General features: G+C 56.5%; 40 protein-coding genes. 16 read left to right on the forward strand and 24 right to left on the reverse strand.

All coding sequences use genetic code 11. The features are described 5' to 3' along the window. Positions 1–11: 11 nt before the first annotated feature. Positions 12–1,367 (forward strand): Si-specific NAD(P)(+) transhydrogenase, encoded by a 1,356-nt coding sequence (gene sthA, locus M0974_RS03885; protein WP_297833116.1) that lies wholly within the window; start codon positions 12–14, stop codon positions 1,365–1,367. A gap of 42 nt (positions 1,368–1,409) precedes the next feature. Here sthA and M0974_RS03890 read toward each other — a convergent pair whose 3' ends face one another. Continuing rightward, positions 1,410–2,132: a glycerophosphodiester phosphodiesterase gene (locus M0974_RS03890; protein ID WP_297833048.1), complete on the reverse strand. Its 723-nt coding sequence runs from the start codon at positions 2,130–2,132 to the stop codon at positions 1,410–1,412. A 133-nt stretch (positions 2,133–2,265) separates the two neighbouring features. Further along, a complete protein-coding gene (locus M0974_RS03895; protein ID WP_297833049.1) occupies positions 2,266–2,850 on the reverse strand; it encodes a PilZ domain-containing protein in 585 nt (194 codons plus the stop codon). A gap of 93 nt (positions 2,851–2,943) precedes the next feature. Here M0974_RS03895 and M0974_RS03900 point away from each other — a divergent pair, with 93 nt between their 5' ends. From M0974_RS03900 to queF, 4 genes are all read left to right on the forward strand, one after another. Then, complete coding sequence (locus M0974_RS03900) at positions 2,944–4,194, forward strand: lipoprotein-releasing ABC transporter permease subunit (protein ID WP_297833050.1); 1,251 nt, start codon at positions 2,944–2,946, stop codon at positions 4,192–4,194. A gap of 7 nt (positions 4,195–4,201) precedes the next feature. After that, positions 4,202–4,885 (forward strand): lipoprotein-releasing ABC transporter ATP-binding protein LolD, encoded by a 684-nt coding sequence (gene lolD / locus M0974_RS03905; protein ID WP_297833052.1) that lies wholly within the window; start codon positions 4,202–4,204, stop codon positions 4,883–4,885. Between the two features lie 61 nt (positions 4,886–4,946). Beyond that, positions 4,947–6,194, forward strand: a complete 1,248-nt coding sequence (locus M0974_RS03910; RefSeq protein ID WP_297833053.1) for a lipoprotein-releasing ABC transporter permease subunit — start codon at positions 4,947–4,949, stop codon at positions 6,192–6,194. Between the two features lie 102 nt (positions 6,195–6,296). After that, a complete protein-coding gene (gene queF / locus M0974_RS03915) occupies positions 6,297–7,127 on the forward strand; it encodes an NADPH-dependent 7-cyano-7-deazaguanine reductase QueF (protein WP_297833054.1) in 831 nt (276 codons plus the stop codon). Positions 7,128–7,183: 56 nt separating this feature from the next. Here the strand turns inward: queF and M0974_RS03920 are convergent, their stop codons facing one another. Both M0974_RS03920 and M0974_RS03925 read right to left on the reverse strand, forming a co-directional pair. Next, positions 7,184–7,447, reverse strand: coding sequence for a DUF4404 family protein (locus M0974_RS03920; RefSeq protein ID WP_297833056.1), 264 nt, complete (start codon positions 7,445–7,447; stop codon positions 7,184–7,186). 121 nt (positions 7,448–7,568) lie between these two features. Next, positions 7,569–8,228 (reverse strand): HAD family phosphatase, encoded by a 660-nt coding sequence (locus M0974_RS03925; RefSeq protein ID WP_297833058.1) that lies wholly within the window; start codon positions 8,226–8,228, stop codon positions 7,569–7,571. Positions 8,229–8,429: 201 nt separating this feature from the next. Here M0974_RS03925 and M0974_RS03930 point away from each other — a divergent pair, with 201 nt between their 5' ends. After that, positions 8,430–9,131 (forward strand): VacJ family lipoprotein, encoded by a 702-nt coding sequence (locus M0974_RS03930; RefSeq protein ID WP_297833060.1) that lies wholly within the window; start codon positions 8,430–8,432, stop codon positions 9,129–9,131. An 84-nt stretch (positions 9,132–9,215) separates the two neighbouring features. Here M0974_RS03930 and M0974_RS03935 read toward each other — a convergent pair whose 3' ends face one another. Then, entirely contained in the window at positions 9,216–9,515 is a 300-nt protein-coding gene (locus M0974_RS03935; protein ID WP_297833062.1) for a PilZ domain-containing protein, read from the reverse strand. Positions 9,516–9,782: 267 nt separating this feature from the next. Between M0974_RS03935 and rssB the strand changes: the two genes are divergently transcribed. Together rssB and rssC are read left to right on the forward strand one after the other, a co-directional pair. After that, the gene (rssB, locus tag M0974_RS03940) at positions 9,783–10,964 is read left to right on the forward strand and encodes a two-component system response regulator RssB (protein ID WP_297833063.1); all 1,182 of its coding nucleotides are present in this window, start codon (positions 9,783–9,785) and stop codon (positions 10,962–10,964) included. Further along, entirely contained in the window at positions 10,964–11,446 is a 483-nt protein-coding gene (rssC, locus tag M0974_RS03945) for an anti-sigma factor antagonist RssC (RefSeq protein WP_297833065.1), read from the forward strand. Before rssB ends, rssC begins: the two co-directional genes overlap by 1 nt. Positions 11,447–11,531: 85 nt before the next feature. Here the strand turns inward: rssC and tal are convergent, their stop codons facing one another. From tal to M0974_RS03960, 3 genes are all read right to left on the reverse strand, one after another. Continuing rightward, entirely contained in the window at positions 11,532–12,458 is a 927-nt protein-coding gene (gene tal, locus M0974_RS03950; protein WP_297833068.1) for a transaldolase, read from the reverse strand. A gap of 151 nt (positions 12,459–12,609) precedes the next feature. Next, positions 12,610–13,620, reverse strand: a complete 1,011-nt coding sequence (gene dusA / locus M0974_RS03955; protein WP_297833069.1) for a tRNA dihydrouridine(20/20a) synthase DusA — start codon at positions 13,618–13,620, stop codon at positions 12,610–12,612. A 294-nt stretch (positions 13,621–13,914) separates the two neighbouring features. After that, positions 13,915–14,793, reverse strand: a complete 879-nt coding sequence (locus M0974_RS03960; protein ID WP_297833071.1) for an SDR family oxidoreductase — start codon at positions 14,791–14,793, stop codon at positions 13,915–13,917. Between the two features lie 113 nt (positions 14,794–14,906). Here M0974_RS03960 and M0974_RS03965 point away from each other — a divergent pair, with 113 nt between their 5' ends. Continuing rightward, complete coding sequence (locus tag M0974_RS03965) at positions 14,907–15,788, forward strand: LysR substrate-binding domain-containing protein (RefSeq protein WP_297833073.1); 882 nt, start codon at positions 14,907–14,909, stop codon at positions 15,786–15,788. Between the two features lie 6 nt (positions 15,789–15,794). On the opposite strand, the gene M0974_RS03970 is transcribed toward M0974_RS03965, so the two are convergent. From M0974_RS03970 to M0974_RS03980, 3 genes are all read right to left on the reverse strand, one after another. Beyond that, the gene (locus tag M0974_RS03970) at positions 15,795–16,118 is read right to left on the reverse strand and encodes a protealysin inhibitor emfourin (protein WP_297833074.1); all 324 of its coding nucleotides are present in this window, start codon (positions 16,116–16,118) and stop codon (positions 15,795–15,797) included. Continuing rightward, positions 16,119–17,150, reverse strand: coding sequence for a M4 family metallopeptidase (locus M0974_RS03975; protein ID WP_297833077.1), 1,032 nt, complete (start codon positions 17,148–17,150; stop codon positions 16,119–16,121). It abuts the gene before it with no gap. Positions 17,151–17,326: 176 nt separating this feature from the next. Further along, a complete protein-coding gene (locus M0974_RS03980) occupies positions 17,327–17,878 on the reverse strand; it encodes a glutathione peroxidase (RefSeq protein WP_297833078.1) in 552 nt (183 codons plus the stop codon). Between the two features lie 464 nt (positions 17,879–18,342). On the opposite strand from M0974_RS03980, the gene M0974_RS03985 reads away from it, so the two are divergent. Beyond that, entirely contained in the window at positions 18,343–18,660 is a 318-nt protein-coding gene (locus M0974_RS03985) for a hypothetical protein (protein WP_297833080.1), read from the forward strand. A gap of 54 nt (positions 18,661–18,714) precedes the next feature. On the opposite strand, the gene M0974_RS03990 is transcribed toward M0974_RS03985, so the two are convergent. The 5 genes from M0974_RS03990 to M0974_RS04010 all read right to left on the reverse strand — a co-directional run bounded on the left by M0974_RS03990 (position 18,715) and on the right by M0974_RS04010 (position 22,578). After that, a complete protein-coding gene (locus M0974_RS03990) occupies positions 18,715–19,503 on the reverse strand; it encodes an SDR family NAD(P)-dependent oxidoreductase (protein WP_297833082.1) in 789 nt (262 codons plus the stop codon). 45 nt (positions 19,504–19,548) lie between these two features. Next, positions 19,549–19,899, reverse strand: a complete 351-nt coding sequence (locus M0974_RS03995) for a hypothetical protein (protein WP_297833084.1) — start codon at positions 19,897–19,899, stop codon at positions 19,549–19,551. Positions 19,900–19,978: 79 nt separating this feature from the next. Continuing rightward, positions 19,979–20,323 carry a DUF6388 family protein gene (locus tag M0974_RS04000; RefSeq protein ID WP_297833086.1) on the reverse strand — a complete coding sequence of 115 codons (345 nt, stop codon included), beginning with the start codon at positions 20,321–20,323 and terminating at the stop codon, positions 19,979–19,981. Positions 20,324–20,368: 45 nt separating this feature from the next. Beyond that, on the reverse strand, positions 20,369–21,073 hold the full coding sequence (locus M0974_RS04005) for a YoaK family protein (RefSeq protein ID WP_297833088.1): 705 nt from the start codon (positions 21,071–21,073) through the stop codon (positions 20,369–20,371). A gap of 182 nt (positions 21,074–21,255) precedes the next feature. Next, positions 21,256–22,578 (reverse strand): OprD family outer membrane porin, encoded by a 1,323-nt coding sequence (locus M0974_RS04010; protein ID WP_297833090.1) that lies wholly within the window; start codon positions 22,576–22,578, stop codon positions 21,256–21,258. Positions 22,579–22,987: 409 nt separating this feature from the next. Here M0974_RS04010 and M0974_RS04015 point away from each other — a divergent pair, with 409 nt between their 5' ends. Both M0974_RS04015 and M0974_RS04020 read left to right on the forward strand, forming a co-directional pair. Then, complete coding sequence (locus M0974_RS04015) at positions 22,988–24,613, forward strand: methyl-accepting chemotaxis protein (RefSeq protein WP_297833119.1); 1,626 nt, start codon at positions 22,988–22,990, stop codon at positions 24,611–24,613. A gap of 365 nt (positions 24,614–24,978) precedes the next feature. Then, positions 24,979–25,791 (forward strand): hypothetical protein, encoded by an 813-nt coding sequence (locus M0974_RS04020; protein ID WP_297833092.1) that lies wholly within the window; start codon positions 24,979–24,981, stop codon positions 25,789–25,791. A gap of 131 nt (positions 25,792–25,922) precedes the next feature. On the opposite strand, the gene M0974_RS04025 is transcribed toward M0974_RS04020, so the two are convergent. Together M0974_RS04025 and M0974_RS04030 are read right to left on the reverse strand one after the other, a co-directional pair. After that, a complete protein-coding gene (locus tag M0974_RS04025) occupies positions 25,923–27,242 on the reverse strand; it encodes an MFS transporter (protein ID WP_297833121.1) in 1,320 nt (439 codons plus the stop codon). Between the two features lie 258 nt (positions 27,243–27,500). Next, positions 27,501–29,423 (reverse strand): methyl-accepting chemotaxis protein, encoded by a 1,923-nt coding sequence (locus tag M0974_RS04030; RefSeq protein ID WP_297833094.1) that lies wholly within the window; start codon positions 29,421–29,423, stop codon positions 27,501–27,503. Positions 29,424–29,785: 362 nt separating this feature from the next. Here M0974_RS04030 and M0974_RS04035 point away from each other — a divergent pair, with 362 nt between their 5' ends. Beyond that, positions 29,786–30,010 (forward strand): DUF2188 domain-containing protein, encoded by a 225-nt coding sequence (locus M0974_RS04035; RefSeq protein ID WP_297833096.1) that lies wholly within the window; start codon positions 29,786–29,788, stop codon positions 30,008–30,010. Positions 30,011–30,062: 52 nt separating this feature from the next. Here the strand turns inward: M0974_RS04035 and M0974_RS04040 are convergent, their stop codons facing one another. Beyond that, positions 30,063–31,595, reverse strand: a complete 1,533-nt coding sequence (locus tag M0974_RS04040) for an FAD-dependent oxidoreductase (RefSeq protein WP_297833098.1) — start codon at positions 31,593–31,595, stop codon at positions 30,063–30,065. 157 nt (positions 31,596–31,752) lie between these two features. On the opposite strand from M0974_RS04040, the gene M0974_RS04045 reads away from it, so the two are divergent. Continuing rightward, positions 31,753–33,165, forward strand: a complete 1,413-nt coding sequence (locus M0974_RS04045) for an MFS transporter (protein WP_297833100.1) — start codon at positions 31,753–31,755, stop codon at positions 33,163–33,165. On the opposite strand, the gene M0974_RS04050 is transcribed toward M0974_RS04045, so the two are convergent. After that, complete coding sequence (locus M0974_RS04050) at positions 33,153–34,562, reverse strand: DUF2252 domain-containing protein (protein ID WP_297833102.1); 1,410 nt, start codon at positions 34,560–34,562, stop codon at positions 33,153–33,155. The genes M0974_RS04045 and M0974_RS04050 overlap by 13 nt on opposite strands. 88 nt (positions 34,563–34,650) lie before the next feature. Next, positions 34,651–35,970, reverse strand: coding sequence for an Nramp family divalent metal transporter (locus tag M0974_RS04055; protein ID WP_297833104.1), 1,320 nt, complete (start codon positions 35,968–35,970; stop codon positions 34,651–34,653). 284 nt (positions 35,971–36,254) lie between these two features. Here M0974_RS04055 and M0974_RS04060 point away from each other — a divergent pair, with 284 nt between their 5' ends. Then, entirely contained in the window at positions 36,255–36,953 is a 699-nt protein-coding gene (locus M0974_RS04060; RefSeq protein WP_297833106.1) for a glutathione S-transferase C-terminal domain-containing protein, read from the forward strand. Between the two features lie 25 nt (positions 36,954–36,978). Here the strand turns inward: M0974_RS04060 and M0974_RS04065 are convergent, their stop codons facing one another. Continuing rightward, entirely contained in the window at positions 36,979–37,842 is an 864-nt protein-coding gene (locus tag M0974_RS04065; RefSeq protein ID WP_297833108.1) for a LysR family transcriptional regulator, read from the reverse strand. A 99-nt stretch (positions 37,843–37,941) separates the two neighbouring features. Here M0974_RS04065 and M0974_RS04070 point away from each other — a divergent pair, with 99 nt between their 5' ends. Next, positions 37,942–38,931 (forward strand): quinone oxidoreductase, encoded by a 990-nt coding sequence (locus M0974_RS04070; protein WP_297833110.1) that lies wholly within the window; start codon positions 37,942–37,944, stop codon positions 38,929–38,931. Between the two features lie 79 nt (positions 38,932–39,010). On the opposite strand, the gene M0974_RS04075 is transcribed toward M0974_RS04070, so the two are convergent. Continuing rightward, entirely contained in the window at positions 39,011–39,712 is a 702-nt protein-coding gene (locus tag M0974_RS04075; RefSeq protein ID WP_297833112.1) for a hypothetical protein, read from the reverse strand. Between the two features lie 193 nt (positions 39,713–39,905). After that, on the reverse strand, positions 39,906–41,127 hold a 1,222-nt coding region (locus M0974_RS04080; protein WP_297833114.1), incomplete at its 5' end, for a sodium:solute symporter family protein.

Genomic DNA, 41,127 nt, shown 5'->3' on the forward strand with positions numbered 1-41,127 from the left:
GGGACAGGAAACTGTTTGAGGGAGAGGGCGCGGCAATGAACGCCGCGAAATCAGGGCGCAAGGTCGCGATGGTTGATAGCCGTCAGCAGGTCGGCGGTAACTGCACTCATCTGGGCACCATCCCGTCCAAGGCGTTGCGTCACTCGGTCAAGCAAATCATCCAGTTCAACACCAACCCGATGTTTCGGGCGATTGGCGAGCCGCGCTGGTTTTCGTTCCCGGATGTATTAAAGAACGCCGAGAAGGTCATCACTAAACAAGTCGCCTCGCGCACGAGTTATTACGCCCGTAATCGCGTCGACGTGTTTTTTGGCACCGGCAGTTTCGCCGACGAGCGCACAATTGATGTGGTCTGTTCCAACGGCGTAGTTGAAAAGCTGGTGGCCAATCAGGTCATCATCGCTACTGGCTCCCGTCCTTATCGTCCGGCTGATATCGATTTTTCCCACAAGCGTATCTACGACAGCGACACCATCCTCAGTCTCGGGCATACCCCGCGCAAACTGATCATCTACGGTGCCGGGGTTATCGGTTGCGAATACGCATCGATCTTCAGCGGCTTGGGGGTGATGGTCGAGTTGGTGGATAACCGTGAGCAATTGCTGAGCTTCCTTGATTCGGAAATCTCCCAGGCGCTGAGCTATCACTTCAGCAACAACAACGTGATGGTTCGCCATAACGAAGAGTACGAAAAGGTCGAAGGTTTGGAGCACGGTGTGATCCTGCACCTCAAGTCCGGCAAGAAGATCAAGGCGGATGCCTTGCTTTGGTGTAACGGCCGTACCGGCAATACCGACAAACTGGGCCTGGAAAATGTCGGGATCAAACCCAACGGCCGTGGCCAGATTGAAGTCGACGAAAACTACCGCACTAGCATTCCGACCGTTTATGCCGCTGGCGATGTGATCGGTTGGCCAAGCCTTGCCAGTGCCGCTTACGACCAAGGTCGTTCTGCGGCGGGTAGTCTTGTCGACAACGGCAGCTGGCGTTTCGTCAACGACGTACCGACCGGGATCTACACCATTCCCGAGATCAGCTCGATCGGTAAAAACGAACACGAGCTGACCCAGGCCAAAATACCGTACGAAGTGGGCAAGGCATTCTTTAAAGGCATGGCCCGCGCGCAGATTTCCGGCGAGCCAGTAGGCATGCTGAAAATCCTGTTTCACCGTGAAACCCTGCAAGTGCTGGGTGTGCATTGCTTCGGGGACCAAGCTTCAGAGATCGTGCACATTGGTCAGGCGATCATGAACCAGCCGGGCGAAGCTAATTCGATCAAGTACTTCGTTAACACCACGTTCAACTACCCGACCATGGCTGAAGCCTATCGGGTAGCTGCTTACGACGGCCTCAACCGGCTTTTTTGAGCGGCTCCGGCCGGTGGCCTGAGCCGGTCGGGGAGACCGATTTCAGTGATTTCCTAGGGTGGCAGTGGCCAAACCGGGAAAGTCTGTAATCAGGCTGTCTACGCCGAAGTCGGCGAGCCTGCGCATCAGCGCAGGTTCGTTGACTGTCCACACCGACACGTGCAAACCCTGACGCTGGGCTTTTTGCAAGCGTTCAGGTGTGCACAGCGTCCAGTTCAACGCCAATATCGTGCAGCCGTAACTTTGCGCGACCTTCAGTGGGTCGAGCCACGCATATTCGGCGACCAGACCACGAGACAAGTCTGGCGTCAGGTCCAGCGCGGCGCGCAACACTTCTCGAGAGCTCGATGTCACGGTGACTTTGTCCAGCAAGCCATGCCGTTGGGCCATCTCGCGAATAGCCAACACAGTCGCCGCCGCTCGGGTGCGTGAAGCGCTTTTGACTTCCAGTTGCCAGTGGTCGAAATCGCACTGTTCAAACAATTCTTCCAGACGCGGGATGGGACAGGGCTTAATCCACCCTGGACCGCCTTTGCGCGCGTCATACGTCACCAAGTTGGCGGCTGAATGTTCGACAACCTTGCCGCGCCGGTCAGTGGTGCGCTTGAGGGTGGGGTCATGGATGACCATCAATTCGCCATCCAGAGACAGATGCAAATCCAACTCGCAACGACGAACGCCGTGTTTAAGGCATTCCTTGAAGCTGGTCAGGGTGTTTTCCGGTGCTTCGCCTTTGGCGCCGCGATGGCCATAAATAAGCGTCACGTGTACTCCTTGTGGGCGTCAGTCAATTCAAATCAAGGTTAACAAGGGTCGAGCACTGACTGCCCAGCCCGAAAATTCTGTGGGAATTCATTGCAAAGTAGCCAGCACAGGCAACACGCTATCAAGCGTTTTGCTATTCCGGCGTATCACTTTGTTCTTTCGCCAAGCGCCGTTGCTGGGCTTGTCGTTGCAGGATGTGTCGGGCAAGCAGCTGCCGTTGGGCGTCCAACAGATTCTCGAACTCGGTACCGATCTCGTAATTGCCGATCTCGCGGGCGTCGCAATGGGTGACTTTGGCGTTCATCAGCAAGCCCATTGCTTCAGGCAACAACACCATCTTGATCGACAATTGAGTGCCGGCTGGAATGGGCAGGGGATGATGAAATTGCACCCCTCCTTCGGACAGAATGACCAGCTGGGGCTCGCCAATCTTGCCTAGAACGGTGTGCGCAACAACTTGGCCGAGCAGGTCAATGCGTCTGCTCAAGGCTTTCAGGAAGCTGCTCAAGACCCGGTCTTTGTCACACAGTTGGCGCAACAAATGCTGAGACTCGAATTCGCTGACATGCAGTTCGCTGAGCAAGTTAAACAAAGTGGATGAATCCTGCGATGGCGCCTGGTGCGCTAAGCCGGGGCCTGACAGGTGGTTTATTTCCAGTGCGATCGTGTCCTCGATACGGTAGTATTCGCGGCGATCTTCTTCATCTAATGTCGACATGGCGAACCCATGGTAGCGGCGGTGGTCTGAGTGTAAAGCTGCTCGTTGAGCCTCGCCACAAGGACGTTCCCATTCCTCCGAACAAGCCCCTAAATGTTCAGACCTCTTTTTGTATTTATTGGCACGCGTTATACCCGTGCGAAACGTCGTAATCATTTTGTCTCTTTCATTTCCCTGACGTCGATGATCGGCCTTGCCCTTGGCGTGGTCGTGATGATCGTTGTTTTGTCGGTAATGAACGGTTTCGATCATGAAATGCGAACCCGCGTCCTCGGTATGGTGCCTCATGCCACGATCGAGGGCGATCAGCCGATCAACGACTGGCATGCACTGGCAGAAAAGGTCAAGGCTCACCCTGAGGTGCAGGCCGTTGCGCCGTTTACCCAGATGCAGGGTCTGCTGACCAACAACGGTAAAGTGCAGAAGGTGTTGCTCGATGCGATCGATCCGGCCGAGGAGCGCAAAGTCTCGATCATCGATAACTTCATGCAGAAGGGCCGTCTTGACGACCTGACGCCGGGCAGTTTCGGCATCGTGCTGGGTGACAAAGCCGCGACCAATCTCGGAGTTGGCATCGGTGACAAACTGACGTTCGTCACTCCGGAAGTCACGGTGACCCCGGGCGGCATCTTTCCGCGAATGAAGCGCTTTACCGTGGTCGGCATTTTCCATGTCGGCGCAGGTGAGCTGGACGGCTACCTGGGTCTCACCAACCTCACCGATCTGGCGCGCCTGCATCGCTGGAAGCCAGACCAGGTACAAGGCTTGCGACTCAAGTTCGACGACCTGTTCGATGCGCCACGGGTAGCGTGGGAAATCGCCCAGAAACTGGGAGATCACGACTTCTACGCACGTGACTGGACTCGCACCCACGGTAATCTGTATCAGGCTATCCGTATGGAAAAAGCCATGATCGGCTTATTGCTGCTGCTAATTGTCGCCGTCGCCGCCTTCAACATCATTTCTACCTTGGTGATGGTGGTCAACGACAAGAAAGGCGATATCGCTATCTTGCGTACTTTGGGGTCCACACCCGCGCAAATCATGGGCATCTTCATGGTCCAAGGCACGGTGATTGGCGTCGTCGGCACGCTGATTGGCGCTGTGGTGGGGATTTTCGCTGCGCTTAATGTCAGCGCAGCCATTTCCGCTTTGGAAGGCTTGATCGGGCATAAGTTTCTAAGCTCGGATGTTTATTTCATTGATTACCTGCCATCGCAGTTGATGGCCGAAGACGTGGTTCTGGTCTGCGGCGCCGCCTTGGTTTTGAGTTTTCTCGCCACCCTGTATCCAGCCTGGCGTGCCGCGCGCACCCAGCCCGCGGAGGCGTTACGTTATGAGTGAGTCGGGCATGAGTGATAAAGCAGTGCTGAGTTGCCGCAATCTGGGTAAGTCCTACGAGGAAGGCCCGGAGTCTGTGGTGGTGTTGTCGGGCTTACAGTTGGAACTGCATCCGGGTGAGCGCGTCGCGATTGTCGGCAGCTCGGGCTCCGGTAAAAGTACGTTGTTGAATTTGTTGGGCGGCCTGGACACGCCGTCGCAAGGCAGTGTGTGGCTGGCAGGCGAAGAACTGTCCGCACTGGGCGAAAAAGCGCGCGGTCAGTTGCGCAATCGTTCACTGGGCTTCGTTTATCAGTTTCACCACTTGTTGCCTGAATTCACTGCACTGGAAAACGTCTGCATGCCGCTGTTGATTGGCCGCACAGCGATTCCTGAAGCCCGTCAGCGCGCTACGGCATTGCTGCAACGTGTGGGGCTTGGGCATCGACTGGCGCACAAGCCGTCGGAGTTATCAGGCGGTGAGCGCCAGCGCGTCGCGATTGCCAGGGCCTTGGTCAATCAGCCCGGCCTGGTCATGCTCGATGAGCCCACCGGTAACCTCGATCAGCATACGGCTCAGGGTATTCAGGATTTGATGCTGGAGCTCAGCACCTCGTCGCGAACGGCCTTTTTGGTGGTGACCCACGACATGAACCTGGCCAGCCAGATGGACCGCGTGTTGCGCCTTGAAGAAGGCCGCTTGGTCGAAGGCTGACCCATCAACCCGATGCCGGTAATGGTCTCGGGTTTTTCACACTATTTACGGTGCTCCGCGAATGTTCAGACCGTTATCGATCTTTATTGGCACGCGCTATACCCGCGCCAAGCGCCGCAATCACTTTATTTCGTTCATTTCCATGACCTCAATGATTGGCCTCGCGCTTGGTGTGCTGGCAATGATCGTTGTTTTGTCGGTGATGAACGGATTTCAGCAAGAAATGAGTACGCGGATTCTCGGCATGGTGCCGCACGCCGTTATCGCTGGCGTGACGCCGCTGGATGACTGGAAACCAGCCGCCGCTGCGGCCATGAAGAATCCCGAAGTGACCGCTGCCGTAACTTTCACCGAAATGGAAGGCATGTTCTCTTATAAGGGTTCAATGCAGCCAATTCAGGTCAGCGGTGTCGACCCGGCGCTGGAACACGAAGTATCCATCGTTGCTCAACACATCACCCAAGGTCGCCTTGAGGACCTCAAAGCGGGTGAGTTTGGTGTGGTGATTGGCGAAATCACCGCCCGGCGTTTCCGTTTGAATATCGGCGATAAAGTGACCCTTATCGTGCCGGAGGCCAGTACCACGGCCGCAGGCGGGATTACACCGCGCTTACAGCGGTTGACGGTAGTTGGCGTGTTCAAGGTCGGCGCTGAGCTGGACGGCACCATGGCGCTGATCAATGCGGCTGATGCTGCGCAGATTCAGCACTGGCAGCCCAATCAGGTGCAGGGCGTGCGTCTGGCGCTGAAAGATTTGTACACCGCGCCGCAGGTTTCCGCCTCCATCGTCGCTGGCCTGGGGGCCGACTATCGCGCCGATGACTGGACCCATACTCAAGGCAGCCTGTTTAGCGCCATGAAAATGGAAAAGACCATGATCGGTCTGTTGCTTCTGATGATTGTTGCCGTGGCTGCGTTCAACATCATCGCCACATTGATCATGGTGGTGAATGACAAGGGCGCTGACATCGCGATTTTACGCACCATCGGTGCTACTCCGGGGCAGATCATGACCATCTTCATGGTTCAAGGCACCGTGATCGGTATCGTCGGTACGCTGATTGGCGGCGTCCTTGGGGTTATCGCTGCCATCAATGTCAGCGCGATGGTGGGCTGGATGGAGCGGGTCAGCGGCCAGCACATCTTCAGTTCGGATGTGTACTTCGTTAACAACCTGCCTTCCCAATTGCAGGGCGGCGATGTACTGCTGATTTGCAGTGCCGGGTTTATTCTGAGCTTTCTGGCCACCTTGTACCCCGCATGGCGGGCTGCACAGATTCAGCCAGCGCATGCTTTGCGGTATGAGTGACAGGGTTGCATGCATGATGGCCTCTCGGTAGGGGCCAATCGGCGCTGAAAGCCGCGCTTAAACCCTATAAACTTGCCCGCATAATTTAGTCAGGTCGCCGCTATGCATCCCGCAGCCGAACATTCGCCGCTGGGCAAGTCCAGTGAATACATCGCCACGTACACGCCTTCATTGCTGTTCCCGATTCCGCGTGCCGCAAAATGGGCCGAACTCGGTCTGACTGCTGAGACGCTGCCGTATCAAGGCGTTGACTTCTGGAACTGCTACGAGCTGTCCTGGTTACTACCGTCCGGCAAGCCGGTGGTGGCCATTGGTGAGTTCAGTATCCCGGCGGATTCCCCCAATATCATAGAATCCAAGTCATTCAAGCTCTACCTCAACTCGCTGAACCAAACGCCATTTGTTGATCATGCGGCGCTGGTGGCGACCCTTGAGAACGATTTGTCGGCCGCAGCGGGTAAGCCCGTGGGTGTGCGTATTCGCAGTCTGGCGGAGATCGAGAGTGACGGCGTGGCGTCTCTGCCTGGGGTCTGCATTGACGAGTTGGATATCAGCGTCAACAGTTACGAAACTCCGCGCCCGGAACTGTTGCGTTGCGACGATTCGCGAGTTATTGAAGAAAGCCTGCACAGCCACTTGCTCAAATCCAACTGCCCGGTGACCAGTCAGCCCGACTGGGGCAGCGTCGCCGTGGAATATCGCGGTTCAGCGCTTGATCATGCGAGCCTGTTGGCGTACATCGTCAGCTTTCGCCAGCACTCAGACTTTCACGAGCAATGCGTCGAGCGCATTTTTCTCGATCTGCAGCGCCTGCTCAAGCCTGAAAAATTGATCGTTTATGCGCGTTACGTGCGACGTGGCGGACTAGACATCAATCCGTACCGCAGCACGGAAGCGATCAAGCATGAGAATCGCCGGTTGGCGCGTCAATAAACGAAAAAACCCGTCGCCAGGACGGGTTTTTTACGTAAATTGAAACGTCAGCAGATTTAGATGCCGATGTTGCCGAGGGTCTGCACAATATTGCGCAGGGTTACGGCAATGGCCGGGTGCTTCAGTTCGAAGCGCTCCACGGCGAGGTTAACGCCGTCAGCCAAGCTAGCGTCCTGAGTTATGGATTCAAGCTGGATTTTGTCCTCGATTTGGGCCATCAGCTCATGCAGATTCTGACGTTCGGATTCGGAAAGCGGTGGATTTTTCTCCAGTTGCTCGCGCAGGGCATTGAGTTGGTCTTGCAGTTCCCGGGCAGGCATAGCGTGCTCCCTTTGTGAATAGTCTCTGGCATGGACCCCTGCACACGGCGAAAGGTCCTTTATAGCGGTAAGACTAATCCACTCCGGCGCTAAGTGCATGATCTTGATCAAGCAGATGTGATCAGGGTTTCTCACCTTTGCTGCGGCGCAAGCTGATATCAGCGAGGCAGGAAGCCAGCTCCCCCACGTTATCGATCACTGAGTGCACGCCGAGACTGTACAACTGCAAGGTCGCTTGACCGCGACGGTATTCACGTTCAGCGTCGTTCAGTGACTTCCAGTCGTTGGGTGACAAGCCACAGAGTGGACCGCAGGTGGCTAATCCTACCGTCCATAGCCCGGCGTTCAGCCCAGCCTGCAACAGACGCGGTTCGCCGCTGACCAGCACACAACCGTCGAGTTGCTGCACATTCAAACTCATCAGTGCCTGCCACACGGCATCCGGAGCCGGCCACGCAGCGCAACTGTTCGACCGATTGGCCGGTTTGATTAACTTTCCCAACGGCGCTGCGAGTTGTTGGCTCAGCGCTTCTGGTAACTCATCCAGCCAAGCGCAGGGCACGCCCTGGCGGCTCATGGTTTGCAATAATCCCAGCGCGCCCGGCGTAACGTTGGCCCGGTCATTGGGTTCATCTGGTGCGGGCAGCGCGTTGAGCCGCTCTGCACTTAATGACGCGCTGGCGCGAGCGCCAAAGTCCACCAGGCAGCCGCTGAGCCCGAAGAGCAATGCGGTAAAGGCTGGAGCGGGTACAGGTAGAGGTAGGGCGTGTGGCGCAGGCATGTTGGCGTCCCCGAAGTATTCTCCTACGCTACGCAGGCGTTATGACAGTTATGTGAACCTATGAAAGCCGTGCGGGTTATTGATTCTGTGCATTAGCACTATCAGTGTTAGAGAGGCTGCCAAAAAGGCCTCGGTAAGCCTTATACTGCCGGTCTTGACGTGCAGGGCAATAGCCCGCCCCATTTATTAGGAGTGTCAGCTATGCCCGTGACTGGTGCAGGCTTTATCAATCGTCTGGCTCAATTGTGCTTTATGGCCGGTGTGGCTCTGGTCCCGCTGGCGGCTCAGGCGGCAGATGAAGACCCATGGGAAGGCGTCAACCGCGTTATTTTCCGTTTTAACGACACACTTGATACCTACGCACTGAGGCCTCTGGCTCAGGGCTATGACTTCATCACTCCGCAGTTTGTTGAAGACGGTATCCATAACTTCTTCAACAACATCGGTGACGTGCGCAACTTCGCCAACGATGTGTTGCAGGCCAAGCCGCACGCTGCTGGTGTTGACACCGCACGCCTGCTGATGAACACCACGCTCGGTCTTGCAGGCTTCATCGACGTCGGCACCCGCATGGGCTTGCAGCGTAACGATGAAGATTTTGGTCAGACCTTGGGCCACTGGGGGGTTTCAAGCGGCCCATACGTGATGCTGCCGTTGCTCGGCCCTAGTACCGTGCGTGACGGTTTGGCCAAGTTCCCGGACTCGTATGACGCTCCGTATCCTTACATGAACGATATCGGGTGGCGTAACTCGCTTCAGGCGTTGGATATCGTTGATATCCGCGCCAGCCTTTTGTCGGCCGATAAGCTGATCACTGGCGACAAGTACACGTTCATCCGCAACGCTTACTTGCAGAATCGCGAATTCAAAGTGAAAGACGGCAAGGTAAAAGACGATTTCTAATCGTTTTCAACAAAAAAGGCGACCTGCGGGTCGCCTTTTTTATTGACTGAATTTGTTCACGTTGAGGTGCGGACAAAAATAGTATCAATTCATCGAAATAATCGTCAGGCCGAGTTTTTGGCCGCCTTCTTCGTGGTCAGCCAGCCAGACCACCTCGGTTTCAGCTTCCAGCCCCTTGAGTGCCGAGTGCTCGGAATCGATACGTACGCTCAGCTTGTCTCCCACCTTGAAATCCCGTGCCGCCTTCACCTGCATGCCCGAGCTTGACAGGTCGACGCACACTGCCGGGATGATCTGGCCTGCGTACAACAAGGTGATATCAGCATCCACGCGCATGCGGATGTAATCTCTCTTTTCCGCGTAGTCCCGATCATTTTGGCTCATGGCTAGTCCTTCGATTCAGTTGCTGATTTGTCTGTTCTTATAACTCTCTGTGATTTGCGATGTAAAGACTCTAAGCGTCAATAGGCATGAGCTTGAAACGCCCGTCGGATGGGAGTACCGTCTGCGCCTTGAAGGGCACCTCTGAATGGCAAAATATGCGACTAAAAGTCTGTCGCGGCCGTTTTAGAGAGGCTAGAAGCGAATCCAGTAAGCGCTCCGGTTTAACCGGTTTGCCTACGCCAACCTACTCTGGCGCCGTTTGCCCACATGCAGAAAACCAGTGCCACGCTGCTGATAATCGATGACGACGAAGTAGTGCGAGCGAGCATCGCCGCCTATTTGGAAGACAGTGGCTTCAGCGTCCTGCAAGCGAGCAACGGCTTGCAGGGCCTCCAGATTTTCGAGCAAAAAAAGCCCGATCTAGTGATCTGCGACCTCCGTATGCCTCAGGTGGGCGGCCTCGAACTCATTCGTCAGGTGACGGACCTCGCTCCCGACATGCCGGTGATCGTGGTCTCTGGCGCCGGGGTGATGAGCGATGCTGTCGAAGCTTTGCGTTTGGGCGCGGCTGATTACCTGGTCAAACCGCTGGAAGATCTGGCAGTGCTTGAGCATTCAGTGCGCCGAGCCCTGGATCGCGCGCGGTTGATATTGGAAAACCAGCGTTATCGGCAAAAGCTCGAAACCGCTAACCGCGAGCTCGAAGCCAGCCTGCATTTGCTCCAGGAAGACCAGAACGCCGGTCGCCAGGTGCAAATGAACATGCTGCCGGTGAACCCTTGGGACGTAGGCGAGTTTCAGTTCGCCCATGAGATCATCCCGTCGCTGTACTTGTCGGGCGATTTTGTGGATTACTTTAGGGTCGATGAGCGCCGCGTTGCGTTTTATCTGGCTGATGTTTCTGGGCATGGAGCCTCTTCAGCGTTCGTCACCGTGCTGCTGAAATTCATGACCACGCGCTTGATGTTTGAATTCAAGCGCAACGGCACCATGCCGGATTTCAAACCGTCAGAAGTGCTTAGCCATATCAATCGTGGATTGATCAACTGCAACCTTGGGAAGCATGTCACCATGGTTGGCGGGGTCATCGATGAAGATACCGGAAAATTGACTTATAGCATCGGTGGCCATTTACCTTTGCCGATAATGTATACGCCCACTGAAGTGCACTATCTGGAAGGCCGAGGCCTACCGGTAGGGTTGTTCAACGAGGCGACCTATCAAGATCACGTAGTGGACTTGCCTGAGAGCTTCAGCCTGACCTTGCTCTCTGATGGGATATTGGACCTTTTACCCGGTGATACACTCAAAGAGAAAGAAGCCGTCTTACCGCAAATGGTTAAAACGGCAGGAGGCAGCCTGGATGGCCTGCGTCATGTATTTGGATTGGCCACGCTAGGGGAGATGCCGGATGATATCGCCTTGTTGGTGTTGAGCAGGAACCTTTAATGAGTACCGGTAGAATCCAGTTCGCCGAGCAAGCAGGCACGTTTATCCTCAAATTTGTGGGGGAAGTGCGCCTTACACTGTGTTCGGCTTTGGATACAACTATTGAAAGAATCTTCACGTCGCGGAATTTTTCGGCAATCGTCATCGATTTAACCGAAACCCGCAGCATCGATAGCACGACGCTCGGCTTGCTGGCCAAGCTGTCGATAATGTCGCGGCAAAAAGTTGGCTTGCTGCCGACTGTTGTCACCACCCACGAAGATATCACTCGTCTATTGCAGTCGATGGGCTTCGATCAGGTGTTCAATATTGTTGATCGTCCTATCCGTTGCCCTGATTCGTTGACCGACTTGCCGTCGCAAGATCAGTCCGAAGAAGTGGTAAAAGCGAAGGTGCTAGAAGCGCACAAGATTTTGATGGGCCTGAACGACTCCAATCGCGAAGCGTTTCACGATTTGGTCAATGCCCTCGAACGGCACTGAGATTCGCTAAGCAGCAGAAGCAGTAACTACATTTCTGCGGGCAATAAAAAAGGGCAGACCCGTAATGGGTCTGCCCTTTATGCATTCAGGCCTTGGCGGCGAGTAATGCTTCCAGCTTTTCCTGGTCGCGAGCGAACTGGCGAATACCTTCTGCCAATTTTTCGGTGGCCATGGCGTCCTCGTTCGATGCCCAGCGGAACTGGTTTTCAGTCAGGCTTTGACGCGCTTCGCCTGGGTTGCCGGGTGCAAGTTTACGCTCCAGCGTACCCATGTCTTTCGACAGCTGTTCCAGCAAGTCAGGGCTGATGGTCAGGCGGTCGCAGCCGGCCAACTGCTCGATCTGGCTAAGGTTGCGGAAGCTGGCGCCCATGACCACGGTTTTGTAGTCATTAGACTTGTAATAGTTGTAGATCCTGCTGACCGACTGCACGCCCGGGTCTTCGGCGCCCACAAAGTCATGGCCAGCCGATTTTTTGTACCAGTCGTAGATCCGACCTACAAACGGCGAGATCAAAAACACACCGGCTTCGGCGCAGGCTACAGCCTGAGCAAACGAGAACAGCAGGGTGAGGTTGGTCTGAATACCTGACTTTTCAAGCTTCTCGGCGGCACGGATGCCTTCCCAGGTTGACGCCAGCTTGATCAAAATCCGATCGTTTTTAATGCCCGCTTCGTTGTACAAACCGATGAGGCGCTCGCCACGTTCGATCATTGCATTGGTGTCGAACGAAAGGCGTGAATCTACTTCGGTAGACACGCGACCCGGCACCACTTTAAGAATTTTCTGCCCAATGGCGACGGCAAAACGGTCGCAGGCCAAGCCGATATCGTTCTTGCTGCCCTTGAACGCTTCCTGAAGCAACTCACCGTTGCTCTCGCTCGAAGCCGCCTTGAGTAGTAAAGAAGGGTTGGTCGTGGCATCCACCGGCTTAAGACGTGCGATGGCATCAAAGTCGCCGGTATCTGCGACTACAGTAGTGATTTTCTTGAGTTGTTCCAGCTTGGAAGTCATGAGTGTGCTCTGTCCTGTGCGGTTAGATGACATTACCCGAGCGCTGCCGGCCACTCAAGGCCGCACCTTGACGATGCTCCTTGAGGCGGATGGGCAATCCAGAACCATTTGAGCCCCATCCGCACAGCTTGTTCCGTGAACCTCAATATAACTAGCGACCTTCCAGCAGCTCCGCAGCTTGATCAAGCAGCGTCAGCGGATTTTGTGCTTTATGGATGTCGACTGACAGCAATTGCCGAAAACGCCGTGCGCCCGGAAAACCGGTGCCAAGCCCAAGCACATGCCGTGTTATGTGGTGCATCGAGCCGCCGCTTTCAAGGTGGGCGGCAATATAAGGGCGCAACGCCGATAACGCTGCCGCCCGAGAAATCACTGGGGCGGTACTGCCAAACAGCCGTTGATCAACGTCCGCCAGAATATACGGATTATGGTAAGCCTCGCGGCCCAACATTACCCCATCAAAAATCTGTAAATGCTCATCACATTGCTCAAGCGTCTTGATTCCGCCGTTCAGGATGATTTCCAGATCAGGAAAGTCGGCCTTCAGCTGCGCCACGATGTCATAGCGCAACGGCGGAATATCGCGGTTCTCTTTCGGCGACAACCCCTCAAGAATCGCAATACGCGCATGCACGGTAAAACTGGTGCAACCGGCTTCATGCACCTGGCCGACGAAATCACACAGCTGTGCGTAACTGTCGCGCCCGTTGATCCCGATGCGATGCTTGACCGTTACCGGAATAGACACCGCGTCCAGCATCGCCCTTACACAATCCGCCACTAGTGCCGGATGCGCCATTAATACCGCGCCGATCAGATTGTTCTGTACCCGGTCGCTAGGGCAGCCGACGTTCAGGTTCACTTCGTCATAACCTGAAGCTTGAGCCAAACGGGCGCAAGCAGCGAGATCTGCGGGGACGCTGCCGCCTAATTGGAGGGCGAGAGGGTGTTCGGACTGGTCATGACGCAGGAACCGCTCATGATCGCCGTTGAGCAACGCCCCGGTAGTGACCATCTCGGTGTAGAGAAGGGCGTGCTTGGACAGAAGTCGTAGGAAATACCGGCAATGGTGGTCAGTCCAGTCCATCATGGGGGCGACGGAGAAACGGCGAGAGACGCTAGGCCTTGTGTGGCGTGGGTTAGACGCAATATCTAGTGGCATTTTAGTCGGTCGTTTTGTAGCGGTTTTAGGGCGTTTTAAGCCGTTTTTTGAAGCTCAATGCTAAAACTTAGCACTGGAAAAAAACTTTAAGCACTGAAGGGACGAGACGGGCACGATTACACAAAGGAAGAGTTAAAAAGGTGACACCAAGTACTCGGCGCAGATCAGGCTGCGGCGCAACGGTGCCATAGTTTATCAGGAAGCTCAGACGTTTGAACGTAAGCAGATGGCGCAGGCATGGCTCAAGCGACGGGAGACCAAATCTGCCCAGACCCACCGCAGCCCACTCCAGCATCAGCCCTTCGCCAAAGTAGAAGCCACCTCAACCGCAAACTCCCGATACGACCTCGGCGATCTACCCAGCAACGCCGCCAACCGCTCAACCTCCACCGCACTGGCCACGGCCCCATCCTGTTGATAGCGCGCCATCATCAAGCGCATGTCATAAGCCAGCCAGCCGGGCGCAAATGCTTTCATCCGCTGCTCAAGTACATCAAGGTCATCGCCGCCATACCCAACCGTCTTTCCCAATACCTCAGACCAAATCTCCACAATCTTCTGCGCAGTCAGCGCATCAGGCCCGACCAATTCGTACGTTTCTCGCGGTAACGGCGCTTCAGACCGTTCGCGGCGCAGGAGTTCTCGCGCTGCCGCATCGCCGATATCCCGGACGTCGACCATGGAAATACCCTTGTCCCCAATCGGCATGCCGTAGAGGCCATGACTGAGCATTGGCTCTTTCTGCCGCACATCGTTTTGGATGAAGTAGGCCGGGCGCAGCACCGTCGCTGGAATATCGCAGTGTTCAATCATGCGCTCGACGGTGTGCTTGCCAGTAAAGTGCGGGACATCGACGTATTCGGCACCCTTGAACACCGACAGATACACCACCCCTTTAACACCGGTCTCCCGGGCGACGCTCAATGTCTGTAGCGCCTGGGTCAGTTCGTCTGGGGCGTTGGGTGCCAGCAGGAACAAGGTGCTGATGCCCTGCATCGCTTGTCGAACTGAATCGACGTCGGACAAGTCGCCTTTGACCGCAATAACGCCTTCCGGGAAGTGGGCTTTTTCCGGCGAACGTGTCAGAGCGCTAACGTCGGCTCCGCTGCCTTTCAAGTGCTCTAAAACTTGGTTGCCGACTACTCCGGTACTGCCTGTTATGAGAATTGTCATGATATGTCTCCTTGGATAAGGCCGATGCGGCCCCGTGACAAATAGACTATTCGTTCCACTACTTGGCAGATAGCTCTAGAATGGTGACAAGCCGTCTCTCAGGTGGAACGATTATGGATCTCACAGCACTTGCCGATTTCAATCTAGTCGCGCTGCATGGCGGCTTCGGTCCCGCCGGTCGGGCGCTCAACCGACCCAAGGCAACCCTGTCGCGACGGGTGGCCGAGTTGGAGGAGGACTTGGGTGTCAGGCTGATTGAGCGGGGCGCACGACGCATGCGTTTGACCGAGGATGGACAAGTGCTGCATGAACGCACGCGTGGCTTGTTGTCGGAACTTCAAGAGGCGGGGGAGGCGGTGGCATCACGTGCGCCCATTGCTCGCGGGCGATTGCGGGTGAGTGCGCCGATGGTTTTCGCCCACGTCGTACTGGGTGAAGTTGCTGCGCGCTTTGCGTTGGCTTATCCGCAGGTCGAACTCGAGATCATTGCCGAAGACCGCATTGTCGACCCGGTGGACGACGGCTACGATTTGGTAATCCGCATTAACCCGGCAAAGGATGGGCTACTTGTCGGGCGGCGTATCATGAATGACCAACGCTTGTTGGTTGCCACTGCCGCCATACCAATACCGTCGACACAGGCGAGCAATGATGACGAAAGACCGGTTCCGGCGGTCGTATTGGCGCAGACACCCTCAGGCGTTATCTGGAGCATTCGCACGGGAAACGGCGACGAAAAAGCATTCAAACCGATGCCGCTATTGAGGCTGTCGTCACTATTAATGGTGCGTGATGCGGTTCTTGCGGGGGTTGGTGTAGCGATGTTGCCCATGTTATTGGTCAAACAGGATGTGGCGGCGGGAAGACTCATCTGCTGGGGCACGGAAGCAGGCCCTCCCGTGGAAATCTGGGCGCTGTATCACTCTCGCCGTCTGCTCAGCGCCAAGGTACGGGCGTTTCTGGACATGCTGAAGGAATTACAGGTGCCAGCATGATGGGGCTTACTGACCGGCATCTTTCCACAGGTTAACCAGCGCTTGTGGGGCAGCTGTCTCAGGGACGATCAGTTCAAGGTCACGGCACAGTTCACCACTGTTGATGCACAGTCGGTAGTAGCGCTGATCGCCGCTGCCGGCTTGGGCCTGAGTGGTCGAGGCACAGCTCAACATGTGATTGATCAGCTCGCAGACATTAGCCCGTTTGTCGTCGCTCATCTGCGCTGCCTCGATTCGTCGCGCGCCATTGAGCTTGGGCATGAAAGCGATACCGCCTTCACGAGAAACCAAGATGACGGCGTTGTGATCCAGCGCAGTGAGCGTTTTCATTCAGAGCACTCCTACCTGATGCCAAGCGTGTTTGACGGCCTGAGCGGCTTTAGCGTCAAAGCGCTTTTGTGCATGTGTAACGGTGAGATTTGCAAACGTAGCGAAGTCGGCATCCTGGGGCAGGGTGTCGTCGCACAACGTGTCATACCAAATATAGCCAGCGTGTTCCCAGGCATGGCCGCCCAATGCGATTGCCGCCAAATAGAACGCGCGATTTGGAATACCTGAGTTCAGGTGCACTCCGCCGTTGTCGTCTTTGGTCTGCACGTAGCCCGCCATGCTAGCGGGTTGAGGATCTTTGCCCAATAAAGGGTCATCGTAAGCGGTACCCGGATGCGACATAGATCGCAGTCCAATACCGTTGATGCCTTTTGCCAAGAGGCCTTCACCGATAATCCAATCCGCCTGTTTGGCAGTTTGCTTAAGGTGAAACTGTTTGACCATGGATCCAAACACGTCCGACATCGACTCGTTAAGCGCACCCGACTGTTGAAAATATATCAGCCCGGCTTCGGTTTCCGTTACACCGTGGGTCAGCTCGTGGCCGATAACATCAATGGCTATGGTGAAACGATTAAATATTTCCCCGTCGCCATCGCCAAACACCATTTGTTGGCCGTTCCAAAACGCATTTTGATAGTCTTTTTCGTAATGCACACTGCCGAGCAACGCTAGCCCTTTGTTATCCAGTGAGTTGCGTTTGTAGGCTTGCCAGTAGAAGTCGTAGGTCACCCCGAGGTAGTCATAAGCCTCATTGACCGCTACATCTTTGGTTGCCGCCTGACCTTCCTTCCTGACTTGGACACCCGGCAATGCAGTACCGTTGTGCGCGTCATAGATGGTGCGCTCAACCTCCCCGCCTTGGGTCGATGGTGCGATCATGGGCTCGGCGAACGGGTGGGCAAGCAGGGTGTTGACGTGGTTTAGCGTGGTTTGCGCGCAATTGCGTTGGGGCTCTGAGCCATTTGCAATGATCCGCCGCAGCATGTAGGGCGGAATAATACTGTGAGGGGTAGAAGTGCGATTGCTCATACTTTAATCCTTGCAAAGTTTGAGTGGATTCTTTCAATGCTGATCGTCAGTCGGTCTCTCTGGGATAGAGACCGACCTCTCGGTGAAGAATTCCCGTCGCTGTGGGTTTGGCGATGGCTCCTAGGGATCTCGGCCGGCAGGACCTTCTTTGGGCCTGCCGCCAATCTAATTCAGGATCAAGCGACTACTTTCAACGCCTTCTCAACCGCCTCAACAAGCCGAGGATCATCCGCCGTTACATCAGGCGCAAACCGTGCCACCACCTGACCATCGCGGCCAATCAAAAACTTCTCGAAGTTCCACTGCACTTCCGGAATCGGGTTCGCTGCAATGCCATACCCCGTTAATTTCTCACGCATCGGACCTTCGCCCGTCGCGCCCGGCAGGGCGCTTGTCAGCGCTTGATAAAGTGGGTGCTTGTCCTGTCCCGCAACGGAGATTTTGGAAAACAGCGGAAATTGCACGTTGTAGTTCAGGCTGCAAAACTCCTGGATTTCCGCTTCGCTGCCGGGTTCCTGCTCTTTGAAGTTATTGGCCGGAAAACCAAGTACTTCCAAGCCTTCAGCTCGCTTGGCTTCATAGAGCTTCTCCAGTCCCTCGTACTGCGGCGTGAGGCCACACTTGGAAGCGACGTTAACAACAAGAAGCACCTTGCCAGCGAATGGTGCCAGCGTTGTCGAGTCCCCGGTAATGGATTTGACCGGGATTTGATAAAGGTTCTGGGTCATTACGTTGTCTCTTGTTTTCGAGGGTGAAGCCGCAGCCTAGCAAAATTCTCGTCTTGCGGCGTTGTCGACACGCTCGGGCAGCACCGATATTGCTGCCCGAACCGATCCCAACCGCTCATTGATCCTGCCGATATCCAGCGAATCGAACAAAATTGAACTACGTTGTACCTAGATTTCGACCATCGCTCGCAATAGGAGCATCCATCAAGCGAATGCTCATGAACGCGAAAGGATTGCTTACCGTTTTTTTAATTGCCGGTGCTCTGTGGTTGGTATCCATGTGGTGGGCGACTGGATTTATCGTCTCGGTTGAGCCTGCCCACGTTCCGGCCGCGCTTAAATCGCCTTGACTGGAGTCTGAGCGAGGGTGGCCCAGACCGTTGCCGTTCATCGAGCGGGCAGGAACAGCCGCACATTTCTCTCGGTCACTTTCTATGGCGATCGATGAGGAACAGGGGGTCTCGATGAACAGTGATGCAAATGATGTTGTGCAAATTCATTTTAAATGTACTCAAGCGCCCGAAGCCTGGGTCGAAACCCACCTGAGCGAGGGACTGAAGCTGAGCAGAAACATGATTGCCTGGCGTCAGCGCTGGGCCGTGTTGTTTGATCATTTGCAATGCACTGATTGCCAGCGGTTGCAGAATATCTGGTTAGCGGACGAGGCATTTAAGCATGACCACAGTTGTGGGTTCAGCGACGAAAGGGGTCAGCATCCGTGGCACGATCTTGCGAGTATTTTGGGCGAGCTGCCCTCGCCGAGACGAACCGTTGAAGATTGATCGGACAAAAAAGGCGCCACTAAGGCGCCTTTTACGGTCTTGGGGATCGCCAAGTTAGAACGCCGACTTAACTACGCCGCCATCGACCCTCAACGCCGCGCCGTTGGTTGCTGAGGAGGCTTCAGAACACACATAAACCACCATGTTGGCGACCTCTTCAGGTGTGGTGAATCGCTTTAGAAGAGAGGTGGGTCGTGCTTTCTCAAAGAACTCTTTTTCGAACGCTGCGAACGGTTGGCCACCCGAGAGTTTATTCACAAACTCACTCACGCCTTCCGAACTGGTCGGCCCCGGCAGCACGGCATTCACGGTCACACCGGTGCCTGCGCAGCTTTCCGCCAGGCCGCGGGACAGGCCAAGTTGAGCCGTTTTGGTGACGCCGTAGTGGATCATCTCAACGGGGATCTGCACGGCGCTTTCACTGCTGATGAAGACCACGCGACCCCAATTTTTGCTTTTCATCTTCGGTAAATAAGCCCGCGACAGACGCACCCCGGACATGACATTGGTGTTGAAAAAACGCTCCCACGCTTCGTCGTCGATGTCTTCGAATGGTTTTGGATCAAAAATACCGAGGTTGTTCACCAGGATGTCAACGTCGGGGTGTTGCTCAAGCAGCCTCTTGATCTGCTGTGGGTCAGACAGGTCGCCTGCAAAACCCTGAACATCGGCGTCGGGCTGCAGTGTACGAAGTTTGCTCAGGGCCTCATCGACCGACGCCTGAGAGCGACCGTTCAGGATCACCTGGGCGCCTTCACGGGCCAGTCCAGAGACGATGGCAAAGCCGATACCCTTGGTTGAACCTGACACCAGTGCGCGTTTATTTCGTAAATGTAAGTCCATGAAATTCACTCCCGCTCGGTTGTGCGGCCAATTAGCCGACAAGGATTACAGGCAGGTGGCCAGCGAAGCTAATCGACGCTCCGCCAGCGCATCGCTTTTCGCTACGTAGTAGTTAATCGTAGTGCCAGAGGTTGCGCTCTGGACGTCGACGAAATACTCGGCGCTACGGGTATAGACAGTGAAACCGCCTTTAGTGCCCGGCTTGAGGTACGCAGCGGCTTCGACGCCGAACACCACCTCATCCTGCCAGGAAAATTGAATGCACTGGGCCACGAGCTGATCTTGTTTCTCGGAGGTAAACGTCTTCGCCGGCGCGGCGGTTCGGGCTGTGTCCATGCTCGGCGACGCGCAGCCTGCGAGTAATCCCAAGGTCATGGCGCCTATTAACATCCGCATGGTGCTTCCTTATTCATTCTGAAAAACGCTGACTGTACCACTTGGCGGTGGCGGTAAGTTCGTTGTGTCTACCTGGGCTTCAACCCCGCAGTACGCCATCCACTATCCCGTGCTCTTTGCAATATTCGGCCCAGTCCATCCCGGCCATCTCGGCGACTTCCTTGTGCACCTCAAGGCGTTGTGCCTGGAATTCTTCTGCGGATTCGGCGGTGAGTTTTAAGGTCAGCTCCCACGCGAAAAAGCCTAAACGTTCGGCTTCTGCTTCGAAGGCCTCATGCAAGCGTTCTTCGCGGTATTGCGCCATTGTTTCGCCCTTGGCCTGAGCGGCCAGGGGGTTCAGGTGATCAAGCGCTTCGCGAAGGTCGGGGCGTTCGTTGAGGAAGGTTTCTAGCGCTGTCTGGTGACGCTGTTCGGCTGGGATCATGGGGCCTGCTTTATAAGTGCGTTTATTCGGGCGTTGGCAACACGTTCACTTAGGCATGTATGCCAGTTGCCAGCGCCGGGGAATTTTTAACGAGGCTACCCCAAGGATGGCAGAAAGCACACCGCTGGCAAATAAAGCCCTCATGCCCAGATGCTGTTCAAGCAGGGCACCGATGACCGCACCCGCAAACATACCGGTCCAAGGAATCAACTGCACACGCCAGCCATTTCTCCGTTCCCCCAGCATCCATCGGCCAAGGCCCCGACCAAAGCGGGAGAGGGCTCCTGTCACGTAGGTTAGCCCGACCGGGAAGCCGTTCACTTCCTCGACCGCAGCGTTCAGCATGCCCATGGCGGTGATCGCGCCCAGCAGCGCAGGGAGTTGGTTGTCGAGTGGCCAAGCCGCAGCCGCACACAGCAGGGCTGCGATGCACAACAACAGTGGCAACGTGCGTCGGCGAGTCAGTCGACCGACAACGATGCCCAGCGCGTTGCTGGCAACAAACGTGACCACCAACAGCGTGAGTCGTAACACTAGGTTCACGTCACCATTGCTGACAGCGACGGCCAAGCGGGTAGTGTTGCCGCTCATGAATGAGACGAAATCCCCGGAGGCCATAAAACCGATGGCGTCGGTCATGCCTGCCAGCACTGAAAGCATCGCTACTAGCGCAAGACCGACACGTCCGCGCCATTTCTGCGTATGCAGCCGTGCGGGGTGAGTGTGAGGTTTGAGTGGGGTGGGCAGCATTAGGCTATTTCCATGTGCGCAGGTCCTTTCGGCGGCTTGAGTATGGGGCAATATCCTGCGAAATTGAATTCGACCAACCTCTACGTTTCGGGCGTATCGACGGGCGAAAAAAAGCCAGACCCACATTACGTGTGGGTCTGGCTATTTGTGTTAGTTACGCGTGGCTTATGCCGAATAAAGGCCTACCACAGGGGCACGACATAACTTACATAGAAGCGGTTTTCGTCCTGCTTGGTTTGCCCCGTCATTTCCGGGTTAGCCATGGCGTTTTTCCAGGTCACGCCCAGCCCTTTGAGAGTGCCATCGGGCACTTCATAACTGACCGCCACGTCACGCTCCCACTCGCTATCGCCGCCTTTAACCACTTTGATGTCATTGCCGTGGGCATAGGTCGCGGCGAAGCCCAGACCCTTCACGCCCAGATGACCAAAGTCATACTTGTACTGGGCCATCCAGGTTTGCTCGCCGGCGTGCTGGAATTTGTTCAGTTGCAGGTTGGTCAGTGCCGGTGAGTCCGCACCCGACCCAGGGCCTTGGCGAGCGTCGCCGCTGTTCAGGCCGGAATCCAGGAACGGAAAGTCGCTGTCCCCAGTGTTTTTCTGCGCGCCGATGCCCACGGTATGACCCGCCAGGCTGTAGCTTTCCATCAAGCTGAAAGTCGACTGGTTGATCCGGCCTTTGCTCAAACCGTCGCCGTAAGAACCGGCAGTGGCGTAGTCGCTGTCGCCGTCCGCGTTGCCGCCCACCCCCAGGCTGCGATAAGCACGGAAGTCGCTGAGCAGGCTGCCCACTGGTAATTGGTCGGTGTGTTTTGCGCCGAGGAATGCTTGCTGGTAGTAGTCCTCAAGGTTTGAATACCAAAGGCTGACCGTGGTGTTGGCGATGCCGGTGTAATCCGCGCCGCCATAAAGGAAGCGGTTGCTGAGTTTGGCACCGCCGCCCGTGGTCATGTCACTGTCGTTGGTCTCATTACGAATCTTCGTCTGGGTGATGTCGCCGCCCGTGAAGGTGAAGTCCGAGAGGTCTTTGGACACCAACTGCGCACCGGTGTTGGTCTGGTGATACAGGCGACCGTCGGTGTTGGCGAGCATTGGGTTGCTCTGTGTGAGCTCACCGATGCGCAACTCATCCTTGAGGAAGCGCATTTTGAAGGTCGGGCTCAGCACGCCAAAATCATTGGCAGACTTGCCGTCGTTCAATGGAAACATACTGCCGGGGGTGCCGCTCGAATTGAGCTTGATCCCGTAGAAGGCTTCCAGATCCAGACCGAATCCAACGGCCCCTTCGGTATAACCTGACTTGAAGTTGAACTGGAAACCTTGACCCCAGTCGCGGACGCTTTTAGCTTTGGCGGTACTGCCCACTACACCGCGACCTTCTTGATCCAAGTAACGGTTTAGCAGTGTCAAGTCGGCGTGGCTGTCGTCAATGAAGTCCGCATGCGCAGACAACATCACACCGCCCAATAGTATGCCGACTACTGGCCTGGTTATTTTCTTGATCATCGTGGGTCTCGTTTACTGGGATATTCAATCTGCTGTCGAAGTAACGCCCAACAATACGAATCGGAACGTCAACGGCAGAACAGCAGCGAACCAGCGCTGCAAGTTATTGAGGCAAGTAAGAATTAACGAGATGACAGTTACGTGACGGAGCCCCTTGGCCAGGATGAAACTTAATTTAGGTGTTTTTCATTTGACTTAACCAGTGCCGCTGGTTAGGAAGAAGATGCTGATAAACATTCTCATCATGTCGAAAGACCGCCATAGAATTGGCGCTAAAATTTTTACCTAGTGTCATAAAGACATCACACAATTGCCTTATACATGCCTCTCCCCTGTATTTGATGAAGAGGCGTGATCAGCTGTGAATAGGTTCTGGCCTCGGTTTTTGAGCAAGCGTTCCGAAACGCCTGTGCTCCGTCGTTTTAAAATCACCCAGCGTCTGGTCGTCTGTTTCGGCATCACGGCTGCATTGTTAGTTGCCGTTGGCGGGTTTTGCCTGTGGCAGATGCAAGACATCCGTAATCAAGGTGAAGCCGTTGAAAGAGGGGCGTTGCCCAGTATCGCCATGGCGGACGCTATCGCTATCGATCTGGTAAAGCTGCGCGCCGAAACGTCTAATCTGGTAGCGAATGCTGATGATCCAAGTGCGGTCATCACCAGCAAGATCAACGTCGAGCAGCTGAAAAACGAAGTCGAGAAAGGCTTTGCCGAGTACCTGGCTCGGGTGACTGACGGTACTGAACGTGACTCGATCCTGGCCCTGCAAGAGGCTTATAAGGCTTTTATCCCAGGTTTGCGTGATGAAATGGCGCTGATCGAACAGCGCAAGATCAATGACGCGCGGATGCTAATCAACACCACCTTGTCGATGCAAGGTGATTTGATGGACATGCAAGTGCAGTTGCTGCGGGAGCTCAATAAGCAAAGCGCGGCAGCGACAGTGGAGGCTGCGGGTAAAAGCTATCGTCAGGCACGGATCATTGCGTCGGGAGCAATTATTGTCGCGTTGGTGCTGACTTTGCTGTTGGCCTGGCGCTTAAGCGTGAGCATCATCCGCCCGGTGCGCCATGCGCTGCACATTGCCAGTACCATTGCTGACGGCGACCTCAGCCCCCAGACCATCCCAAGCGGCAGAGATGAACCTGCGCAACTGCTCAGTATGTTGGGGCGGATGCGCGGCAACCTGCACGGCACCATCGCTCAGATTGGCGCAGCCGCAACACAATTGGCACAGTCGGTTCAAGAAATGGGCTCCATCGCCCAAGCCAGTGCGCAAAACCTACAGCTGCAAAACGACGAAATCGAACAAGCCGCCGTCGCGGTCAATCAGATGAGCCAAGCGGCCGTCGAAGTGGCAGGTAACGCCAGCAGCACGTCTAGCGAATCTCAAGCCTCCAGCGAGGCGGCGGCCCAGGGCCAACACCGACTGCACGACACTATTGCGTCAATCAAACAATTGACTGGCAATGTGCTGGATTCTTCGCACCAGGCAGAGGGTCTCGCAGAACGTACGTTGAGCATTGGCAAGATTCTGGACGTGATCCGTGCGGTGGCGAACCAAACCAACTTACTCGCGCTCAATGCCGCCATTGAAGCCGCTCGGGCAGGAGAGGCGGGTCGCGGGTTCGCCGTAGTCGCTGACGAAGTACGCTCGCTTGCACAGCGCACCAGTGCGTCTACCAGCGAAATCGAAGGCTTGATCAACGACGTGCAAAAAAGCACGCAAGCCACCGCCCAAGCCCTGCGCCTTACCGCCACCCAAGCCAACGTCACTTTGGAGCAAGCCGCCGCGACTGGCCAGGCATTGGCGGTGATCATCACCTCCACCTCAACCATCAGTAACCGAAACTTGTTGATTGCCAGCGCGGCGGAACAGCAAGCACAGGTGGCCAATGAAGTGGATCGTAACCTGACCAGCATTCGCGACTTGTCGGCACAGACGGCCTCCGGCGCGCAGCAGACCACCGTGGCCAGCGACGCGTTGTCGATGCTGGCCACAGATTTGAACGCGATGGTGCAGCGTTTTGTATTGTAAGAAGAGTCGCCTGGGCAGCGGATATAGGAAGTGCAGGTTAATAGTTGATTCTAACTAATTCGTCTGCGAAATGTCTGTCAGCCGACGTTCCGCTGCACTGTCTCGCTATTGTTACACATGTAATAAGCGCGAGACTAAGTTAGTTGTTTTGTTCTTACAGTTGAAGATTGGTTGGCGTAATACGTTAGAGTTGATACAAAGTGGTACAATAATGTGCAAGATCGAGTGTCGAAAAAATGTTAAAGGTGGGGTTGTATGTTGCGTACAGACTGGTAGTCTGTTTTTGCCTTCTTGGTTGTTATAAATAACTAAGCATTGTCGGCTGATTATCAAAGACAGTGATGATGAATCAAAGGCGCCCTCTTATGCACTACACCTCGTTTACCAATGCTCGGATTAAAACCCTTGTCGAATCTATCGATAATGACGGCTATGCCGTGCTGCCCGGTTGGGCTACAAGCGATCAGTTGGCCGAACTTAAGACGTTCGTACTTGCCACGATAGAATCAGCGGGCAACGGTTACGTCGCCTTGACGGGGAAGGAGTCGATGTCGGATTCGTTTCTCTACGCATTGGGCTCTTCGCCGGTGTTCATTGATTTGTGCCAACGGATTGTTTCGACGGCCACGGGACGCAGGCCAGTGGAGCAGGGGCTGCATCAGGTGTTGCGTTGCTTGATCGGTGAAGGTGGGCAACGCGAGTCGCTGATTTTTCACTACGACTCCTATGTGCTGACCACCATCATGCCCGTGTGCATGCCCGAGGAAACCGACCCCGGCGACTTGATTATGTTGCGCAGCCATCGTCCGCTGCGTAGTAACTATTTCTTCAACTTGATCGACAAGATGCTCGTCGATAACCGCTGGATGCAGCGTTGGTTGAAACGGGAGTACGCTGCAGGTTCTGACAAGTTCACTAAGATTCGCATGTTGCCAGGCGATCTTTATTTGTTCTGGGGCTACCGTTCGCTGCACACCAACTTGCCAGCGGACCCGAACGCGGTGCGTGCTACTGCGGTGTTCCATTACGATAACCTGCACGCAAACAGTACCCTAGCCAGTGGTATCCGGCGTTCGCTGGGCCTCTTCAAACCACGTCGGCCCGCTCCCGTTCCTGTCCCGGCTCCAGCAACCCCCACACCGCCAGGTTTACAGTTGACGGACAGCCTCAGGGAATGAAGGTAGCGCCGCGGCATGTCTGATAAACCGCGTCGTCTGCTTCCCGAACAAGTTCGGTCCCACCGAATCTCGGCATGCCGCCGGATTCGGGCAATCCTCAAGACCGCGAAGACCAAACCACTACGTCTTTATTACTTGCTAGCCGTATTGGGTGTAATCAGGCGCAGGCCGCTGGCAATGCTGCCGACAGCGGCGAAGCAGGCGCCGATGGTCAGGGCCAGCACTGGGCCGTGTTCGCCGGAAATTCCGTAGCTCAGCGCCACCAACGCCGCACCCGTGGCCTGCCCAATTAGCCGTGCAGTGGCGATGGTGCCGCTGGCGCCGCTGCTGCGTTCCCGTGGGGCGCTGGTGAGCAGCGCCTTTTGGTTCGGTGCCTGGAAAAAACCGAAACCCAGACCACAGATCACCATGCGAATACCGATGTCCCAAGCGTCCGGATTGCTCGGCAATAGGGTCAAGGAAATCATCCCGCCGCACAGCACTGCCAGCCCGATGCTGCCCAACAAGCCGGGCGGGTAGCGGTCTGACAGGCGCCCGGCGAAGGGCGCAATCAATGCAACCACTACCGACCACGGCGTCATCAAAAATCCAGTCTGTACTGGATCGCGGCCCAGTACGTTCTCAAAGAAGAACGGCAGCGACACAAACGCTAGGCCTTGGGTTGCAAACGAGCACACGGCTGTCAGCGCGGAGAGGGCGAACAGTGGGCGCTTGAGCAAATCCAGCGGAAACATCGGTGCTGGATGTTTAGCCTCGCGCCGGATCATTAACGTACCGCCGATAACGCATATGACCATCGCGATCACTACGCTGGTCATCGAGCCTAGTTGCGCGGCCTGGCTCAAGGCAAAGATAAGTGCGCCAAAGGCAATTACATTCAAAGTTGCCGTGATTGGATCAAACGGCAAGCCACTGAGCTTGGTCACCGGCAGCGCGGACCAGGCGAAGTACAAGGCGAACAGTCCAATGGGTAAATTGATTGCAAACAGCCACGGCCAGTGCGCCACTGATAACACCAGCGAGGCCACAGTTGGCCCAGCGGCGAATGACACGCCCACCACCAGGGCGTTCATGCCGAACCCTCGGCCCAGGTGCTGCGGGGAGAAGATCGAGCTGATCAGCGCAGCGTTGACGCTCATGATCGCGGCGGCGCCCAAGCCTTGAAAGACGCGGGCAATGGTCAGGGTCGGCAATGACCAGGACAACGTACACAGCAACGAAGCCACGGTGAACAGCATCAGTCCGCCGAGAAACACTCGGCGATGACCGACAATTCCGCCTAGTGCTGCCAGCGGCAGCAGGGTGGCGACTGCGGCCAATTGGTAGGCGTTGATCACCCACACCGAAGCGGCAGGCGAGGCGTTCAGGTCGGCAGCGATGGCGGGCAAAGCGGTGTTGGCGATGGCAGTGTCGAGGGTCGCCAATCCGATGGACAGCAAAATTGCGACCATTCCACGCAATTCAGGGGACGACAATTTAGTGCTGACGGCTGGGGTTTCCAGCGGGCTAGGCGAATTCATTACCGATGAGGCTCCGGGCACATCTGATCAAATCAGGCAGTCAGATTTGCCAGGCTGGCAAACGACTGAAAAGCGAGCATGCCGGTTTAGGGCCGGACTGCGCAATGGTAGCTTGCTAATGTTTATCGCGTTTGGGCAAGCATTGCGGTGCAGCACCTTTATGAGTGCTGCACCGCTCTGGCCTGAGGCTTACATGCGGAAGCGGCTGACCAGCGTTTGCAATTGATTGCCCAAGCGCGCCAGTTCGACACTGGACGCGGCAGTTTCACCGCTGGCTGCTGCAGTTTGCTCGGAGGCATCGCGCACATTGACGATACTGCGGCTGATTTCCTCGGCCACCGCACTTTGTTGTTCGGCGGCTGCGGCGATCTGCTGATTCATTGCCTGAATATTCGATACAGTTTGGGTGATGCTCTCTAACGAAACACCGGCTTTGCGCGTCAGGGCTACGCTGCTGTCGGTCAGGCTGCGGCTGCTGAGCATGATGCTCGACACCTGCTGCGTGCCGCTTTGCAAGCCCGCGACCAAGGCCTCGATCTCCTCGGTAGATTTCTGCGTGCGTTGCGCCAGCCCGCGCACTTCGTCAGCAACCACCGCAAAGCCGCGACCAGCCTCGCCTGCACGGGCAGCCTCGATGGCCGCGTTGAGGGCCAACAGATTGGTTTGTTCCGCCACGGCCTTGATCACGTCCATGACTTTGCCGATTTTGTTGCTCTCCAATTGCAGTCCGTTCATGGCTTCGCTGGAGCGAACCACTTCGGCGGCTAGGCGTTCGATCTGCACAATCGCTTCGCCCACCACCTTGTCGCCTTCACGGGCTTGTATGTCAGCCGCCGAGGCGGCGCTCGAAGCTTGCTCGGCATTACGTGCGACTTCCTGAACCGTGGCCGACATCTCGTGCATGGCCGTCGCGACCTGGTCGGTCTCGATTTTCTGACTGTTGACCCCGGCACTGGTCTGCTGGGTAGCTGCAGAGAGCGACTCGGCAGCACCGGCAATTTGTGTGACGCCGTCGCGGATCCCACGGATCAATTCACGCAGGGTGCTGCCCATGCGCTGGATGCCTTGCAGCATCACACCCAATTCGTCGCGGCGGGTGACGGCCGGGCTGTGCGACAGATCGCCCGCGGCAATGCGCTCGATCACGGCCAGTGTCTGTTGCAGGGGGCGGGTGATCTGGCGGGTAATAATGATTGCGGCCAAGATTCCGAGAATCAGCGCCAGCAGAGTGGCGCCGATTTGCAGCTGACGCGACTGAGCGCTGGCGTCATCACGCTTGCTGGTCTGCAGTTTATACAGCTCGTCGTTCAGGCTCAGAATTGTGATACCCAATTCGCCCAAGGATTTACGCGCGGAAACGATGTCGCCGTAAGCGACTTTAAAGGCCTGCACCGATGCCTGGTAATTGAGCAGGGCGGTTTCCAGCTGCTTGAGCTTTTCGGCCTGTGTACTGCCGAACATCGCGTTGAGCGGCTTAAGGCCCTCGATGGCAACTTGAAGCTGGTTCATTGCTTTCTGTTCGGTGTCGGCGGTGACGCTCGCCGTGTAGCCGCGCACTTCATAGCGAACCATGGCCAAATCCTCTTTGGCTTTGATGATCGCCTGGTACTGCTCGAAGCGACCTTCATCTGTGGGCGCCATTTGCAGCACGGTGGTGAGGATCGAACCGATTAGCTCGGCGCCTTTGACCGCGTTAGTACCCATGTCGGCACGCACTGTATTGGCAACGTTGTACGCATTGCGCATTTTTGCCAAAGCGCTTTCGTAGCTGTTGCTGACATCGCTCAACTGGCTAAGCAGTTTCAGGTCGTCAGGACTTTTCAGCTCGGCACGAAGTTTTTGCTGTTGACCCTTGTAGCCATCAAGCGCCACTTGCACGGTCTGCCCCACGGTGTCGTCACCGTTGGCAATCATGTATTGCAAGCGTGACACCCGCAGGTTAGCTAATTGGTTACTCAGCGCCGCAATACTGCTCATCTTGTCACTGCGGTCGATTAGCCCATCCAGACTGGTCCAGCCGATAAGGGCTAAGGCCGACGTCAGGATTAATACCAGGCCGAAGCCTAGCGCCAGCTTTAAGTTGACGCTGATGTCCGAGAGCCAGCTATTCATCGCATTTCTCCAGAGTGTCGATTTTATTATGTTCGCGTGGCTGGGAAATCATGGATCTCGGGCCAATAAACCTGTGCGCAACAATGCTATCGGCTAGAAAGCGAATAGCTGAATGTCCGTCTGAGGAGAAATTTTATAGGACCGAATTCATTCGCGATGGATCCGCCTGCCTGTTCGGGATACGTTGGGGACGTCCCAAGGCCAATTTCGTGTCAGTAGCACGCTTGGCAAAGCGTTCCACATCTACCCTCTATATCTGCGTGCACTCTGATTGAATCTTCAGGCGGATTCGAAATCAATGTACTCGGGCAGCCAGCACCTTAGCTGCTGGTGACTACCGCGTCTTTCAGATGGAGCGACCTATGGACAATTACCACATCGAAAAAACCGGCACTTTCTGGTCATTGAAAAAACAGGGCGCAGTCCATGCGTCAAAGACCGCGGGCACCAAGGAAGAATTGGTCATCCTAGCCAGTGAGTTTCTGCGCACCCATACCGCCTCGCTGAAAATTCATAATGAGGACGGGACGATCCAGGAAGAGCGAACGTATCCGCGTAGTGCTGACCCCTCGCAGACGCCGGGCTGAATAAACTCGCAGGATTTTTGCCGGTAAAAAATAGTGTCGGGGCTTTCCGGCGTCAATGCAGCCATCCTTTTCGCGGTTGTATATTGTGTCCTATGAAGTACTGATCCAGCGTGTCGGGCTGACCTGATGCCTCGGCCAGTGCCACATAGGTGTCTGGCCTCAATAGGTACAGGGCGTTGCGCGCAAATCCGCAGGCTTCGTGGGCGGGCGTCCACGCAAAAACGTGCAACGGCACACCTTGGTCCGCGCACCATGCGCTTAATGGTTCGCTGGCGACGCCGTACACGTGCACCTGCCAACACAGGCGTGACAGCGATTCATAATTGTCGCTGCCAGGCACCCAAGGCAATCGTTCGCCCCCTTGAACCTCACCTGCAGTGCCGGCGCTGAGTGCCATGCCCCGGTAATTCAAGGTGACTTGCGACACTGTGCGAAAGATAAATTCGCGCACCGCATCAATCGCAATGACCTTTGGAATCAGCAATGGCGCGATACGCGTGCGCACCAATTTGGCGATGCGACCATCGGCCGTGGCGAAGCTGAACACCCGGTCGGTGGTCGCCACCAATTGCCGGGCAAAGCCGATACGTTCGGCCTCATACGTGTCCAGTAAACTATCGGTGGCGCGATCTTCCAGCACGGCTGCGAGTTTCCAGGCGAGGTTGATCGCATCGCCAATCCCGGTGTTCATGCCCTGACCACCTGCTGGGCTGTGGATATGCGCAGCATCGCCCAGCAAAAAAACCCTTCCCCGGCGGAAATGCTGCGCCACCCGATGGTGCACGCGATAGGTCGAGAACCAGTTGACCCGACGAATCTCGACCTGGAGGTGCTCAACTGCGCGGCCACTGACGTCTTCGAACGTCAGCGTGTCAGCATGCTCGGCACGTTCATCGCGCACGGTGCCGATCAGTCTTGCTCGCCCTTCGCCTGCCAACGGGAACACCGCGAGAAAGTCTGCTTCGTCGAGGTCCACGTGCAGTTCGCCATTGATCGCGGGGCCGACCGCTTCGACATCGGCCACATAGAACACCTGCTGATAGGTGCCCCCGGGAAACCCGACATCGAGGCTTTTGCGCACGGTGGAACGGGCGCCATCGCAGCCAGCGAGGTAACGCGCTGCGCACACCTCTTCCTGACCGTCCGGCCCCACCAGATAAGCTGTGACTCCCCCGTCAGCTTCGATAAAACGGGTCAGTTCGGTCTGCCGTTCTACCGCAATACCAAACATCCACAATCGCTCGATCAACAGGCGCTCGTGCTGATCCTGAGGAAAGATCTCGAGAAATGAATAGGGTGTCAGGTCTTTGCCCACGGCCTCGAATGGCACCCTGGCAGCGTGTTCTGCCTTGACCCAAAGGTTGACCGCCGGCACTTTGTGCCCACTGTCCAAAATGACGTGGGTCAAGTCCAGTTGCCTGTACAGCTCAAGGGTCCGCGCCTGAACGGCCAAAGCTCGCGAAGTGCTGCCCGAGGTCGCCGTTTTATCGATGATCCGCACTCTGATGCCGAGCTTGCTGAGCCACAGCGCCAAGACTAGGCCGGTGGGGCCTGCGCCGATGATCAAAACGTCGCAACGCTTCATTTTTCACTCCTTGTGGCGATCTCGTGAGCCATTAATCGTGGCACAGGTCCGCAGCGGTGTTAGTACGTGGCGACCGAAGGAGATGGACGGTTGCGTCCTCTCAACACGTTAGTATGTATTTCAGATCGACCCAACCGGGCCACTGACAGGCGAACCAATGAACTCCACCCCTCCGGACCTCACCCACGAAGCCCATCAGCCCATGGACGCCCGCGGCATCCTGACATTGGTGACATGCGTGCTGGCGTCGAGTCTGGCATTCATCGACAGTTCAGTGGTGAATGTCGGCCTGCCCGCCATTGGTCGAGACATGGGCGGTGGCCATTCCGGGTTGCAGTGGTTGATCGGTGGCTATCTGTTACCGTTGAGTGCTTTGCTGTTGCTCGGCGGGTCGTTGGGCGATCGCTATGGCCGACGCCGGGTACTGATGGTCGGGATCCTGATTTTTGCCGTAGCGTCAGTGGTGTGCGGATTGGCACCTAATCTGTCGACGTTAATTGGTGCGCGCTTCACCCAAGGCGTTGGTGCGGCGCTGTTGATGCCCAACAGCCTGGCGATTCTCGGTGCGAGTTTCGAAGGCGAAAAACAGGGGAGGGCTATCGGCATCTGGGCGGCAGCGGCTGCCGGGACTGGGGCGGGTGGGCCGATTCTAGGCGGTTGGCTGATCGACACCGTCAGTTGGCGGATGATCTTCTTCATCAATATCCCCTTGGCCAGTGCGGCGGTCTATCTGGCATGGAAGTACGTCGAAAAAGACCACCGCGGTGGCGGCAAAATCCCCTTGGACTGGTTAGGCGCGCTGTTAGCCACCGTTGGTTTGGGCGCAATTACCTGGGCGCTAATTTCAGTCACCGGCCCAGAAGGCTGGTCGCTCGATGGATTTGTCGGCTTACTCGCCGGGTCGGCGTTGCTGGCGGTATTTTTGTACTGGGAACGGACAAAAGGCCCGACCGCGATGATGCCCTTGGCCCTGTTCGGCTCACCGGGCTTTACCGGGCTGACGCTGTTGACCTTCCTGTTGTACGGCGCGCTGGGCTGCCTGACGATTCTGTTGCCGTACGTATTGATCGTCGCCAGCGGTTATTCCAGTACCCAGGCCGGGGCCGCCTTGTTGCCCATTCCGTTGGTGTTGGCCGTGGCGTCTCCTTGGTTGGGAGCGTTAGCGGGGCGCTACGGCACCCAACCATTCTTGATCGTCGGGCCGTGCATTGTGGGGGCAGGTTTTCTGCTGTTGTTGCGAATGGGAATAGACGTTGTTTATTGGCGCGATGCACTGCCCGCCCTCGGTGTTATTGCCATTGGCCTGACCTGCGCCGTTGCGCCTTTGACGACCGCTATCTTCGCTTCAGTCGACAAAAGTCACACTGGTTCGGCGTCTGGATTGAACAACGCCATTGCCCGGACTGGTGGTTTAGTGGCGACTGCGTTACTGGGCCAAGTATTGGCGTATCAAGGCGACGCTCTGACCCGTGCGTTCCATTGGGCGGTGATTCTGTCGGCCGTTGTGTGCGTGGCAGCGGGCGCGTGTGCGTTGGTGCTTCGACGCGCCTCGACCGCTCAAGGCAAATGATCAGCGGCGAAGTCGGCTTCCGAACGCGCCTGTAGTCGGCCGGTGCGGCAGGCCTTTTGGAACCGCTCGAAATCGCGATCGTTTTGTTCTGCGTACGCTTGGGCATAGCTGAGCAGTGCATCTGCCAAGCTGGCACTTTTACCAATGTAACCGCTGATCTGCGCTGCACGCCCCGAGGCTTTGGCGTGTGCATGAGCCAACGCCCGGCCACAAATCCGTGCATAGGCGGCGAAGGCTTCGGCGTCAAAGTTCTCCAGCTCTGCGGATACCTTCATGTCCCGTAGCTGGCGCACGTAAAAATGCCGTCCGTTGAGGTCCGTGGTCCAGCCTAGGAACAGGTCGCTGGCCGATTGCATCAGGCGTTGTCCTTCGACCACCCGCTGGCCATTGTGGCGAATACGCGACTTGCTTTTGACGTAGCCGGACAACACCGAACGCCGCGCTTCTTTGATCTGGAGAAACAGCGGGTGCTGTTGATCGTCTGTCAGCAGCGCCACCAGACAGCGGGTGCCGACACTGCCGACGCCGACCACCTTGAACGCCATGTCTTGCACCTCGAACCGCGACAGCAGCTCACGACGGTCGGCCTGCAACGTGGGCCGATAATCGCGCATGAACGCCCCATACAGCGTTTGCCAGTTTTTCAGCCCTGCCCAGTCGTCGTCGGCATCCAACAGCGAGGTGGCGTTGTTCAGGTGGAAAATTTCCGGCAAGTCATCGCGAATCAGCAACTGACCGTGCGCGTCCCGCTCGCTGATTTTCGGCAGCAGTTCGGCATGGGTGCGGCGTTCGGCTTTCTGGATGGCCCGTTCTACATGGGCGAGGGTGCTGTTGGACTGCGCTTGCGCCAGTAGGTCTTCATAGCTGATGGAGTCGTACCATAGATCCAGAGCGCCCTGGTTGGCGCAATCGGCCATGGTGCGTTGATAGGCGGCAACGGCTTCGCGGCACAGGTTTTCTTCAACGGTTTTGCCATGGCGCAAGTCACGGGCGGCAATCAGGACGCTCGCCACCAAGCGCTTCAGGTCCCATTCCCAGGGGCCGGAATACGCTTCATCAAAGTCATTGACGCTGAACAGCAAGTTGCGTTCAGGGGTGGCGAAACCGCCGAAATTCATCAGGTGAGCGTCGCCGCACACGGGCACGGCAAGGCCCATGTTCGGCGTGCCAGCGAGGTCGTGGGCATGCAGCAGTGCGTTGCCACGGTAGAAGGTGAACGGCGAGACCAGCATTCGCCCGTATCGTAACTCGACCAGCGATTTTACTCGGCCCTCGTTTGATGTTTCGATAATCGGTAGAGGGTCACGATCAATGTCGCCAGGCGCGGCATGCGAGCCGCGCGAGCACTGCTTACGGGCATCTCTGCCACACTTTAAACGGTCTTTGAGGGTGGTCATGAAAGCCCTTCGCTCAGTGATGGTTCAAAGAGCGTAGAGGCTGGCCGACGACACGCAAGACGATGGCGGGAATTACGTCGGCAGGGCGTTAGTTAAACAACTGCACGATCAGCCAAATGTTGGCCACGCTGATCACCGCAAACAAAAACCAAGCCAGAAGTCGCGTCGGCAGGCTGTTGACGAAAGGGCCCATCAGCGTCTTATCGTTGGTCATTCGGATCAGCGGGTACAGGGCAAACGGCAATTGCAGGCTGAGCACCACTTGGCTGAGGATCAGCAGCTTGCCGACGGCGTCATCACCCATCAACCAGACGCCAGTGAACGCCGGAATCAGTGCCAGCCCGCGGGTAATCAGGCGCCGCTGCCAGCACGGAATTCTGAGGTTGAGAAAGCCTTCCATGATCACTTGGCCGGCGATGGTGCCGGTAAACGTCGAACTCTGACCTGAAGCCAGCAATGCGACGCCAAATAGCAGGCTGGCAAATGTACCACCCACCAGCGGGTCCAGCAGGTGATAGGCGTCCTGAATTTCCACCACACCGGTGTGGCCGGTCTGATGGAATGCAGCTGCGGCAAGGATCAGGATCGCCGCGTTGACCAGCAGCGCCAATGACAGTGAACCGATGGTGTCGATACGCGACAAGCGCACCGCGTCCTGGCGGCTGGCCAAGTCTTTGCCGATCAATCGGGTCTGTACCACCGAGGTGTGCAGGTACAGGTTATGCGGCATCACCGTGGCCCCGAGAATTCCGATTGCCAAGTACAACGGCGCAGCTTCGCTGATCGCCGACAGGGACGGTTTGAAGCCATTAAATACGTCAGGCCAATACGGTTTGATCAGCCACAGTTCGATGAAGAAACACACGCCAATCGTCAGCACCAACACCAGCATGATCGCTTCCAGACGGCGGAAACCACGGTTTTGCAGGGCCAGTACCAACAGCGTGTCGAAGGCGGTGATGGCGATACCGACAGTCAGTGAAACGCCTAATAACAGGTGAAAGGCCAAGGCGCAGCCCAGTACCTCGGCGAGGTCGGTGGCAATAATAGATATTTCTGCCAATACCCATTGCGTGCGCGCCGAACGGGTGCTGTAGCGTTCACGGCAGAGTTGCGCCAAGTCGCGACCGGTGGCGATCCCCAACCGCGAGCACAAGCATTGCAGGACCATGCCGGCCAGACTGGCCAGGAGCACGACGAACAGCAAATCGTAGCCATAACGCGAGCCGGCCTCGATGGCCGTGGCCCAGTTGCCGGGGTCCATGTAGCCGATGGATATCAGCAGCCCCGGCCCGGCAAACCTTAAGGCGCGCTTCCAGAAGGCAGCGCTGGCATCCACCGGCACCGAACCTGCGACCTCGGGGGGGCAAAACGGTGCAGTGGCTATTTTGGGCAGACTGAATTTCACACGGCATTCCGTTCAAAAAAACAAGTCGCAGCTTAGACGTAATCGGCAGTGCTCCCAAGCGCCAGCGCCAAGGTATTAGTGGTTAATTCGCTTTCAGAGGCGCTATGCCAGCCAGCTGTTGTGTGTTGTATGGAGAATCTGTGTGGCCGAATTCAGTCGGGGTATATTCACACCCGCAGTGGCTAGCGCAACTCCAGCAATTGCGGCTACCTTTAGCCCACTCTGAAAGGACCACAACTGCAATACCGGCCTTTTTATCAGCCCTTTATCATCTGGATGTTCACATGACTGACCTTAACGCCTTCCCGATCAACGAAAAGTGGCCTGCAAAGCACCCTGAGTATTTACAGCTCTATTCGTTACCCACCCCAAACGGCGTGAAGATATCGATCATGCTCGAAGAAATCGGTCTGCCGTATGAAGCGCACAAGGTGGCGTTTGATAAGAACGACCAGATGACTCCCGCGTTCATGTCGCTGAGCCCGAATAATAAAATCCCGGCAATCCTCGACCCCAATGGCCCAGGCGGAAAACCGCTGCCGCTGTTCGAGTCCGGTGCGATTCTGATTTATCTGGCGGAAAAATCCGGCCAGTTGATGTCCAGCGATCCTGCCAAGCGTTATCACACTATCCAATGGGTCATGTTCCAAATGGGCGGCATCGGTCCGATGTTTGGTCAGCTTGGTTTTTTCCACAAGTTTGCCGGCAAAGAATTCGAAGACAAGCGCCCACGTGATCGCTACGTCAACGAAGCCAAGCGTTTGTTAGGCGTTTTGAATACACAGCTGGAAGGGCACGACTGGGTCATGGGCGATGAGTACAGCATCGCTGATATCGCCATCTTCCCGTGGGTACGGGCCTTGGTCGGCTTCTACGAGGCTGGCGATCTGGTAGGGATTTCTGACTTCCCCAACGTGTTGCGCTCTCTGGACCTGTTCCTTGCACGTCCAGCGGTAGAAAAGGGCTTGAAGATCCCGAGCTGACCCCATGCTTGCAGCTTGCACCGATTTAACCCTGCAGCTTTGGCTCGCGTTGTATGCAGTCCACCAGAAACTCCATCACCGCGCTGACTGACGGCGTTCGACGGATGTCAGGGTACGCCGTTATCCAGATCGCTCGTACCGGTGCTTCCAACTCAACGGCCAAGCGCACTAACGCTGGGTCGTTGTCACCGACGATGGTTGGCAGCACGACCGCCCCGACATGGCCCCTCGCGGCTATTTGCTGCGAATTCAACTCACTGGCCGCAAACACAATCGGCCGTCCGGCTCGAACATGGTGTAGCCATGCCTGCTGTGGCAGGTGATCAAGACCCTCGTCATAAGCAATAAATGTCCACTGCTCAGGGGGCCGTCGGCTGAACGCTACGGTCGCGTATAACCCGAACCGAACCACGCCGATCTGGCGGCACAGCAGCCCATTTTCTTCTGGGCGAACGGTGCGGATGGCGATGTCAGCCTCACCCGTATTCAGTGAGGCAAGGGCCGTCGACGGAAGCAGCACGATGCTCAAGTTTGGATAGTGCTCGCGTAACGCGGCAATGCGCGGAGTGATGCAGGCGGCGGCCACCGACGGCGGCGCACTCACGCGCACCGACCCGGCAAGGTCGGCTGACGCAGCCCGAGCCCGACGCTCCAGCGAATGCGCCATCTCCTGCATGCTCTCGGCGATAGCAGCCACTGCGCGACCGTCTTCGGTCAACGGTCGGCTGCGGGGTAATCGGTCGACGAGCTGCATGCCAAGCGCTTTTTCCAAGGATTCCAGGCGTCGGCCAACAGTCGCGTGTTCGACACCCAGTTCCCGTGCTGCCGCTGACAGCGATTGCGTGCGAGCCAACACGCTGAAGAAATAAAGATCCTGCCAATCAAACATCGGGGAATTTTCTCACGGAGCGAGGGAGAGTTTGGGGAATTCTCGGTCAATCAGTTGTGTTTTACCATCGGCTCACTACACCACAGAGAGTTCAGCGACATGAGAGCAATTATCATCGAGCAGTACGGCGGACCTGAAGTCCTGCAAAAACGCAGTGATGTGCCTCGACCCATAGCGGGACCGGGGCAGGTGCTGATCAAGGTGGTGTGTGCGGGGATCAATTTCATGGACGTGCATACGCGCCAAGGTAAATATGCGAACTCCCGCACGTACCCGGTCCGGCTGCCGTGCACCTTGGGCATGGAGGGATCGGGCGATGTAGTGGCAATCGGCGCAGGCGTCGAGCATCTGTCGGTGGGTGATCGGGTGGCGTGGTGCATTGGCTGGGGCAGTTACGCCGAGTACGCGGTGATCTCGGCTGGGTTGGTCGCACGTATTGCGGACAACATCCCCTATGACTTGGCTGCGGCCTCGATATTCCAAGGGGCGACTGCTCATTATCTCGTGGAAGACATTGCGCGGTTGCACGCGGGCAGTACTTGTCTGATTCACGCGGCCTCTGGCAGCATCGGTCAGTTGTTGGTGCAGATGGCCAGACAGCGTGGCGCAAGGGTGTTTGCCACAGCAAGCACCCCGGAAAAGCGCGCGCTGGTCGGTCAACTGGGTGCTTGGCAGACGATGGATTACTCCCACGGCGGTTTTGCTGATGACATTAGGTTGGCGACGGATGGAAAAGGCGTGGATGTGGTGTTTGATTCAGTCGGCAAAGCCACCCTGCGCGACAGCTTTAGAGCCTGCAGAACGGGTGGGCTGATTGTTAATTACGGCAATGTATCGGGTTCGGTGACCGACCTTGACCCAATGGAGTTGGGGGAGGCCGGATCGCTGTATTTGACGCGTCCCAGATTGGCCGATCACATGGCCGATGCAGCCACGGTGCAGCGCCGCGCCGACGCCGTATTTGCCGCCTTGCTCGACGGTTCGCTGAAGATCGAAATCGAAGGGCACTACTCCCTGGACACGGTCGGCCAAGTGCATGAGCGCATAGAGCGGCGCGAGCAAATCGGCAAAGCGGTGTTGTGGGTTTGAATGGCGGTATCGCGCCCACCACCGTACCTGTAAGAGCCCAGCGTGTTGGCTCTACAGGTTGGCGGTGTGCCGCAGAGTATTAATTAAGCCGATCTTTCGGCGGATTTGGCTCGTCCTTAACATCTGCGCCCATATCGTCATCCATGGCGTGGCGTTGGCCGATAACATCGTCACCGCGCAGGGTGCTGCGGTCGCTGTCCAGGCCACCGCGCGTCCCTGACTCGCCAAATGGACGCTCGCTGACGCGGGAGACACGTACCGGATCGGTAGGGATATTGTCTCGGGCGCTAAGTCCTGAAGGCGCCGTCAAATCAGTATCCGGGGTGATGTGGCTGCCCGACTCAGTACCGAAGTCTCGATTAGCCCAGCTAGCACTGCGCTCGTTGATATCAATCGCGCCGTTGCGCTCCATGACACCTTCGGCCTCGTCGGCCATTTCATCGGTGTCTACCGTCACGGTCACCAACGTCGAACCCCGACGATAGGCTTCAGGGTAAGCAACGGCATGATGATGGAGGTTGTCGTCGTGATCATTACCAAACAGCGACTTAAAAAAGTGACTGATTTTATCGCCTATGGACTCTTCGTGATGGCTAAGCCGGGCATCTGAGCTGTCGTCGGCCAAGCTGGCGGACGACTCCGCAGCCCAGCCTGGGGTCGAATCGCTCTCGGCGGCAGCGACGGTGATATTGGTGTGGGCAATACCGTGACCGACCAACTCCGTTCGGACCTTTTCTGCGTCGCTGAAATTATCAAAAGCTGCAACAAGTGTATGTTTCATGGCCGTCTCTCTTGCTCGAGTGAATGGATGCCAGTTACTTAGTTCTTGAGTGAGTTTAGGGCGAGAGAGTTGCGCACGGCTGACGAGCGGCGCTGGCCGGGGCAGGGGTAACGGGGGGCGCGAAGTGTTAAGCGGGGATAACCGACATCGGCGCCATGGTTAGTCTGGCGCCGATGCTGTTCATCTCTTCATATCAATTGGGCTGAGTCGCCACTGTTGCATTCGGGCGTGACGACTTGAACAGTTCGCTGACGCTCATGGTCAGCAGTGGGCTGAGCAGGGCGAAGTACGAGCTGTCGATGCCGTACGGGTTACCGGCCAGGAACCACGAGATGGTTGAGATCACCGACAGAATGACACCGCTAAGTGCGCCGCGGGACGTGCCGAATTTCGGTGCATAAAAGCACATCAGCACGATGACGGCCAAGGTGGCGCGCAAGGCTTTACCGAGGAATGCGATGAGCAGGATCTTGTCCGCGTACAGCGCCAGAACCAGTGGCAGGAGACCGATCACGATGATCGCGAGTTTGACGAAAATTACCGATTTACGGTCGTTCTTTTCTTTGTTGAAGAACGGGTCGTAGAAGTCTTTCATCGCCAGCGTGGCCGATGCCAGGGTGTTCGCGGAGATGCCACCGAACAGTGCGCCGGCCAGACCGATCACCACCAGGCTGGCGGAGAAAGTCGGCATGTGTGCAATCAAGACCGGGAAGGCGTCGATGGACTTCGTGCCGGGGTACAGCATTGCGCTGCACATTCCGATCAGTGCAGCCATGAGGCCGAATGGAATCATCAGCGACGACACGTAAAAGCACGAGCGCTTGGCGGTCTTGGTGTCTTTGGTGCTGATGATCGCCTGGATGACGTACTGAGTAGCGAAGATTGAGCCGACACCGCCGATCATCCACGCGAAGATCTGGCCCCAACCTACACCTGTCCAGTCGAACATGTGCTCAGGGAGTTTTGCTTGCAGGGCGCCAATGCCACCCGTTGCGTTGAGGGCGAAGGCCAGAGCCAGAATGATGCCGATGTACTTGACCGTGGCGTGTACGAAGTTGGTGTACACCACCGAGCGCATACCGCCCAGGCTGACGTAAAACACCGTCACCGCGCCGACCAGAAGAATCGCCAAGGTGCGATCAATGTTCAGCACAGCAGCCAACACTGCGCCGCCGCTGGCGTACAAGGCTACGGAGACGATGCTTAGCGCACAGATCGAAAGGATCGATGCGGCATAACGCACGCTTTCGCCGTAGTTCTGCGCCAAAATGGCGGAGATGGTCGTGAGGCCGGTTTCACGGTACTTCTTGACCAGTACCAGTGCCAACAACAGGAAACCCATGGACAACGCGACCAGGTTCCAAGCGGCGGAGATACCCGACTCAAAGCCTTTTTGCGCGGTGCCGATGCTCACC

Origin of the sequence: Pseudomonas sp., from assembly GCF_026224925.1 — a bacterium.
Lineage (GTDB): Bacteria > Pseudomonadota > Gammaproteobacteria > Pseudomonadales > Pseudomonadaceae > Aquipseudomonas.

Bases quoted from the DNA above. Each gene is read 5' to 3' on its own strand.
- M0974_RS03895 (WP_297833049.1), bottom strand. From the start codon at position 2,850: ATGTCGACATTAGATGAAGAAGATCGCCGCGAATACTACCGTATCGAG.
- M0974_RS03900 (WP_297833050.1), top strand. From the start codon at position 2,944: ATGTTCAGACCTCTTTTTGTATTTATTGGCACGCGTTATACCCGTGCG.
- lolD (WP_297833052.1), top strand. From the start codon at position 4,202: ATGAGTGATAAAGCAGTGCTGAGTTGCCGCAATCTGGGTAAGTCCTAC.
- M0974_RS03910 (WP_297833053.1), top strand. From the start codon at position 4,947: ATGTTCAGACCGTTATCGATCTTTATTGGCACGCGCTATACCCGCGCC.
- queF (WP_297833054.1), top strand. From the start codon at position 6,297: ATGCATCCCGCAGCCGAACATTCGCCGCTGGGCAAGTCCAGTGAATAC.
- M0974_RS03920 (WP_297833056.1), bottom strand. From the start codon at position 7,447: ATGCCTGCCCGGGAACTGCAAGACCAACTCAATGCCCTGCGCGAGCAA.
- M0974_RS03925 (WP_297833058.1), bottom strand. From the start codon at position 8,228: ATGCCTGCGCCACACGCCCTACCTCTACCTGTACCCGCTCCAGCCTTT.
- M0974_RS03930 (WP_297833060.1), top strand. From the start codon at position 8,430: ATGCCCGTGACTGGTGCAGGCTTTATCAATCGTCTGGCTCAATTGTGC.
- M0974_RS03935 (WP_297833062.1), bottom strand. From the start codon at position 9,515: ATGAGCCAAAATGATCGGGACTACGCGGAAAAGAGAGATTACATCCGC.
- rssB (WP_297833063.1), top strand. From the start codon at position 9,783: ATGCAGAAAACCAGTGCCACGCTGCTGATAATCGATGACGACGAAGTA.
- rssC (WP_297833065.1), top strand. From the start codon at position 10,964: ATGAGTACCGGTAGAATCCAGTTCGCCGAGCAAGCAGGCACGTTTATC.
- tal (WP_297833068.1), bottom strand. From the start codon at position 12,458: ATGACTTCCAAGCTGGAACAACTCAAGAAAATCACTACTGTAGTCGCA.
- dusA (WP_297833069.1), bottom strand. From the start codon at position 13,620: ATGCCACTAGATATTGCGTCTAACCCACGCCACACAAGGCCTAGCGTC.
- M0974_RS03960 (WP_297833071.1), bottom strand. From the start codon at position 14,793: ATGACAATTCTCATAACAGGCAGTACCGGAGTAGTCGGCAACCAAGTT.
- M0974_RS03965 (WP_297833073.1), top strand. From the start codon at position 14,907: ATGGATCTCACAGCACTTGCCGATTTCAATCTAGTCGCGCTGCATGGC.
- M0974_RS03970 (WP_297833074.1), bottom strand. From the start codon at position 16,118: ATGAAAACGCTCACTGCGCTGGATCACAACGCCGTCATCTTGGTTTCT.
- M0974_RS03975 (WP_297833077.1), bottom strand. From the start codon at position 17,150: ATGAGCAATCGCACTTCTACCCCTCACAGTATTATTCCGCCCTACATG.
- M0974_RS03980 (WP_297833078.1), bottom strand. From the start codon at position 17,878: ATGACCCAGAACCTTTATCAAATCCCGGTCAAATCCATTACCGGGGAC.
- M0974_RS03985 (WP_297833080.1), top strand. From the start codon at position 18,343: ATGAACAGTGATGCAAATGATGTTGTGCAAATTCATTTTAAATGTACT.
- M0974_RS03990 (WP_297833082.1), bottom strand. From the start codon at position 19,503: ATGGACTTACATTTACGAAATAAACGCGCACTGGTGTCAGGTTCAACC.
- M0974_RS03995 (WP_297833084.1), bottom strand. From the start codon at position 19,899: ATGCGGATGTTAATAGGCGCCATGACCTTGGGATTACTCGCAGGCTGC.
- M0974_RS04000 (WP_297833086.1), bottom strand. From the start codon at position 20,323: ATGATCCCAGCCGAACAGCGTCACCAGACAGCGCTAGAAACCTTCCTC.
- M0974_RS04005 (WP_297833088.1), bottom strand. From the start codon at position 21,073: ATGCTGCCCACCCCACTCAAACCTCACACTCACCCCGCACGGCTGCAT.
- M0974_RS04010 (WP_297833090.1), bottom strand. From the start codon at position 22,578: ATGATCAAGAAAATAACCAGGCCAGTAGTCGGCATACTATTGGGCGGT.
- M0974_RS04020 (WP_297833092.1), top strand. From the start codon at position 24,979: ATGCACTACACCTCGTTTACCAATGCTCGGATTAAAACCCTTGTCGAA.
- M0974_RS04025 (WP_297833121.1), bottom strand. From the start codon at position 27,242: ATGGTCGCAATTTTGCTGTCCATCGGATTGGCGACCCTCGACACTGCC.
- M0974_RS04030 (WP_297833094.1), bottom strand. From the start codon at position 29,423: ATGAATAGCTGGCTCTCGGACATCAGCGTCAACTTAAAGCTGGCGCTA.
- M0974_RS04035 (WP_297833096.1), top strand. From the start codon at position 29,786: ATGGACAATTACCACATCGAAAAAACCGGCACTTTCTGGTCATTGAAA.
- M0974_RS04040 (WP_297833098.1), bottom strand. From the start codon at position 31,595: ATGAAGCGTTGCGACGTTTTGATCATCGGCGCAGGCCCCACCGGCCTA.
- M0974_RS04045 (WP_297833100.1), top strand. From the start codon at position 31,753: ATGAACTCCACCCCTCCGGACCTCACCCACGAAGCCCATCAGCCCATG.
- M0974_RS04050 (WP_297833102.1), bottom strand. From the start codon at position 34,562: ATGACCACCCTCAAAGACCGTTTAAAGTGTGGCAGAGATGCCCGTAAG.
- M0974_RS04060 (WP_297833106.1), top strand. From the start codon at position 36,255: ATGACTGACCTTAACGCCTTCCCGATCAACGAAAAGTGGCCTGCAAAG.
- M0974_RS04065 (WP_297833108.1), bottom strand. From the start codon at position 37,842: ATGTTTGATTGGCAGGATCTTTATTTCTTCAGCGTGTTGGCTCGCACG.
- M0974_RS04070 (WP_297833110.1), top strand. From the start codon at position 37,942: ATGAGAGCAATTATCATCGAGCAGTACGGCGGACCTGAAGTCCTGCAA.
- M0974_RS04075 (WP_297833112.1), bottom strand. From the start codon at position 39,712: ATGAAACATACACTTGTTGCAGCTTTTGATAATTTCAGCGACGCAGAA.